Below are 47,172 nucleotides of genomic sequence, written 5' to 3'. Positions count from 1 at the left end.
ATCATTACATGACCTTCAAAATAGTCCTCTTCCTTATTATCTACTTCACCGAAATAAGTAATATTCTTCTTGCTCATATTCTTTTGTTTTTAATTAATTGCGACTAATGTTTGGCAGATAATCGCCATTTGTGGCGATTGAGGTGCATGTTATGTGCATTTATTTCCAAAAGTTGTCCTGCAAGTGCTTTTCCAAATATCGACTTACAACTCCCCAGCCTTCATTGTCAGGACTATTATACCCCCACATACTTTCAGTAGCATCTTCTAATTTTTCACATACTTCTGAATATTTTGCTGTTATTTGTTTCCTTTCTTCTGAGGTATAGCCTTTTAGTTCTTCCATTGTTATGGTAAAATACTTACCTTCTCTGCTCCCACGCACGAAATTTACAACTTCACAAAGTTGGTCTTCGTCAAGAGAGAAGACATCTATATTGAGAGGGAAAATTTGTTCGATATTCTTTGTTGCATCTCCAATTTTGTCCAGTCCAATTTCATACATTGCATGGGATATGTAAGGCAGCAATTCTGTATTTTCTTCTATAATCGCTTGCCACCCATCACCTTTATAGATACCTATAACATTAGCTACTATGTGAAATGCAAATACAGCGTCGGACACTTGATTTTTAATTTCACTTAATTCGCCTATCTCCCAAACCTTATCTGATAAGGTTACAATCGCATCTTCTGTATTGACATCCATTCCTTGCAGGACATCACTAATTTTTTCAGTTTTCATATTTACATCGTTTTTTAATTGCACATAATGTTATGCTATCAGCCGATTTGGCTGTTATTTTTCCTAAGTATAAACCGTGAAATGAAAGTTACAGAATCTCGTAGGTACTATAAACAAATACGATACAGCACCACTCATTGTCTTGATATCTACACAAGCACATCTGTTGTTATCCATAACACGGAAGATATATGTTCGCTAACAAAGATATAAAATTATTGGTAACCAATACAATACAAACCTTTAATTCTATGAAAAAACTTCTTTTTTTGGTCATTCATAATTAGCAAGAATCTATCATCTTGTTTTTCAGTTTTATAGTTGCTGTCTGAGCAGAGTACGGGAGATACAAAATAAACGAGAGGAGAATTTACATGTCATCCGTAAACTTTCCTCTCGTTTTCTTATACCTATGGAGAAACAAGTTGAATAGCAAACATTGCCTCCGGATATTTTATCCGGAATGCTCCATATTACAGTTTTCTGTTCAGCACCATCGCCAAAGGATAGATAAACTGGTTATAGACCTTGAGTTTCTTCAGATCCAGCACATACCCTGCATAGGGATTGGTACAATCCGAATAGAAAAACACGTCAGTAAAACCAGCATGTTCCTTTATGATTTCTCCTTCCAAGGGAATCTCGTCCACATCAAACTCTTCCAGAGGCAGTTCCTCCAGGCGGGCATGTTCCCCATTGCCCAACACATTGAGGTTACGGTTGAACAGCACATATCCCCGCTTACTGTAATCCACACGCATACCATACGGACGCTCCACAAGGAAAGCATCCGCAGCTTTCTTTATATAATCTTCCATGATCTTTCAAATTAGGATTTGCAAAAATACACCATTCCTTTGTCAAAGACGAACAAATCAATGGGTTTCTCACCGATATACCTGCAAGAAAATACAACGACACACAACCTGTATATTTTATTTTCCTCCCTGCAAAGGTAGTCCCGTGTCCAACGTACCCGGACAAGGTCAGGCCCCTATGGGGTTGGCTGAAAGAAAATCATCCTCGCCGGCGGCTGTGGTATTTTCTTTCGCCAAACCTTGCGGGTACGGCCACGGGACAGTCAGGCAGGCGAAAAATAAAAAATACCGGCTCCCGGAGCCGGACGTGTTTAACAGATAAAATACAATGAGTCATGAAAATCCTGAATGAAGAACATTTCCAGAATGTAAAGCGTTACGCCGAATCCATCGGTGACACATCACTCCAGAACTGTCTGGACAGACTGAAAAAATGGGAGGAGAACCCGGACCATCCAAGCGAAATCTCGCTCTATTATGACCATGCCCCGTACTCGTTCGGCTTCACGCAACACTATCCCGACGGAAGCATCGGCATCGTGGGCGGTCTGCTCTACCACGGAATACCGGACCGGTCTTTTGCCGTGACACTTGAGCCGTTCCACGGATGGCAGATACATACCTGAAAAAAGACAGATAATCATAGTATTAACTTTATAAAATTCAAGATTATGGAAGCAATGGCAGTATTGGAAAAACAACAGCAGTTCGACTTTCAAAACAATGGAATCGAAGTAATGAACTTTGAGACTCTCCAGCGTACTTACAAGGAGAATGATATCTACGGCAAGCCTGTCCAGGGCATCTATCACTACCAGGTACTGCAGCGTATGATGGACATCTGCGAGAAGTACAATCTCGACTATGAAGTGGAGGAAATCTTCGCGGCACAGAACAGGAACAAGACACAGCCGGGAGTAAGCATTCTCCCGCAGGTGGAACAGACACTTGGTGAAAAAGCAGTGGAAGCCCACATCCTCCGACGCATCTTTGCGACCATCCGTATCAAGGACTGGGAAACGGACGAGCTGACAACAACGCTGGTCGTCGCCTACCATCAGGATGGCATACAGGCAGCCATAGGCCCGTGCGTGAAAGTATGCCATAACCAGTGTATCCTCTCGCCGGAAAGGAGCATCTGCAATTACGGAAAGAACAAGGTGACAACGGAAGGGGTATTCGAGACGGTGGACGGATGGCTGGCAAACTTCGAGGTGAACATGAACGAGGACATCGCAAGGATTCAGCGACTGAAACGCAGAATCGTCTCACTGGAGGAAGTGTATATGTATATCGGGCTGCTGACAGCATTGCGTGTCTCCCATGACAGTTCGGACAGGAACCTGTCATCCTCCGTGGAAACCTACCCACTGAACCAGAGCCAGATTTCCATCTTCACGGAAGAGGTGTTGAAACTGGTAGCCGAAAAGGGACAGATCACCGCCTGGGACTTGTATAATGTAGCGACTGAGATATATAAGCCGGGCAGAACGGACTTCCCGGCACTAATCCCACAGAACGGAGCGATGGCGGAACTACTGCTTTCCCGTCTGCCGGCAGAGGTGGAAATACAGGATGCCGTTCTGGTAGGCTGAACAGCTACAGAATAAAATATTCATATTATTTTTGCATAGAAGCAAACCTATGACATATCAACAGTCTGGACAGGCGTTCATAACCGACGCCTGTCTTTACTATATAATCTTAACAACATGACTTGGAAAAAAGCAAATATCATCATAGACGGCCAAAAAATGGAAGTTCCGGCTCCCGACATCATATCGGCAAGCCGCAGCACGGACATTCCGGCATTCTATGCGGACTGGTTCTTCCATCGGCTCGAAACCGGATATTCCGTGTGGAACAACCCGTTCAACGGAAAAAAGAGCTATATCTCTTACCGGAATACAAGATTCATAGTGTTCTGGTCGAAAAATCCCAAGCCTCTTCTTCCTTATCTGCCAATCCTGAAAGAAAGAGGTATCGGCTGCTATATCCAGTTCACTTTGAATGATTATGAGGAAGACGGACTGGAAACCGGTGTCTCTCCGCTGACAGAACGTATTGAAACATTCAGGACTCTTTCCGATATATTGGGTAAAGAAGCCGTAATATGGCGATTCGATCCGCTGATACTCACAGACAACATATCCGTGGATACTCTGATTGAAAAGATCGAACGTGTGGGAACGGAGGTACACAACTGCACGGAAAAGCTGGTTTTCAGTTTTGCAGACATAGACTCGTACAGAAAGGTCAAGGCCAACATGACAGACAGCGGAATCCCGTATCATGAATGGAATAAAGAAAAAATGGAGGAACTTGCCGGAAAACTGACGGTACTGAACCGTAACAGAGGATGGAATCTGGAGCTGGCTACCTGCGGCGAAAATCTGGATCTCGGCAAATACAGGATATCCCGTAACCGCTGCATCGACGGTGACCTGATAGCACGTCTGGCATGGAAAGACAAGGAACTGATGTCCGCATTGGGAGTCACCATACAGGAAATTCCGTCTCCAGCCTTTTTCAACATGAATGACCTTCCTTACGGTGCCGTGCTTCTCCCTGGCAACAAATACTTCGTCAGCAATCACAAAAAGGATCCGGGACAACGTGCCTCATGCGGATGTATGGCAGCCAAGGATATCGGGGAATACAATACCTGTCCTCATCTCTGCGAATACTGCTATGCAAATTCAAGTAAAAAATCGGCAATCATGAACTGGGAAATGCACCGGCAGAACCCTATGGCGGAAACGATAACCGGAAAGTAGAACAACAGACGAGGAAGAAACTGACAGTCAAAAGACTGAAAGATTCTTCCTCGTTTTTTTATTCCTCGAAGAGCAGCATGTATTCCACCTTCCTTCTCCGTTCAATACTTGGAACTACCTTACCTTTGTAACACCGGAAAGAAACATACTCCTTATAGATATTCCGGTCTCCTGCCTCCAGCTTCTTCAACAATTTGCTTTTGGGCATCTTGCCGTAACCTTTCAAACGGTATGCCCCCACATTATAGCTCAAAACAGCGACAATCAGCGAATCACGTCCCAGGTAACTGAACATACGGCACAGCTTGCGTAAATCCGCTCTCAGGATTGAATCACCCTGTTCTTTTGTAATATCATTGGTCAGCCTTTCCCCGGGAAGGACCTTATGCCCGTACCCGACATAAGGCCAGTGCCTTTTTTCTCCATGCCAACCCTCGAACCGCTTGATACACTCGACGGCAAGGCTGAACCTGTCCTGTTTCTCCTTTACCGGATTCTCCGCCCGCAACGGTATACTCCCGAAGCAGGCTATGGCGAAAAACGCCGCAAACAATTTTGCTCTTATTCCCATAGGCAGGTCAGGTTCATTGTGATACGATGACGACAGGCAGTTCCTTGCCGCCGGAAGTAACCACGGTATCCTCGTCCTCCGTCTCATTGTTGAAATCGAAGGTCAGCTGGAAAAACTGTGCCGGCTCGCTGTTGTCCTCAAAATAGATGTCGATACTCTGCTGGTCCTCACACTCGGAGGTGTAATAAAGGCGGAACACTTCCCTGTCCAGGGGATAACGGTCGTTGGGCAGCAGCACCATCCCATCGTCCATGCGCAGCTTGCCTTCGCCGTCCGGCTGGAAATAGCGGATGGTATAGCGGGCATCGGAGAACCGTCCTTCCCGTTTCAGTTCACAACGGATTTCAACGGTCTCGCCTTTAACGATACGTGTGGGAACCGGCATCGTCTCCACCGTAAAGGGATAGGACTGCTGCACGTCAAGGTCATCGCTGCAAGAGGTCAGCATACCAAAGGTCAGGCCCATCAGGGCGCATACAAGGGCATACAGCCCTTTTCTGTTCATAACAGGTTTCATATTCATTTTCTGTTTTAACGGTTTATAAAATAATTACTGTTCAGGCGGAAAATTACTTTCCAGGTATTCGTTCAGGTCCTTGCATCCGGCATACAGGTCGGAACAGTCGTCAATCCTGTCACCGTAGCGTTTCCGAAGGACGGCCAACGTCCTTTTTCCGGCATCGTCATTGTCCAGATAGCACCGGATTTTCCCGTAATTGTCCAGATAAGGGAACGAGCGTTCAAGCATGGCCACCGAATTGAGGACCAGATAATCCTCACCACGGCTGATGCCGAGTACCTTCCATGAAAGAAAGTCGATAAAGCCCTCAAAAAGGTTGCAGGTAAGCGAGCCGTTACGGATGAGGGAAATGTCCTTGGGCGGCAGGCACCATTTCATGAACCTGGTCCGAAGCTCATAGCCTCCACCCATATTCCTGAAACCGACGGCGAAATACCGCTTGCCGTACAGCCGGAACCGTACTTCCTCGCACTCCGCACAGGCAATTTCCACTGGAATACCGCGTCCCTTCAGATAGCCGAGCAGTGCATTACACCGCAAGGGACCGCAAACCACCTCCTCGAAGCGGGAAGGCTCCTTGCGCTTTTCTGTCCTGACACCTTCCTTTTCTCTTTTCTGTCCGGCATATTCAGGTATTGTGCCTCCATAAACTCCGGCGATGAACCTCACCTGCGCCATGAAGCCGTCACTTCCTGAAAGTTCCCCCGCAAGGGTGAAGATGTCGCCTCCATGCCCGGTGCCGAAGTCATGCCATACCCCCTTACGGGTGTTCACATGGAACGAAGGTGTCCTTTCCTCACGGCACGGGGAGAGATACCAGCATTCGTCGCCGTGCCTTCTGACCGGCTCATGTCCCAGACGGGACAGGAATTCCTCAATGGGAATGCCTCTTATCATCTCTATATCCATAGGCGTCTAATTGATGATGAAACGGACTCCAAGCCCGAACTGTGTAGTGAACTTTCCCAGAGAACTGCCCCAAAGCACACGTTCGCGCACATGGGCAAGCAGCACGATACGGTCAGTCACATAGCTTTCCAGTTCCAGCGTCAGGGCTCCGCCATAAACGAAGGCATCCCGGTGGGAAAGCATGGAACCGTCATACAGAACCTTTTCTCCCCAGTTCAATGTCTCATATCCCACCAGGGCGGAACCGCCTACAGAAAGGAAGAATATCTTCGCCGGGTCGGACAGGATCTTCAGGTAATAGCCGCCCTCCGCAGTAAACTGGGCCCGTGGAACGAAGGTCCCACGATAACCGTAGTTCTTCAGCAGGTATTCCACGCCAGCCACCCAATGGTTGGCCCTTTTCGTATATCCCGACACGGCAAAGCCCGTGTACCAGTCAACCGGTGATTTCAGGTTTCCGGCAAAGCCTCCCCTGAGTTCCACACCCTTCATTCCGGGAAGGTAACGCTGGGCGTATGCCTGCCCCGATGACAGGGCAAGCGATACGCATACGGCAAAAAGAAACAGAAACTTCTTCATGGTCATTTCACTTTAAGTTCATTGATCACCCTCGCTCTCACGATGTCCTCACTCTCCACGGTGAAGGTCTGGTGACGGCCTCCGCTCTTCTCGTGCATCTCCACCACCAGCATCTTGTCGGCGGGAATGGTGAACTTGTCAAAGACAAAGACGGTACGCTCGTCCTTCTTTCCGGCGACAGCCGTGGCATAGTTGTAGGCACGCAGTGGAAATATCACCTGCTCCTGGATGGCCGTGCGCTTGAGTACCTTCTTGTCCACGATCTTGAACGTCACGAAATCCACCTCATAAGGCACATTCGACGTGTTCTTCACCTGGGTGTGGAAATAGAGCAGCCCGTTGTGGGTATAGAGCCCGCGCAGCAGGTACTGGATGCCGAACGCCTTGCTCCCGATATGCTTGATGTGGCGTCTGTTATCCTTGTGGATGGCCTTGGCAATAAGGTGTACCAGCTTGGGCGACTCGCTGCCGAGTTCCTTCAGGTAGATGTCAAGGGCATTGTTCGGGCGGTTCACCTCGCTGCCGTCATGAATAAAATCGGCCATCTCGATGTTGAGCAGCAGAGGCTCATCGGCATACTTCACATTGAAGGTGTAGAAACTTCCGCTTTCGGTAATCACCGACATGTTGGTCTCCTCACGGAAGTTCTTTCTGGTAGCCTTTACCCTGATTACATTCTCTGAACCGTCCGCCTTGCCCGCAATCAGATTCGGAGAACCGAGATCCACGTAACGGACAGCCGAGGGAAAGATGATATGGGTCGTCTTGTCATACGTCACTTCCAGACCGTAAGGCGGAATCATCCGGTCAAAGGTGAGCTTTCTGGACAGCCCGTGATAGAGGTCGCCGTCCTCCTGCTGCGGATAGATATCCGCCTTCATGGTCAAATCATTTACGGCCGTGGTATCAGCCGACTGTGCATGTGCACTTGCAACGCCGCCTGCGAGGGCAAGCATCAAAAGAATCTTTTTCATGTCTTTACAGTTTTAATGGGTTATTGATTGTTGTTCTGATAAAGCATCAGTCCGTAGCCTGATTTGAGGTGTACCTTCTCCTCGCGCATCTTTTTGGAGATGTACTGCGACACGCCCTGTATGGCCCCTCGTCCAAGCTCGGAGAGAAGCTGGTCGCCTGCCGACTGGTTGGTGATGGAGATGGTCGTGCCGAGATTCTGTCCCATGTTGGCGGCCACTTCCCTTACCGCATTCGCTTCCGTCGAACCGGGAATGAATATCCCGGCCTGTCCGTCACTGTCCAGCACGGTCAGTTCCACGGGAATGACATTGCCGTCATATTCGACCTGCAGGATTTCAATGCCAAGCCGCTCGCCCTGGATACGTCCCTCACCGGTCAGCAGGGTATTGCGGGGAAGCACATATCTTCCCACACGCATGGCCTCCAGCAGCCTGAGACGCACGCTTTGTCCGCTGATAATGGTCTGGTCGCCATGCACGCAGGCCCGTATGGTATTCCTCGCCATCTGTGTCCCGGCACTGCCCACAGCCGTATGGAAGCCGGCATCCGCACCGGAAAGCAGTCTCGCAAACTGTACCGAATCGGTAAGAGGCTGAGGAAGGGACGACACGACCGGAGAGGACACCAGCCCGACGGGAACGGCTTTCGCCTTCCTCTCCCTTGAGGGACTTTCCGTCTCCTGACTGTCCGCTGTTCCCGTGCTGCCGCCCGAAGGCATATATTTGGCGGCAAGTTCATAGGACTTCTCCAGCAGAGCCACCTGTTCCTCGTAGCTCGGTCCGGCCGTCTGCGCTGCGGCAGCCTGTCTGAGCTGTTCCACCTCTGCTTTCAGGGCTTCCTTTTCCGGGTCTTCCTCAGGACTCTCGTAAAAACTACCGAGAGTGGCGTTGATGTCGTTGTAAGCCGAGGCTGAAGAGGCGAAGGCTCCCGTCCTGCCGTTTCCTCCTGAATGGTACGCACGGCTTTCATTTTCACTTGCAATGTCCTGCGCCGGTTCTGTTTCCGGGACATTATCCTGTCTGTGTCCATCGGTCAGGGCGGAGAAGTCGGCCAGCGTACGCTTCTTCTCCTCCTGCCGGCGAATCATGTCCGCCTGCTCATAAGCAGCCATCTTGTCCGCCTCTATACCCGTACCTTTCGGATCGGGAAGTTCGGCATTGAAGCCCGTCTTCCTTTCCGCCTCCTGCCTGTCTTTCTCAGACGGGGCGAAAATTAGCCACATGCACCCGAGGAACAGCAGGAACATACCTGTGAAAACCAGATATTTCCTGATTTTCTGCTTCTGTTTCAATTTTTCTGCATCTGTACTCATAATCTTACTTGTTGAACTGGTTAAAAAACTCTTCCATCTCACGGACTTTCATATCGGAGAGGGTATCCGCAGGCACAAAGTCGGGAACCTCAAGCGGGGTTATCCTGATGATGTCCTGCCGGGCATCCTCCCGTCCGATGTCATAAATCGCACGGAAAATCATGTAGAAATTCACCAATGCGAAAAGGGAAACCATCACGATGACGGCGATTGCCCTCTGACGGGGTGTGAGTCTGTCACAAAGGCCGCGCAGCCTGCCCCCGATACAATCCTTGAACTTTACATACATTTTTCTCATACATACATTGTTTTATCTGTCATACATTCTGATATCCCTGTTCTCCAGCACGTGGAACCCTTCCAGGATGAACCCGTGCGGATTGTTGTCACTGCGGGTGGAATTCCGCAACCTGCCATGCGTGACAAGGCTGCGTTCCGTCACGCTCTTCTCACGGATGATGAAAAGGCGTGCGTATGTCATGACATCATACGGATAGGTGTTGAAGTCGCATTTCACGCTGTCTATCTCGATACGCTGGCTGACATTGCCCGAAATTATTCTATTGTAATAACCCTGTTCGGCCAGATCCCCGTAATGGGAATAGGCGGAACGGTCACTCAGGAACATGGCACGTTGCACGTTCCCCTCGATGGCACTCTTGTCGGGGGCAAGCGTGAAGAACAGTTCATGGAAACGTCTGACATGTTCCCTTGCCTCTACGGGACGGTTCTGCTCCAGGTCCTGCGAGAGGGCGAGCATGAGCGATTTCCCCTCATCCAGCACATAGATCTTCTGGCGCTGGGCTTCGGCAAAACTGTATGCCTTCCAGACGGAATAACCCACAAGCAGGGTGCAGACACCCAGATAGACGATTCCGAACTGGCGCAGATGCCGGAAGCTGGTCTCGATATTTTTCAATGATTTGAATTCCATTCTTATTCGTTTTATGATTGTTACTTGATTAGTCTTCCGGCCACATTTCCTACAGTAGCACCTGCGGCACCGCCCACAATGGAGCCTGTCTTGGAAGCAGCCTGATTCACGTTCTTGCCGTAATTTCCCGCACCTCCACCGGCCTGAACAATCCAGTTGGCCACGGTCGGAATCGTGAAATACCCGATAATGCCGATAATCAGGAACGTGATGTACACGGCATTGGAACTGTCCGGAATGAAGTTGGGGTCGGACAGCTGCTCGATGTCCCTCTGAAGCATCAGGGTCTGTATGCGTGCCAGCACGCTGCTGAAAAGATCAGAGACGGGCAGCCACAGATAGATGCTGATATAGCGAACAAACCATTGGCTCAGCGAGGCCTGAAAGCCGTCCCAGCACGAAATGGCAAAGGAAATCGGTCCGAGAATGGAAAGGACAATCAGAAAGAATGTCCTTAGCGTGTCCACCACAAGCGCAGCCGCATTGAACATCAGTTCCAGCAGCTCACGGAAAAAATTCTGCACCGCCTTCTTCATGTTGTACATGGCACGGTCCACGTACATGCCGCACGCCTCGATGGCGTCCAGGGCTCCCAACTCGTCCAGCTTGTTGTCAAAAGCCTCCTTGTCCACCAGGTAGGCCGTCTCGGGATTCCTCCGCATCGCCTCAATCTCCAGCTTGTCCTTCTGCTCCCGGTACTCGTTCATGTCGAAGGTCTGCGTCTCCAGAATCCTGTGCGTTCCGGTCACGACGGGTGACAAAATGCTGTTGAGCGTACCCAGCACGATGGTCGGAAAAAACATGATGCAGATACCCAGAGCAAACGGACGCAGCAAAGGGAACACGTCAATAGGTTCGGCCCTGGCCAGTGACTGCCAGACACGATACGCCACATAAAAGAGGGCTCCCAATCCGGCAAGGCCCTTGGCCACGCCGGTCATCTGCGAACAGAGCGGCATCATGTCCGTATACAGACTTTGCAGGATCTGGTGCAGATTGTCAAAATTCACAGCCAACAATACCATAAGCAATCTTCCTTGAAATTACCAGTAGCGTTCGTTGGGTGAACCGTACAGAGCCATCACGCGGTCAAGGTCATTCTGTTTCTTGGCTCGCAGGTACGACACGCCGATGTTCTTGTTGGTATAGTACTGCACCAGACTGCGGTATTGCAGCATGTCGGTATAGCAGCGGTCGATGATGTCCATACGCTCCTTGTCGTTCATCGAAAGGCCGTTCTCATTGACCACCGTCTTCAGGTCTGTCAGCAGATTGGCACTCTCCTCCAGCAGCTTCGTGTAACCGAGGGCGATGGCACTCAGTTCCTCAGGGGTGAAATAAGGGTCACTGAGCATACGCTCATAACTGGTCACATAGATTTCCGTGATGTCGCCGACCATCAGGATGGTCTGCTGCACCTTGCGGGCATCGCGTACCAGATTCTTGACCTTCCTAAGGCCGTCATAATACTCCTTGCCCTGCTGGTAAATCTTTACCGTCTCCTGAAAATTTTTGACCATATTGCTGGCCGTCGAGGACGTGTGGACAATATTCTTGGCGGCGTTGATGATGCCCTGGGCCAGATTCCCGGGGTCGGTCACTACCCATTGGGCGTGTGCCTTGCCTGCCGAAAGAAGGCAGATACAGCATAAGGCTGTCATAATTCTTTTTTTCATGTCGTTAATCTTTAATGGTTGATAAATCTTTTTTTCCGTAAGTTCAAAGCCCCATCTTTCGCCCTTTGGACGGCGGGTTACGGAGGATAGGCTTGTGTACCGGTCTCGGACGGTCTGCCTCTGCCACTTTTTCTTTCCCGTGTCTGAGGGAGGCGAAGAATTCGTCAGCATACGGTCTGCGGCTGGTAACCCGGACTAATCTGTCATCCAGTTCTTTGTAGGCTTTCTGTGCCTGACGGGATTGTTCTTCCGGGGCTGCGGTCTTGTCAATACCGTATTTGATCAGAAAATCCGGTTGCACATTGATAAGGTCGTTTGAAGCATCCGGTGACACGGCGATACGCCCCAATTTGTCAAGCTCCCGGTCAAGTCTCTCAAGATAGAAGTCCGGCAGACGGACTCCGGGGATATTCTCGACCGCCTTTTCAGCCGCCGCACACATCTCGGCTTCTATACGGGGAATGTTCATCCTGACATCAGGCTCAATGCAGCAGTCATCCCTGTCCATCAGATAGCTTTCGAGCCATTCATAGGTACTGCATTTGTCCTCAATGCCATAGCGCAGCTTGACGTAGGTCGATGGAAGCATGCTGTATGAGGCGAGTTCGCACAGTTCAGATACATCCCGGCTCTTTCTCTGGAAGTCCAATATTCCTATTGCGGATATTACTTCACTATGTGGCGGGCGTTCAATTCTATTCATCGGATATTTCGTACATCCCCAATCACGCATAACGGTGTACATTGCGAACAAGCCATGCACTGATGTGGCTTCCGATGGTGGGATATCCGTCAGTTGAAAGCCGTGTTTCGCCATAAATGGAGTATCCGTCAATACATCCATCATATTTACGGATTCCTTTTTCATCGTTGATATGGGAGAATCGAAGGGTTCGGATTTCGCTATCAGCAGGGCAATCTGTTCAATAGCTTTTTCCGAATGACTGTACTCCCGGATAAGCTTTGCAAGTTCCCCGTGATTGTACACACCGGCAAGAAGTTTGGCTTTTTGAGCAATCTCCTGCAATTCCCGGTAGTCCGGTTCCCGGAGGCGACCGACAATCCGATGTCTTATCCATTCGGTAAATTTCATGTCTTTCTTGATTTTTGAATGTTACTTACTGTTACGTTTACTCTCGGCCAGCTGCTTGATTGCCAGCTCGATATTGCCACCCAACTTCCGGGTAAGCCGCATCAGTTCCAGCTTTTCCGTCTCCTCGGTCGTGTAGGTGTAGGCTAAGCACCCAGCGCCTTGTCATATTTCTATGGTAGGTTTCCGAGTACTCGCCTCCGAACCGGACTTACAAGTCTCCCTGTATCCGGCTCTCCACTAATTAATTCAGTCTGACTCTTCGGTCGGGGTCTATTTTTGCATGACATTTTGAGCAGACAGCCAAAGTTTTTCGTCTTCGAGCTATCATTTTCTTTTCCCAGTCGGATTTACCTTTCAGGTCTTTAAGTTTGCGAACGTGATGCATTTCGAGTTTATCGGTAGCACCGCATAATTCGCAGACTTGGAGTTTCAGCCTTTCCATAAGGCTATTACGTCCACCTGTTATGGAAACTGTCCGTGGAATAGTGTCACAGTAAATATTCCCTGCAACCTTTTTGCGTTTGAAACCATCATGATAAAATGATTGGTAAAGTGTCTTACCCTTGCTATTTTCATATGCCACTTGGAAAACCTTGTTCTTTTTATATTTCAGAAGTATTTTCTTTACAGATGATTTGTATTTGTTCGCAAATACCTTATACATGCTGTATGACATAATGTGATAGAAAGAATTGATGACATAGCTATTATTGGCTATTGAGTAGTAATTATAGAACCCTCGGATTTCGGCATTGAACTGACTGACTATTTCCAAGTCATCCAAGTTCAGCATGTACGTTCTGACGATAGATTTCCAAACCTCTTTGCCATTGACAACCGCTATTCTTGCGACCTTGTAATCAAAGAGTTTCTTCCGCATCGTTTCAAAATTCAGGTACAAGACAGGCTTGTGTCCGAATGCCCTAACCGTTCTTCCGAACTTATCCTTACGTAAATCGTTACACCTGCGTATAAATACGTCATATCCGAGAAATTTCGCTGGTTTCTGCGCATTGGTTATCAGTGTCTTTTCATCTGAAAGTTCCAGTTTAAGAGCTTCATTAAGATAATTCTTAATATCCTCTTTTACTGTTTTGCAGTCTTCAAGACTACCGGTAATTCCAATCAGAAAATCATCTGCGTATCTCACGTATTTTAACCGTTTGATGCTGCTGTCCATTTCATTACGTGCCGGATAGTTGTTCCGTTCTTCTCGTAGCCGCTTAATTTCAGCGGTCATCTGTTCCTTTACCTTTGCATTTTTCTCATTCTTCAGTTTCTTTGCCAGTCGGTATCTCCGCTGTTCGTAGAGCTTGTATCGAGCGTCGCCTTTTCTCGTTACTCCTTTATTGAACTGATTGGTGTATTCCTTAATGTACTTGTCGAACTTGTCAAGGTAGATATTAGCCAGTATTGGGCTGATAATCCCGCCTTGCGGAGTTCCACTGTACGTTCTATGAAATACCCAGTCTTCCACATATCCGGCATTCAGGAACTTTCGGATAAGCCGCAAAAATCTTTCGTCAGCGATACGTTCCCGAAGAATATTAATCAATACGTCATGATTGATATTGTCGAAGAATCCTTTAATATCGCCTTCAATAAACCATTTCACGGCAGTGAATGTCTTTTGTATATCTATAAGAGCAGTATGACAACTTCGTTTGGGACGAAACCCATGCGAAGTATGTTCAAAACTACCTTCATAGATTGCTTCAAGTATCATTCTAACTACTTCCTGTACCAGCTTATCATCAAAAGAGGGTATGCCAAGCGGACGTTTTTTCCCGTTTTTCTTAGGTATGTACGTCCTTTTGGACGGATTAGGCTGATAAGTCTCATTTTTGAGACTATCAATCAATTGTTCAACTCGGTCAATGCTCATTCCGTCAATGGTTTCACCATCGGCTCCTGCCGTCATGTTGCCTGTCTTACTATAAATATTCTGATAGGCTACATAAAACATTTCCTCGTTAAACAGCACTCTATACAGCCGCTCAAACTTATAGTTCAAGTTACCGCTGTGTTTACTCAGACTGTTCAACACATTTTTTGGATTTCTCATGTCTCTCACATCTTCCTTTAAATTGTTAAACTTAATTAGCTGCTTCCCTTCGCCATGTACAGGGCGTTACCCTGCTCAGACTACTATGGAAGCTCCGTTGCCATGCCGGATATTCAGGAGCAGACCCCATAGCCGTACAACTGGCTTTCCGGTTTAGGCAATCCCCGTTTAGAAATTTGACGACTATTTGGCTTGACAGATTGTCGGATACGACTTTCGTCCTTTACTACTTATGGTAGTTGCCTTGCGGTAAGTTTATGCTACTCCTGCTACAAATCATCAGTGTAGTACCGCAACATGACGGTATAATTCCGAAGAATTATTCAACTGTCTTCCGTCATTGCCCAAGGATACGACTGCTCGGACTATCGTTCAACCAATACAGGCTTTATCCTCATATCTGTCATTTTAACTTGCCATTCGGTCGCAGCCTGACAGTTGGCTGACTTATGGCTTTACCAACGTGCTGTGTTCCCTTATGGGGTTTCCCCCTCCGGTAAGCGGTTGTTAATGGGCATTTTAAACACTTGCCCAGTCGCTTGCCAAAGCGACATTCGTCAAATTCCCTTTACGGGCGCACGTAGTATTCTTCGGGCGAGACTTCGGTGGCATAGACCGCCGACTGCGTTCCGCCGAGACCTATCCACACTTCCTTGTACTTGCGGGACGGGCTGTTGGCCATGTTGATGGAGAGAATCTGGGCACGTTCCTTGTCGGTCAGGCCCAGCAGGGACTGGATTTCATCGAACTTGTTGACATACTTCCGCTGGTCCAACAAGATCTTGCAGTCACTGTTGTTGATGATGGTTCCCTTGACAATGGGTGACGATATGATGTCTTCCACTTCTTGGGTAACGACAACAGCCTCTCCGAAAAACTTTCGGACGGTCTTGAAAAGGTAGCGGATATAGTTGCTCATATTGGCGGATGCCAATGCCTTCCAACATTCCTCAATGAGTATCATCTTTCGGATACCTTTCAGCTTTCGCATCTTGCTGATGAAAGTTTCCATGATGATGATGGTGACAATCGGAAGCAGCACCTTGTTGTCACGGATATTGTCCAGCTCGAAAACAATAAACCGTTTGCCAAGCAAATCAAGCTGTCTGTCGGAATTCAACAGGAAGTCATATTCGCCACCCTTGTAATAAGGTTCCAGCACATTCAGGAATCCCCACACGTCAAAATCCTTCTCCCGTGTACGCTTGGTCCTCAGGATTTCCTGATACTCGTCGCGGATGAACTCATAGAAGGTGTTGAAGGACGGAACCACGGTACTGTCCGTGCGTATCTTCTCCAGAAAGAGATTGACCGCGTTGGAGAGCGCCACCTCCTCGGCACGTGTCGGCGGCTCGTCATCACGTTTCCACAGAGTAAGGATAAGCGTCTTGATGGACTCCTTCTTTTCGATATCAAAAGTACCGTCCTCCACGTAGAAAGGATTGAAGGCTATCGGATCGCTCTCCTCATAGGTGAAATAGATGCCGTCCTCGCCATGCGTTCGGGCATGGATAAGGCTGCACAGTCCCTGATAGGAATTTCCCGTGTCCACCAGCAGCACATGCGCTCCCTGTTCGTAATACTGGCGCACCATGTGGTTGGTGAAAAATGACTTTCCGCTGCCCGAAGGTCCGAGGATGAACTTGTTGCGGTTGGTAATCGTACCGTTCTTCATCGGCAGGTCGGAAATGTCCAGATGGACAGGCTTTCCGGTCAGACGGTCCACCATGCGGATGCCGAACGGCGAGAGCGAATCCTTGTAGGACGTTTCCCCGATGAACAGGCACAGGGCCTGCTCGATGAAGGTGTAGAAGCTTTCCTCTGACGGGAAATCGCCGGCATTGCCGGGGATGGCCGCCCAGAAGAGTGTCGGCACATCAACCGTGTTATGGCGGGGCTTGGCCTCCATCAGGGCAATCTGGCTACCCACATCATTCTTGATACGCTTCAGCTTCTCGCGGTCATCGCTCCATGCAAAGACATTGCAGTGCGCACGGATGGAAGTGAGTCCCTTGCTGTGCGCCTCGTTCAGGTACTCCTCAATCCATTCACGGTTGATCTGGTTGGAACGGCTGTAACGGGACAGCGAGTGCATGTTGCGGGCGGTCTGCTCGAACTTCCTCAGATTCTCCGCCGAATCGTCTATGAAGAGATACTGGTTCACGATATGGTTGCACGTGAGCAGTATCCCTATCGGTGCGGCAAAGGACAGGCGGCAGTCACTGCGGTCCGTGGACAGCCGTTCATAACGGCTGTCCGTACCCACGGATGACGGCAAATCCTCTGTTTCAGAAAGAGTATGCAGGCAGAGCACATTGTCGCCGACCTTCATTTCCCCTGCTCCGAGAGTGATGTCCTGCAGGCTGGTCGTATTTTCCTGCGAAAGCGAAAAATACTTTTCAATAATGCCCGCGGAGGTTTCCGTACCGGTAATCTCTTCGTCCGTCAGCCTGACCATGCGGAGCAGACCGCTGTCGTTCACGATACGCTCGAACTGCCCACAGCATTCCAGGAAGCGTGCAACGGTATCCTTGTCCTGCATCTCCTTGGGGATGATAAACCCGCGCGTGAGGGCATTGAAACTGCTTGTCGTGCGGCTGTGTTCCTTCGTGGTCTTGGTCAGGAACAGATAGCAGATATGGTTCAGGTACGGCCGTTCGTTGAAATGCCTTTCAAAACTTCGGCTGAGGAAACTCAGGTCATCCCGGCAGATGTCAGGTCTGTAACTCTCCTCGATGAAGATATCCTGCTTGTGGACAATGCTGTAGTTCGGCAGAACCCGGACAGCCTTCGCCCATGTGGAATGGAGGGCCTCGTACTCGGCGCGTGTCAACGTGAACACTTCCGGCAGCTCCAACCTGTAGGCCACGGTAATGTCGGCATCCTTGCTGATGATGCACCCGTGCTCGACGGCCATCAGCGGAAACCGGCTTTCCAGTGTGGCGGCTTTCATTACATTTCTCATACATTTCGTTTTTTCGGGGTTGGACAAATCAACCGGAGGAAACCCTTCCGGCTGATGATGTAGCGGGGATGGCGGCGCAGCGCCTGCAATTTCATCAGTCCCCATTCACCGTATTTCGCGTTCAGACGGAAAGTCACCCAGACAAGCACCGAAGCGCAGATGACACCGAAGCCGATACATACCCACTGGTCGATGCCTGCCATGTACATGATGACAAACAGGACGAACAGGGTGAGCAGTCCGCCGGCGAAGATGAACAGGTACTGGCTTTTCAGCCCCTTGAACTCAGGGCTGCGGCCGATTCCCTTGTTGATAGGATACTCCGCCATAATCAGAGGAAAAATGAACGTAAGATTGTGGCGGCTACGATTAAAAAGATGCAGGCGCCGAACCAGCTGGCTGCCGTCTTGGAGGTGTCGGGATCTCCCGAGGAAAACTTGGAATAGACCTTCACGCCTCCGATAAGGCCGACCACGGCTCCGATGGCATAAATCAGTTTGGTTCCCGGATCGAAATAGGAAGTGACCATGTTGGTGGCTTCAGTGATACCGCCGATACCATTACCCTGGGCGAAAGCCCCTGTCGTTGCAAGCAGCATCATGGCTGCAAAAAAGAATCTTTTTTTCATGTGTCGAAACTTTTAATTGGTGAGACAAAAAATGATTTCGACCACGAATATATAACGCTTAATTCATTGATTTACAACGCTGACGATGCGTGACATCGGGTGTCATTACGTTACATCGTAAAGGGATTGCGACAAAGAAAAAACAGCGGAAAAACGGCATTTGATTCTTCCGGCAAAGGTAGCCCGTGCCTTCACTGCTTCTCTACCAGTGACAGCATGAATGACAGAGAATCATAGTCCACATATACGACGGATTTCATAAAAGACAAACGGTTTGTAAGAGGAAATAAAAGGGGACGTATTTCCCGATAACGCAACAAATGCTGATACAAGAAAAGTGGGCTAATGAAAATTCTGTGAACCAAACAGGAATAAATCATAAAACACTTGGTCATTAAAAAGAAATTCGATAATTTAGGGACGTATTTTGATTTCTTGAAGTACTAATATGAACTTTTGTTGGATATTTTCTATAGAAAATTATGTATCTATAAACCAAAGTGATATGAAGACAAAGAATTTATTTGGAATACTTATGCTGTTCCTTTTGACATTCAACTTTATCAGTTGTGATAAAGAAGACGAAGATGGCAGAAAAATAACGGACTACAAAGAGTATGTTTTAACTGTCGCATCGGAAATGAAGCCTGGTGTAATATGGTCAGAAGGAAATAATTTTCTTAAAGAAGTTTATGTAGTAAAAAAAGAAAATGCCGAAGACTGGGAAGCCATGGGGTATATTGACGGATTTGAATTTGAAAAGGGATATGAATATAAAATAAAAGTAAGCGAAACAAGTTATTTGGATCACAGCATGGGGCAACCTGCATGGACAGAATATGATTTGCTTGACGTTCTGTCAAAAGAAGAAAAAAATTCGGAAAATCTGCCGTTACATTTTATACCAGAATGGTTTTATGAAGAGCATGTTTTACCTAAATATAAATATGCTGTTGAAGCTGATAAGAAAGAAGTAATAGAAACAGATTTGAAAGAGAGCTCCATCATTCCATTGGATTATCATTATTTGCTGTACAGAGGTGGGGATGCATTACTCAGATGGTTTGCAATAAAAGATGATAAAAATACACTGGGGCCGTGTATTATAAAAAGCGAAAACAAAGATCCGGAAAAAATGCCGGAATCCTATAAATTACTACCTCCAGAAGGGAATGTTGAAGGATTTATAGGATGGTCATTCTTAGACGAAGAAGGTAACGAAACAAACTATCCTTCATTTGACGTATTTGTGGGTCGTTCAGCCAAATCAAAATCTTTCAATCCAGCCCCCAATATAGTGTATCTATATAAAGACCTTACTGAATACTATAAGAATAAATATCCCGAAATTGGTGTAAAAACGGTTGTGGCTTCTTATACTGTTGGTATTAACTAAAATATAACCACCGGCTATAATCCTTGTCTGTGGTATTATTGTACTATAAAGAAGAAAATTTGTAACGAGTAATCATACCTAAAATTATAACTGGTATGTAATATAAATAGAAAACAATAGGAAAAATAAAAGTAAATAAGAACTATAATCTATTGAATCAAAGCAATATGAAAACAAAGAACTTATTCGGAATATTAGTATTATTCCTTAGTGTGCTTAGCTTTACAAGTTGCAACAAAGACGAAAAGGGATTTTCTAAAGAAGAAGTACAGCAAGCTCTATTTGACATGAAAGGAACTTATCACGGATCTGTACAAGTAGCCTATTATCAAGGTTCAAATATAACAGAACTGCAAAATGCAGTAGCTGTTTCGCGAGATTCACTCAAATTCAATATGTCATTACAGCCCCTATCGGATCTGATTTCAGACGAAACAATTGCAGAACGTTTGCGGGAGATAGGTGAAGTGCCTATTATGGCCGGATATGAATTTTTACAATGGGATTCTGGTTGCATTCACTTCGTATTGTATCCAAAAGATGTCACTATATTAGGTGGATATGGAGCGCCTCCTTCCATTCGTCTTGTATTTTCCATGAACTATGGTGGTGATGCAGTGACTTATATGAACTCCATGAATTTCAATATGTCACCTTTGGAGTTATGGGTGGACGGAAAGAAATATGATGACTTCCCTCGCCTTGTTTATCATTTCGAAGGAGAATATGAATAATAATTAATAGAAAAACATGTAAATACAGAATTATAAATTTCAAATACAATTAATCCAATATTATACATAAATTGGGATATAAATCCTGTTATATTTAGCCTTGGTCCAGTTAAGATTCAATATTATGGTTTGATTTTTGTTACTGGTCTTGTCATTTGCTATTACATTATTGGGCATATATACAAGAAGGAGAAGATTTATACTCCTGAAGCAATGGAGAACCTTTTTATATATGCGGTTATTGGCATTTTTGGAGGTGCAAGACTTGGGCATTGTCTATTTTATGATTTTGAATATTTTTCTTCTCATATAATTGAAATATTCATTCCTTTTAGAGAAAATGCTAATGGTGTTTACGAGTTTATAGGATACAAAGGATTGGCAAGCCATGGTGGGGCGATTGGTTTGTTTATTGCCATGTTGTTATACTCACGGAAAGTTCACATTCTATTCCCGAAGATAATAGACATCATAGCTATTTTGGCTCCATTAGGGGGAGCTTTTATAAGAATCTAAAATTTAATGAACTCTGAAATTATTGGACGTCCGACAGATTTGCCTTGGGCTTTTATATTCAGATACTTTGATGATTTACCAAGACATTCTTCACAGCTTTATGAGTCAATAAGCTATTTTATTATTTTCCTGATTGCTTATTCTTTATACAAATATAAAAGGCAGTTATTCAAAGTTGGAAGTTATTTCTATTTTGGCTTTAGTATTTTTGCCATTTTTATAATGCGATTCCTTTTAGAATACACAAAGGAAAATCAAAAAGGTTTCGAAGATTCGATGTTTTTCAATATGGGACAAGTTTTGAATATCCCTTTTATCGTATTAGGTCTATACCTGATTTTGCATAGTTATATACAGTCATCAAAAGAGACAACTATAACAAATAAGACAACCGATAAACAGTGCAGATAATCTGAGCTAATACAGAACTATACTCAAATAAGCCTTTAATAGTGTAACTAATGAATGATAACCCAGAAAGTTTTATCTAACTTTCTGGGTTATCATCGTTTAATGCCACACCTTTTTTACTAAACGGCTAAGTATATTTCCTTATATCAAAAGAAATATCGGCTTTTTCCCCGGCATCCTGCTTCGTAAAACCTTCGACCTTATCCATATATTCGTCAATAAGATTGTCTATTTTCTGTTGGAAACCGGATTCATTTTCAAGGAAAGCCAACAATTGGGTGCCGGACAGCTTATGCCGTATAGTGTGGACAGCACGGATAATCTTGGTCTCATCAGTAGAGTTATCCACCAGCACATCAGCCATATTGTTCATGTCTTCATATGTCAATGCAGTATTGAAATCCGGGTCCGGTTCAGAATCCGCAGAAACCATCAATTCACGTTTTTCTTCATCGGACAGACCGTTTTTCCCGCCAGAAAGAGTGTCATCCACATCATCGGCATTGATTTCCATGTCTTCCTCTACAGGTATCTTCTCCAAAGGTTCAGAACGAACCGGTACTTTCTTCCGAATATCAGGATCTTCAAGATATACAATCTTTGTCTTGCCGATTACATCATCATCTGAAACCGGTGATGCGGTTTCACTTACGGCAGAATTCTCATGAATGTGCTTTCCTACCGGCACCATATCTTCAGACGTGGTCTGTGTTTCCGGTTTTCGCCGCGCGTCCTTTTTCTTCTTCAGATATTTCCTGTGAAGTTTCCATGACCTGACACGGACGATACGTAGCCAACGGACAACCCCGTCCCATAAACCGTACATTCTGCTTCCGAAAACAAATACCCATAAATGATTAAGTATGATGGTCACACATATCGTCTTGACCATAAAATATAAAATCGTTACCATAGTGCTTACAATTATTTGGTGTTATTCCCATTATACAATTTCTGTTACGGACACTTTCAATGTCATTTTCATGAATATGTTCCCTAACTATTCTTTGTATAAAGGTTGATTATTGATCTGATTGTTATAAAGACTGTTTATTTCCTCCCGGTACTGCTCCAAATGAGCGGTCAGAATATCATCGATATATTTTGACATACTGACTCCCGGGGCCACAACGGACAGGAATCTCCGTATGAACTGGTAATTTTCCAGACTGATATAGGCCTGCTGTCTCAACTGGATATTACCACCCTTAAGGAACTGCCTGCGGTACGAACCGGATTCATCCTTGCGTTTTTTTTGTCTTACGGCACTTTTCATATCATGACCGCCGGTATCATCCCCCTTTTCCTGTATATCTTCTTCTACAGATTCCTCGTCAATGATTACGTCTTTCGGAGCATTCTTGCCATAGACCGGAACATCCCCTGCCATAATTCCCCGGAGAAGTTCCTCATTTACCGTTACCTGTTTCTTCGCCATGACATTCCAGTTTTAATTTAACAAAAAGTTCCTCTGCAAGTTCTGCGAGTCCGCTGCCTTTCATCAGTTTGGTTGGAGGCGGGAAAAGGGTACAGCGGAAAAAGGATTTGTTGAGAAGTGACAATTCCTTTTCATAACGGTTGGTTTCCGGAACAATGGTATCCAGAACATTCAATTCCAACTTGTGCATAATGGCACAATAGGCGTCGAATACTTCCGTTGAAGCACGGGCATCCTTTTTGGTCCAGAAAAAGAAGAACTCTTTCAACGGAATATCCTTCATTTCCCTGATATAATCCAGGACGGTTGTGGAAAATGACAGACTGCTCTGCATCACTATCCGGTCCGGAACAATCGGAGTCAGCACGTAATCCATATTGACAATGGTATTGAGAACCCCTCTGGAATTTACCGTTCCGGGCAGATCCACGATAATCAGGTCATAATCACCGCCCGCCGCCAGTTCGTCTGCCGTCTGACGGGCATTCTCCGCCTTCGATCCTACAATCGTGTAGGCTTTCTTCTTGATACGCTCGAACTGGGATACCATCAGCTGCTTGAAATATTCGCTGTGCTCGACAGTACGCATATCCCTCTCTTTCATACGGACCAGACTGAACTGTGGGTAATCACAGTCAACAACCGCAACATTCAGTCCTTTCAGGTAATGGTAATACCCGGCAAGCAAAATCGTCATGGCCGATTTGCCGACTCCGCCCTTCTGGTTGCAAAGGGCAACATAAACTGTTTCTTTTTTCATACGCTTTTTGCTTTTATATTAAACATAACAGATTCCATACTTACTGGCTGACTGGATATATGCAATCTGTCATTACAGCATCACGCCAGTACATCATCACTGCTTTACATCACTACTGCATAACATCAGTACGCCAGTCATTATCTACTTCCGATGTGCAGTACTCCAGCCAATCAGTCGTTCTGTCAGTCAATACTGCATTCACACAGTCAGTACTGCAGTAATTCAGTTGTTAAGTATTGCACAAATTCCATCATTCACACTGCAAATAAAAAAGGATTTTCCCGAATAATCGCCATCATCCGGAGACGGTGACGACCCTTGTCATCGTATGACGTCCTATTACATATAACATACTGTTTTATAGGTAGATATACCGCTGTAACTTTGCCACCGACAACGGAATGGATGCCGGATGGAGTTATCCCGAAGCCGAAGAATGAGGCTGAAGATCAAAACTCAATTTGACTTCAGGCAAATTCATGTTCAAGCGAACATAGCAAGTTGTGTTTTGAGGCACCCGAAATAAATTCGGGCACTCAAAACAAACTTGCCGCTCGCCTGAAGGCTCGGGAGGGATTTCCTCCAAAGTCGGAAATCCATGACGGAAGAAACAGAACAGAAAATCTCAATGCGTATGGAAGAAAACAGTAAAAGAAAGACAAGAAAAGGTGCGGGACGGAAGCCGAAAGCAGACCCGGCGGTACACCGCTATGTAGTACGGCTGAACTCGGAAGAGAACGGGCACTTTGAAATCCGGTTCCAGAAATCGGGATTGAAACAGCATTCCAAGTTCATCAAGGCAATGATTTTCGGACACGAAATGAAGGTCGTCAGAATCGACAAGGCTGCGATGGACTACTACATCAGACTTACAAATTTCTATCACCAGTTCCAGGCCATCGGCAACAACTACAACCAGACTGTGAAAGCCGTCAAGTCCAATTTCGGCGAGAAACGGGCGTTCGCCCTGCTCCGCAATCTGGAGAAGGCCACCATCGACCTGGTGGTGCTGAGCAAGCGGGTTATCATGCTTACCCGGGAGTTCGAGGAGGAATACCTTATAAAAAGAAAGAAGGAGGAACAGCAGAATGGTAGCTAAGATCAACAGGGGGGTATCGCTCTACGGGGCGGTCATCTACAACCAGCGTAAAGTGGACGAGGCAACCGCACGTATCATCGCGGGCAACCGCATGATTACCGACCTCACCGGAAATCCCCACAATATCATGCAGCAGACACTGTGGGCTTTCGAGAGCTACCTCGCCGCCAACAGGAACACGGAGAAGCCGGTACTGCATATCTCCCTGAACCCATCGGTGGACGACCGCCTCACGGACGGGCAGTTCGCGGAACTGGCACGCGAGTACATGCAGAAGATGGGCTACGGCGACCAGCCCTACATCGTCTATCTGCATGAGGACATCGACCGCAGGCATGTCCATATTGTCTCCACCTGCGTGAAGGAGAACGGCGAAAAAATCAGTGACGCATATGAATGGAACCGTTCGATGAAAGCCTGCCGGGAACTGGAAAACAGATTCGGGCTCAAGCCTGTGGCTGACAAGCGGAACGAACTGCTGGAACCGTATCTCAAGAAGGCGGACTACCGGGACGGGGACGTGAAACGTCAGGTCGGCAATATCCTCAAAAGCGTGTTCACCGCCTACCGCTTCCAGACATTCGGGGAGTTCAGTGCCATGCTCTCATGCTTCAACATCGAGGCCAGACAGGTTCGGGGAGAATTTGAAGGCTCACCTTACAACGGCATCGTATATACCCTGACGGACGATGCGGGCAGGCCGGTATGTACGCCCATCAAGTCTTCGCTCATCGGCAAGCGCTTCGGCTACGAAGGGATAGAAAAAAGGATTGCCGTCAATGTCCGAGATTTCAGAAGCCGGAAGTGGCAGCCGAAAATCCATGATGCCGTCACGCTGGCCATGCACGGCTGCCGTGGAAACCGGGAAGATTTCATCCGGCTGCTCGGGGAAAAGGGCATTGATGTGGTGTTCAGGGAAAACGAGGAAGGCCGCATCTACGGCGTGACCTTCATAGACCACAGGAATCGTGAGGTATATAACGGTTCCCGTCTGGGCAGGGAGTTTTCCGCCAACGCCTTCGAACAGCTTTTTAACAGGCCGCAGGAATTTCCGGAGCCGGAATTCCCCGGACAATATACCTCCACACGGGAGAGCCTTTCCGACAACATGGAAAGCGCCATCGAGCAGGCTTTCGGAATATTCAGTCCCGACATCAACGGACCGGACCCGCAGGAGGAGGCACTCGCCCGCAGACTGCAACGTAAGAAAAAGAAGAAACGCCGTTCACGCGGCATATCCTGATTGTCAATTACCAACCATCAAAATTTTTACAGTTATGCAACAAGAAGATGATTTGAGAGGACTGGCCAAGGTCATGGAGTTCATGCGTGCCATTTCCATCGTGTTTATTGTGATCCATGTCTACTGGTTCTGCTACAGCGCATTCGTGGATATGGGCATCAACATCGGAGTCGTGGACAGGATTCTGCTGAACTTCCAGAGGACGGCAGGACTGTTCAGCAACCTGCTTGTGACGAAAGTGTTCGCCTTCATATTCCTGGGACTTTCGTGTCTGGGTACGAAAGGTGTCAAGAACCAGAAGATGACGTGGCGGAAAATATACGCCGCCTTCCTCGGCGGCATCGTCCTGTTCTTCATGAACTGGTGGATGCTTGACCTGCCGTTCAGTACGACAGTGAACGCTACCGTATATACGCTGACGCTCACCGCAGGCTACATTCTCCTGCTCATGTCGGGAGTATGGATCAGCCGTATGCTGAAGCATAACCTCATGGAAGACGTATTCAACACCGCCAACGAAAGTTTCATGCAGGAAACAAGGCTTATGGAAAACGAGTATTCCGTCAACCTGCCCACGAAATTTGTCTATCAGGGCAAGGAATGGGACGGCTGGATCAACATCGTGAACCCGTTCAGAGCCTCTATCGTACTGGGAACACCCGGCTCGGGAAAGAGCTATGCCGTGGTAAACAACTACATCAAACAGCAGATCGAGAAATCATTTGCCATGTATATCTATGACTACAAGTTTCCGGACCTCTCGGAGATAGCCTACAACCATCTGCTCAAGCACAGACAACATTACAAGGTCAAGCCGGAATTCTACGTCATCAATTTCGACGACCCCAGACGCAGCCACCGCTGCAATCCCATCAATCCAAGATTCATGGCGGACATATCGGATGCCTATGAGTCAGCTTACACGATAATGCTCAACCTGAACAAGACCTGGATACAGAAACAGGGTGATTTTTTCGTGGAGTCACCGATTATCCTGCTCGCCGCAATCATCTGGTATTTGCGGATTTACAAGGACGGAAAGTATTGCACGTTCCCTCATGCAATCGAATTTCTTAACAAGCCGTATGCCGATATCTTCACGATTCTTACCTCTTATCCGTCCCTCGAAAACTATCTTTCCCCCTTTATGGACGCATGGCAAGGTGGAGCTCAAGACCAGCTCCAGGGCCAGATAGCAAGTGCGAAAATCCCTCTTTCGCGAATGATCTCGCCACAGCTTTACTGGGTGATGACGGGAGACGATTTCACCCTTGACCTGAACAATCCCGAACACCCCAAAATCCTCTGCGTGGGCAATAATCCGGACAGGCAGAATATCTATTCGGCGGCTCTCGGCCTGTACAATTCGCGCATCGTCAAATTGGTGAACAAGAAAGGACAACTGAAAAGTTCCATCATCATTGACGAGCTTCCGACCATCTATTTCCGTGGTATCGACAACCTGATTGCGACCGCCCGAAGCAACAAGGTGGCCGTCTGTCTCGGCTTCCAGGACTTCTCGCAGCTTGCACGTGACTACGGCGACAAGGAGGCGAAGGTTATCCAGAACACGGTGGGCAATATCTTCAGCGGACAGGTGGTCGGAGAAACGGCAAAATCACTGTCGGAACGGTTCGGCAAGATTCTCCAGCAGCGGCAGTCCATATCCATCAACCGTCAGGACACTTCGACTTCCATCAATACGCAGCTTGATTCCCTGATACCGGCCTCCAAGATAGCCAACCTTTCGCAGGGTACGTTCGTGGGCAGCGTGGCAGACAATTTCGGGGAAGAGATAGACCAGAAGATTTTCCATGCCCGCATCATCGTGGACAGCGCAAAGGTATCGGAAGAGATGAAAGCCTACAAGAAAATTCCTGTCATCAACGAGTTCAGGGACGCAGACGGAAACGATATCATGCAGCAGCAGATTGACCGAAACTACTCGCAGATAAAGGCGGACGTGTTGCAGATAATAGAAGAAGAGATGGAAAGAATAAAAAATGATCCGGAGCTGAAACACCTTATTCCACAGCAGGACGGAGAAGAAAACAATGACGGGGAATAGAGGAACAACAGAGACCGCTGTTTTATTTCCGCCTGCAAAGGTCGTCCCGTGCCCGCTGGATTGTGCAAGGCCGGGGCCCTCCGTGGTTTGCTGAAAAAATCATCCTCGCACGAGTGCTCCGGTATTTTTTCGCAAAGCCTTGCACTATCCGGCACGGGACAGAAAGGCAGGCAAGAAATAAAATACCGGCTTGACAAGCCGCAGATGTCTAACTCAAAAAAATGAAAGATATGAGCAGAAGCAACTTCACCCCGATGGAAAGATTCCATGAGATTCTAAACGGACACGGACTACAGGCCATGAACGTAGGTATAAATCATATCCGCATCTTTAGGGACGGCCGGAAAATATTCGACTACTATCCGCTGAGGATGAAACTCTTCGACTACCACAACTGGTACCAGCTTACCTATCCATCCTTCGGCAATGGCGACGGGAAATGGGAACAGGAACTTCAGGAGATAATCGGCAGACTTTCCGCCGCATAAACGGTATGCTATGGCAGCGCACATGAAAAAGACGGAATGGGACAATATTCCCGAATGGGCCATATATGCCCTGGAATACGGAACGGAAGAGGACGACAGCCTGAACGAAGAGGAACGGGCCATGATTGAAAAATTTATCGGCACACATTTCCCGAAAGGATACACGATGAGCGTGGATTGGGACGCCTGCAACGAGTTTGACCGCTATCCCGCATTTGGAGAGCCTTGCAAGACCTGCAAGGTTCTTTTTGTTTCACCATAAATACACAGAAAGATGAAAAGAATGACACTGAGCGAATACCTCGCTGTCCCCGAAAATTACCGGGGAGTATGGACTACCGAACGGTGGGACATTCCCGATTGGGAAAACTTGAGAAAAAGCCACATGGGAAAACGTACCCTGATGGTATATGACAGAGGCACGTGCCTGCTTATCGAGGGTCTGAGTCTTGAAATCGTGGACGACAGTTCCTGGAAGAAGCCGGAGGAAATCAAGAAGGAAATCCGTGAAAAATATCAGGAGTACCGTACTGAAAAGGGACGTGAACCGCATTTCCTCGAATGCGTCATACGCTGGAACGACACCTTGGAGGCACTGGAGACAAGAATAGCCCTGGACATGGATTCCGATACGGAAATGGACGATGAAATCTTCTTCTACTGCGATACTCTGGACAGCCTGCTGTCACTGGCTGACAAAAGCGGGGAAGATTTTGTCATAGCCGGATGTTTCGGATTCGGTGAATATAAAAAACTATTTACTATCATATAAATAAAACAATCATCACAAGATATAAATAGCTGCGCAACAAGATGATTGTCGGTGAAAAACATTATATTTGCATAGTAATGAACATAAACAGACTTTCTAAATCCGTAATTATAAAGACTTATTATGACATGAAATTCAAAATATGCTTGTTCCTTTTATCTATAAGTTTTCTATTTTCCTGCAACCAAGAACATTTATCAACATATAATTTCGACGAAAAAATACTTTTCATCGAAAATGATCCACACTTATATTTATCAAAAATCGATACAACAGGATTTCCTCAAATCAGGAACGGAAAAGAGGCGACTGATTTTATATTGTCGGCACTGACACTCAATTACGTGAATAACGACTGTTACCCGTCAAAAGAACAATTACAAAAAAGTATTCGCATCTTTAAGACAGAAAAGCTGGTACAACAACAATTAGAAGCCCAATATCTCCTGGCCGGAGTGTACAGAAAGGAAAAGGATCTAACGAATGAAGTACATGTTATAGAAGAAGCCATCTATCTTGCCAATCAAGAAGACGATAAAGAATGGCTGTTTTATCTCTACAGCTATTTAGGAGACATGTACATCAATCAATTCAATATGTTCCAATTTGTCAAATATCTCACATTGGCAAACCAATGTATAAAGGATGTGCCACTTGCGGATATGAGTATTTCTACCAAAATCCAACTCGCCAAAAATCTGTTATATACGGGAAACTACAACGAATCATATGAAATTTTGGAGGAATTAGAATATAACGTCGGCAAGAATAATACCTATTACAACGACATAAAGCGCTTACTGGGAGTTGTATTGTATAAAATGAATCAGTTGGATTCCAGTATAGAAAAACTGAATGACGCTTTAGCCACAGAGAAATCTATGAGCCACTTGTTTACCTGTCATTCTATTCTGACCTATTGCTATTATACAAAAAATGATCTGGTAAAAGCAGAGCAGCACAAAATACTGGCAAAGGAATGTGATACAGATGATGAGATAAGATTGTCAGAAATTGAATTTTATACATTATGTGCCGAATTTGCCAAAACAAATCATAACCTGGAAGAACAAATCCACTATTTGGATAAAGTAAAGGAGGGCTATACTTCTGTTCTTAATTACAATAGCGGACAGTCGTTGGATGAAGCGATACAGAGTTATACTCGTATCCATGAAAAAAGAATGTTCAACAAGCAGATTGCTACATACCGATATATTCTAACAGGCTTCCTTCTAATCGTATGTATATGGCTAATAGTGTATATAAGAATACGAAAGAAACAAGTCTATAAGATTCTTGCCCTGCAACGACAAATTGACTCATTGGAAAATTTGCGGAACATAAAAGACGAAGTGAAAGGTTTTATAATGCGAGACTTTGAAATAGCCAAAAAGATAGCCGTATTAAGAAATACCCAACAAGTGCAGAGCGCAAAATTTCTAAAGGATTTGGAGAAGCATAATATCATCGAAGGCAATGATCTACTGACGATGAATTGGGAACAGTTTTATAAAGATATAGACCTTTCTTTTGACGGGTTCTATTCCAAACTGGCAAAGGCATATCCCACACTCAATGAAAAAGAACTTCAACTCTGCTGTATGCTTATGTCCGGTTTTAAGACAGATGAAATTGCCGCCATCTGGATGAATAGCGTGTTCTCCGTACACAAGTATAAAACCAATGTCAGAAAGAAGATAAATGCTCAGGAAGGAGCTAATATCATAGCTTTTCTTTCAGAGAAATTGCCATTACAATAGTTTTACTTTGAATTACAAATTATTTTTCTCAAATACCACTGATTATCAATATTTTAATTTTCAATATTACAAGAATATAATCGTGTATTACCAATGGTTTCTGAGAGGGAATTCACTATCTTTGCATCATATAATTCAGTCGCAAAGCAACTGCTCTTTCTTATGATTATATATGGATTGTAAAATAACTCTATTATTGAGGTTGTAGCATATCATCTTATATTAGAGAATTAAATTATTAATAATACTTAAAATAATGTTCAATGAAAACAAATCGAATTGTATGTAGAAACTTATCTGCATTGATAATCGTTTTTTTGAGTCTTTTTATATGCCAGGCATGTTCCAAGGACACTCCTGATTTAAGCACTATCCGTGTACAAGTAGAAACTAATTCTGATGAACCTGTTAGAATTTATGGAACAAAGGATGGTGGAGAGACGGGCATAGTTATAAAAAACAATTATGATAAGACATTTGAGTTAGAAGGTGATGGATTCTCTATAGAAGCCAGATGTCAAGATCAGAACACCCTAATTAAAATTAATATATGGGTGAATGGTAAACTTAAAAAGAATATATCAGGTAATAAATATGTTACAAGTGGATATATATCATTGTTATAATGATTAAATAGAAGAAATTAAACAATATATTGACTCCTTCGGGGCTGTTTTGGAATATCTTAAATTCCAGAACAGCCCCGAATAGTTTTATCAAAAATAACTCATAAAAATCTATACCCCAATTTTATAACGAACACAAAATCAAATTCTGCAATCATTATTCAGAAACATACGGTCATAAGCCACGCTTCACTTGACAAGTCCCTTCCGAGAAGTTAACTCGGAGGGCGAATACCTCCACGTTCAAGCCTCCGGTTTTCGGGACACAAAATTCCCTGCGGTAATTTTCCGCCCGAAAAAACGCTCCGGTATTGCCGTCCGAGTTGAGGAAAGTACCGGGACTTAGCAAGCGAAGCGACCTACGACGCATAGATACAGGTCAAAATAAAAAAGAATCCGACGGGAGAACCATGCTCCCGTATGCCATCCCAATGGATTACGCCATCCGGTTATTCCCGTAAACAGAATTCCGCTTCCTGTCACAAAAGGACACATCAAGGGGGACAAAAGCAGCTCGCTCCCAACTCTGCATAATTACAGTTTTTCCTTTTCTTCTGTGCGGCTGTGCGTACCGCCATGCCCTTGTCTGTCCGGCCTGTTCCAGCCTTTTCCCTTTCCTTTGCCGCCTTTCGTTTTTTCTCCTTTTCCTGCCGTTTTACCCCGTTTTTTCACTCCGTTTTCTCCGGCCTGCGGTGTAATGTGATGACACATGGTGTAATATATATCCTAACATATTGTAAATCAATTATATATCAATTTTTCTCCTATATATTTGCGTTGACAACATGAGTTATCAACACTAAAAATCAAAAATTATGGCAAAGAAAAATGCACGGGAAGAACCCCCGAAACCGCAGGTCACCGAAAACGAGCAGATGAGTGACATCGTGTTCATCCTCGACAAGATGGAACTGATTCTGGAAGCGGTGTCGCAAATCGGACAGGACGGAAAATTCAACACGGTAGCCGCCGACAGGCAGAACCGGAACTCCTTCCTGAAGATTGACCGCTATGCAGATGCCTTCGAGAACTTCATCAAGAACTTCTGGAGCCAGCTGAAAGACCCGACACGCTTCGGAATCCTCTCCGTCAAGGAAGACAGGCTGGACGATCCTGCCGTACAGCAGGCCATCGAGGACATCGCCGCAGGAAAAAAGACAAAAGCCGTAGAGGAATTTCTCAAGCAGTACGAGATTGTTCCGCGCAACAAGGAAAACCAAAGTATCAACCAAAAAAATCAAGAAGAAATGGCAAAGAAAAATGAAACCCAGCAGCAGGCTGCCGCAGCTGACAGCCAGCCGCAGACCCAGTCCCCCCAGTACCGTTACAACGAGTCCATGATCAACTGGGAACAGCTCAAGAATTTCGGAATCTCCCGTGAATACCTCCAGGAACGCGGACTGCTCGAACAGATGCTCCGTGGCTACAAGACCAACCAGGTAGTACCCATCAGCATGAACTTCGGCTCGGCCGTACTGAGGACTGACGCACGTCTGTCATTCCAGCAGTCCATGGCGGGCGAAGTGGTGCTCGGCATCCATGGTATCCGACAGAAACCCGACCTCGACCGACCGTATTTCGGACATATCTTTTCCGACGAGGACAAGAGAAACCTGCTCGAAACGGGCAACATGGGACGTGTCGTGGAACTGAAAGGACGCAACGGGGAATATATCCCTTCCTTCATCAGTATTGACAAGCTGACCAACGAGGTGGTCGCCATGAAAGCGGAGAATGCCTTCATCCCGAGGGAAATCAAGGGCGTGGAACTGACAGAGCAGGAGCAGAATGACCTGCGTGAAGGCAAGAAGGTCTATGTCGAGGGCATGATCGCCAAGTCCGGTAACGAGTTCAACGCCTTCATCCAGGTGAATGCCGAACGCAGGGGTGTCGAGTTCATTTTCGAGAACGACAAGCTCTTCAACCGCCAGACACTCGGGGGCGTGGAACTGACACAGAAACAGATTGAGGACCTGAACGCCGGAAAAGCCATCTTCGTGGAGGGAATGCAGCGCAAGGACGGCGAGGTATTCTCCTCTTACGTGAAGCTGGACGAGGCGACGGGCCGCCCGTCCTACACCCGCTACAACCCGGACTCTCCGGAAGGCGCACGCGAAATCTATATCCCCAACGAAATCAACGGAGTGAAGATTACGGCGGAGGAACAGCAGCAACTCCGTGACGGCAAGGTGATTTTCCTCAATGACATGGTGAACCGCAAGGGAGAGGAATTCTCCTCCTTCATCAAGGCCGATTTGGAAACGGGACGCCTGAGCTACTCCCGTACGCCGGACGGTTTCGAGCAGCGCGAGGATTTCAAGATTCCAACCAAGGTATGGGACGTGGAACTGACCAGACAGCAGCGTGCGGACCTGCAGAGCGGAAAGGCCGTGCTGGTGGAAGGCATAAAGGGATATGACGGGAAGACCATCTCGCAGTACGTCAAGGCGAACTTCAACCAGGGGCGTCTGGACTTCTACAACGAAAATCCCGACCGTAAGCGTGACGCGTCACAGCGAAACGTGGTGGCCAACAGCCAGCGACAGGAACAGGGCAACCGCAAGTCAAAAGGTGCGAGCATTGCCTGATGGCAGGTTACTGAAAAATGAATGTTGAATCAAAAAAAGAAAGAAATATGAAAAAGGAAAACGGAAACGACATGCCTTTCAAGGCTGATGAAGTGAACTGGGACGAACTCTCCGGTATCGGTATCATGAAGGACGAGCTGGAACTCTCCGGCGAGATGGACACCCTCCTCAGGGGAGAGAAAACGAAAGTGATGTCCCTGAGCCTCGTGCTCCTCGGCGTGGACGTGGTGATGGACGCCACACTCCAGCTGGTCCGTAAGGGCGAGGCCCCGCTGCTGGAAATCCAGGGAGTGACACCGCTGGACAAATAATCTGAGAGCAATTATCAAGTAAACCGATGTCTTACCGCCGTTTCCTGTCTTCCGCATGGAAAACGGGAAACGGCTTAATTTTTATCCAATATGATAGCAATCATCGCAGAAAAGCCGAGTGTAGGCATGGACATAGCCCGTGTAGTCGGGGCTGATACAAGAAATGACGGCTACTGTTCCGGTAATGGATATATGGTAACCTGGGCACTGGGACACCTCGTGTCACTGGCCATGCCGGACACTTACGGTTATACGAAAACGGCAGCGGAGGACCTGCCGATGCTGCCGGACCCGTTCCGCCTGGTCTCCCGACAGATGCGCACGGACAGGGGAATGGTTACGGACATCGCCGCCTCGAAACAGCTGAAAGTCATAGAAAGCGTATTCAACCGCTGTGACAGCATCATCGTGGCTACCGATGCCGGTCGTGAAGGGGAACTTATCTTCCGCTGGATATACGACTTTCTGGGCTGCACGAAACCATTCAGACGCCTGTGGATTTCCTCGCTTACTGACGAGGCCATACGGAAAGGGCTGGAGGAACTGAAGGACGGCTCGGAATACGACAGCCTGTATGCCGCCGCCGACAGCCGCGCGAAGGCGGACTGGCTGGTGGGCATGAACGCCAGCCGTGCCCTGGCCATCGTCTCCGGCTCGTCCAACAACTCGATCGGACGGGTGCAGACTCCGACGCTCGCCATGATATGCAGCCGCTACAGGGAGAACCGCAGTTTCGTATCCACACCATACTGGCAACTGCATGTCACCCTCAATGGCGGCACGTCACACCGCCGCTTCTTCCATCCCGCGACCTTTGACGACAGGCAGAAGGCAGAAACCGCCTACCGCAGTCTCTCTCCCGATTCTTCGGCGACGGTCACGAAGGTGGAGCGCAGGAAAACCCTGCAACAGCCGCCGCTGCTCTACGACCTGACGGCACTTCAGAAGGACTGCAACGTGCACCTCGACCTGCCCGCGGCAAAGACGCTGGACATCGCCCAGTCGCTCTACGAGAAGAAGCTCATTTCCTACCCGAGAACGGGAAGCCGGTATATCCCGCACGACGTGATGGCCTGTGTGCCCGGTCTGCTGGAAAGGATAATGGCCATGCCCGCATTCGCCACAAGTGCCGGAATCCTTGACTTTGCGCGTCTCAACACCCGTAGCGTGGACGACAGCAAAGTGACGGACCACCATGCCCTCATCACGACCGGCATCGCACCCGAAGGGCTTTCCGAAGCGGAGGAGGCCGTCTATACGCTGATAGCTGGACGTATGCTGGAGGCGTTCTCGCCCTGCTGCGAGAAGGAACTGATTCTTATGGAGTGCCGTCTGGACAACATGGATTTCCGCTCGAAAAGCTCCCTTGTCGTCAGTCCGGGATGGCGCGGCATCTTCTGCAGGAAAGAGGACAGGCAGGACGACGAGCCGGAAATCGACGAGGGTACGGCCGTATTTGCCGAAGGGGACACGGTCCCTGTTTCAGGATTCGGACTGGCCCAGAAGAAGACCGTGCCCAGACCGCTCTATACCGAAGCCACGCTGCTGGCAGCAATGGAGACCTGCGGCAGGGAGATAGCCGACGAACAGGCACGCGAGGCCGTGAAGGAGCTGGGTATCGGCACGCCCGCCACAAGAGCCGCCATCATCACCACACTGTTCAAACGTGACTATATCGCCCGCTCCGGCAAGAGCATCCTCCCCACAGAGAAGGGACTCCATATCTACGATGCGGTGAAGGACATGCTCGTGGCGGATGTTTCCCTGACAGGAAGCTGGGAGAAGACCCTGCTCCAGATAGAGCGGCACACACTCGGACCGGACACGTTCATGGCATCCATCACGGACTACACCCGCAAGGCTACCCGTGAAATCCTGAACCTCAGCCTTCCGGCGGTAGCCGCCCGCACGTTCACCTGTCCCAAATGCAAGACCGGACACATCATCGTCAGGGAGAAGAGTGCCCGCTGCGACAATAAAGGGTGCGGACTGACCGTGTACCGCAGATTCCTGAACAAGGAACTGACGGACCAGCATCTGGAACAGCTCTTCTCCTCCGGCTCCACACGGCTCATCAAGGGATTCAAGGGAAAGAAGGGCGTGGCTTTCGACGCTTCGGTCACCTTTGACGCCGGATTTACCCTGACACTCTCGTTCCCCAAAAACGGGAACGGCAGGAAAAGGAAATGATGAAGCCATCCCGATTCGCGGGGCAAAGGTCGCAGCCCGCCCGTTTCCACCGGCAAGGTCTGGCCTTACGGTTTCTGGGAAAAATCATCCTCGCCCGAGGCTCCGGTATTTTTCCCGAAAACCTTGCCTGTGGAGGCGGACTGCAAGAAAGCCCCTGAAACCGGGAATGGCATTCCCGCCAAACACATGAAGATTATGAAAACAAAAGAACGTATCAGAAAGATAGCGGACAGCAGATGGGCAAGGACACTCGCGCTGGCCGTAACAGCAGCCATCATATTCAGCTGGCTCTATTCCCACGGTATATCGCCTGTATGGACCGCCGTGGCCATCATCTGTTTCAGGGGACTCTTCAGGTTCCTCTACCGTATAGCCTGTTTTCTCGTGGCACTGGCCATCATTCTGTGCATACTGAGTTTTCTGGTCTTCTGAAATCTGACGATATGGAACATGCACGGAATTTATCATTGCAGCATAAGGGAGCTGTCCGGGAGCGGGCGGCTCTTTTTGTATCCGTCACAACCGGAAATGACACGGGAAGAAAAGGGAAAGGACTAAAAACACAGACATTGGCAAACCGAGAACTACAGGGCAAAGTTGGCAAACGCTTCTTGTCGGACGGCAAGGTCAGGCCGCAAGCGGTTTCGGAAAAAATCATCCTCGCTGCGCTCCGGTATTTTTCCCGAAAACCCTGCCTTTCCGGAAGCATTTGCCGTTGGGCCCTTGTAGTTCAACGGGCTGCCAAAGCCCGGGTATTCACAGTTAAAAATTAAAGAATATGCAACAAGCGATCATCACAAGACAGTCACCAGCTCCGATAGGGATGCCCGTGACAAGAAGACCGAAAGTACACGTCCCGCAACCGGCAATCAAGCTGCCACCAAGGGGAACCACAGGTCCCGTTCACATCTCAAAGCTGCTGAACCCCGTTCTGGAAATTTGCAGACATCCGGACAGGAACAGGCTGCTGGCAGAATTCTTCAGCGAATATTGAAACACATCGTCTAATCATTTAATATCTGAAATTATGTTTTTTACAGCAATCCACCAGATGATGACGGAAAGCGTGGACCTCACGATCGTCATCCGCAAGACAAACGGACAACTGACCGTTTCCACATTGCCCAAATCGAACGGACTCAAGGACGAGGCCCAGAACCACATCGTGCCGCTGACTGTCACGGGCACACCGCAGGAACTTGATACGGGATTCCTGCAGGCAGTCACAAGACCTATACAGAAAACGTGCGGACTGATCTCCAACATGGCACAGTTCGAGGCACAGGCGGACAAGGCCGCCGCCAGCAGCAAGGCTGCCAAGGAAGCGAAATCCAAGGAGACGAAGGAAGAACGCGAGAAACGGGAAAAGTATGAGAAACTGATGAAGAAGGCGGAAGAACTGACAGCGGCCAGAAACCACCGGGAAGCCGTCAGTGTGCTTACACAGGCGAAAGCACACGCGAATGCCGCCCAGTTGAAGGAAATCGAGGAGAAGATAAAGGCGGCCGACACGGAAATGAACCGGGGAAGCCTCTTCGACCTGATGGAACAGGAAGCACAGCCGGAACCTTCGGTACAGCAGCAACAGCCACACTCCCAGCAGCCGGCATACACGCAGGCACCGGAACAGAGAAATCCGCAACCGCAACGTCCGCAACAGCCGGCACCGCAGCAGACATACACGCGGAGACCGTCACAGCCGATGCCGGGACAGGCTCAGCCCGCACCGCAGAGACCACAACAGGCATACACGCAGCATCCGCAACAACCGGGAATATGGCCGTCGCAACAACAGCCGCCACAGCCGCAGGCAAGACCGCAGATACAGCCGCACGCGCAATACGTACAGCGGACAGGAGGACAGCAGCCTTCCCAACCTCAATATCCGCCGCAGCCTGAAATACAGGACTGGCAGGAAGAACGGTTCATGCAGGAGGACGAACAGCAACCGTACCTCTCCGATCAGGAACACCCCGCATACAGTGAGAAGGACTACGAGGAATACATCGATTTCCCGCAGTCCATGCTGGAACCCAAGTATTCACCTTATCAGACAGTTTAAGACATGGCACTCGAAATCAAAGGAATGACACGCTCATTCAAATTCAAGAAAGGAACGGAGTATATAACCCTTCAGGACCCGGATCCGAACATCTCGCCGGACATGGTCATGAGCTACTATTCGAACATGTACCCGGAACTGACGACGGCTACCGTTCACGGACCGGTCATCAGGGAGGACATGACAGAATATGAGTTCAAGACAACTATCGGAACAAAAGGATAAAGAATATGGCAAAGGACAACAGAAAAAAGAAGAAATCATGTGTACCATTGGACGGATATCAGGCGGAACAGCTCGCGAGACTTATCATTGCGGAAACAGAAAGGAAGGTGCATTACGGCACGGAAAGAAAGAAACGGATTGCGGCACCCAGCGGTGCCGTAATTCTTTTCTGAACGCTACGTTCTTGCCGATATCCCCATCGGAACTGTTCACGGACGGTACTGACGGGAAGCCGCACAATCTTATCACGCAGGAAAACTATGAGTACCTGCGTGATTCCTTTTTCAGATATGCACTCCTCATGAAGAAGGAGGCGGTACATACACCGGGACGAACGCCCGGTGGAAGCATTGCCAGACTGCACGAAGATATGTGTAACCTTGTAGGCAATGACATGAATGTCAACATTGAGCAGGACGAAGAAAGACTCCTGTTCCGTCTCTGGAAATGTCATGAATGGGGAGAACTCACGTTGTATTACTTCCCGACGAAGTTCATGGAAAGGCTCGGACCGGAACTGAGACGCATATCCGTCACCTTCATCCACAACCTGATGCAGGCGAACGGAATAAACACCGTACTGGACGAGGATGACATGGACTATGCCCTGACACTGATGTCTGAGGATGACTCAGGTGAAACGGCATCCGACCGGAAAAAGAGGCGGAGGCTCCTGCACTCCTATGAGGAAGGCAGGATACATGCCCTGTTACGCCGGGTGGAACGCAAATCCTATTACAAGAATCTGCCGAAGGCAATCGACCGATATAAGCCGAAGAACGGGTACGAACAGTCACTGCTCTCTGTCATGAAGGAGGGACTGGAGTTCCTTACACCTGAACACGGCATCATGGAATACGGCTACGATCCCTTCTACGAGGAAGAACCGGACTTTTTGCCCATGTACCTCAGCAAGCAGATCCGGGTCATCTATGACTGCACCGACATGATAACGGAATATCTCACCGACTATTACAACTCCTACAGCCAGGAGACATACGACATTATTCCGGTCACCACCTGTGACCTGTCTCCGGAAACGGAGGAACTGTTCCGCATGGACGACTATCCGGAACGTTTCTTCAAATGGGCGGAAAAATTCATCAACATCACAGTATAAACCAATCTGAAAGCATATGATAGACAGCAACGAACTGACCAGAAAGATCAAGACACCGCTCAACCCCAAGGCGGCACTGATTGCCTATGCCTCGGAGAATGACAGGAACTTTTTCCTTGAAATCCGTGAAATTGACGACCGGGGAAACATGACGGAAGGTAGACCGGTAACCCTGGAATTCATGAACACGCTCGTGAAGGGATACTCGGAAAGACACAGCACCACTCCATACGGGAAGATTCCCGACAACCTGTTGTATTGCGACCCGCGCAAGGGAAGCGAGAGATACGTGTGGTACAACCCTCCGCACAAGAGGATGATGTTCTTCAGCCCCGCGCTCAAAATAGAAAACGCGGAATATTACCTGCCGGGAGTGATCTATGAGGCCGGAGAACACGGAATGAGAATCTATGCCTACAAGGAAAATGTTCCCGGACCGGATACCGTGCTGTATGCCGCGCCATTCTTCAACGTGACAGGTTCCAGCGTATGTCTGGGAAACGCCAGGATAGATCTGCCGAAGGACCTGACCTATGAGAAGCTGCTGCAGTACTGGGAAAGGAAATTCTGGCTGACGGAATTCTCCCACCTGGGAGGGAACGGGAACCCGACAAAATCAAACCTCGTGCTGGTGACAAAGGCGGCACGGGACAGGGACTTCAACCTCGACGAACTGAAGCAACTGAACAACATGAAACTTAAAGACATACTGAAATGAAAAGAGTACACTACATCGACAACTATCTCATAAACCCGCAGCATCCGGTAACGGTAAACCTTATCGGAGCGGGAGGAACAGGCTCGCAGGTGCTTACCTGCCTGGCCAGGCTTGACACGGCACTGAGGGGACTGGGACATCCCGGACTGTTCATAACTGTGTATGATTCCGACATCGTGACGGAGGCCAATATCGGGCGGCAGCTCTTCAGCCCCTCGGACATCGGCCTGAACAAGGCACAGTGTCTTGTCACACGCATGAACAACTTCTTCGGCAACGACTGGAAGGCGGTACCGGACATCTATCCGGCAGCTCTGAAGGACGCCAGACGGGACAATCTGGCCAACATAACGATTACCTGCACGGACAACATAAAGTCCCGTCTCGATCTGTGGAACATACTGAAAGCCGTGCCGGTTTCAGAATACAGAAGCCACGAGACCCCCCTGTACTGGATGGACTTCGGCAACACGCAGGATACGGGACAGGTCATCCTCGGAACCGTACCGAAGAAAATCAAACAACCGGCATCCAAGCTGTACGAAACGGTAGAATCGCTGAAGGTGATCACACGATATGTCAAATACGCGAAAGTAAAGGAGAAAGACTCGGGACCGAGCTGCTCACTGGCGGAGGCCCTGGAAAAGCAGGACCTGTTCATCAACTCCACATTGGCACAGCTCGGCTGCAACATCCTGTGGAAAATGTTCCGCAACGGTATGATCGAGTATCACGGACTGTACCTGAACCTCTCCACCATGAAAGTGAATCCTATCGGGGTGTGACAATATCATGCCCCGATTACATCTATTCAATCCTGTTTCCGCTATGGTCAATGTAGTACCAGTCATCACTTTCCCAATACCAGTGCTCGCCGCCGGAGCCTGCCACCTCTTTCCGTTCCCCCGAATCGGTGACTTTCGCCTTGCCACCCTCGAATGGATAGCCGAAGGCAAAACGAGGACGGATGACGGTCTTGCCTGTCTCGTCTGCGTAACCGATACGCCCTTTCCGGTCCACTATGCGGTACAGTCCTTCACTTACATAGTCGTCTCCGTTGTCATATTGAAACGCTGCATAATGTCTTGCACTGCCGCAACTGCACAGCAGCAATACGGCGCTCAGATAAATGATAATCTTGTTCATGATGCGGGTTGTTTTCATTTGATAATCTGTTTTTGTTAATGTCAAGGCAGCAGGAACTGCATGTTGAAACGGCAGAACAGCCTGTATGCCGCATATCCGGCAAGCAGGGTGATACCTGTAAAAATCCAAAATATGGTTCTGCGCCTCTTCTTCTCTGAATTTTCCATCCGGTCAAACTCCGCCTTCAACCTTTCATAGCGGCTTTCCTTGTAGATCCGTCCGTTTACCAGAATCAATATGACAAACGGAACAAGGATATAGCCCAATATCCCCTTTGACTTGTGGAGAATATACAGATGCCATGCAGTCTGACTGTCAAGACAGTTGAGTATGACAGCCGTGAACAGCACGACATAGACATACTGCATAACAGTAACAGTCGCAAAGGTACGGTGCGGCAGGCCATGTTTGGTCGAATACCATGACCAATAGAAGATATTGTCCCAGAATGAAATTCGGGGAGGTTTGATGAAGGGCTTTTGCTTGTATGCTTCCTTCCTTTCCTGATTATATTTATGCCTTCTTTTCTCCATATTCCATTCAGTAATACCAAATATATGTATTTCAGAAACATTCCATTCATATAGGACAAAAGTAACGAAATCGATTGATTGTCATGCAATAATGTGGAAGAAATCAAGATAAATCTGTACTTAGAACCTCGTATCTTCAGTCCATTCCAGACTGTCCACTGGACAAAGTTCAACTTTCTTCATTTCATACCATACCGTCAGTAGTATCCTTATGCTGTCAGACGTATATCCCTTGCCCCATGTGCATTCGGCAAACTTCCGTGTGCCGTCCCTGATTTCATCAATGGTGGCATGGTTCAACAACCTTGCACGGAACCCTCCGTCCATATCCCCCTTTGTTGCCCGTACCTGCATCGCATAGACCGGTTGCCCGTATCGGGTCGTGCGTTCGTCTTGGTCGATCTGACGCTGCAAGGCTTCATTGGGTGCTTCCTGACGGGCTCCTATCTTGAAATGCAGTGAAAGATAATCCCTGTAACTTTGTGGTACTTCGACCAGCTCTTTCTCCGCAGGAACTGTATTCTCCGAGGCCATGGGAAACGCCATGTTCACAACTACCACTATTGCTACGATAACCGCCCAATAGACCGCTAACGCCCGTTTCCAGTAACGGGGACGCTTACGAAGTTCCTGACGGACTTCCTTGCATATCTTCTTATCGTCAAAAAATCCCAGAGGGATGGCCGACAGCAGCACCGCCAGGCCCACCAGACCATAGACGATAATCTTTTGCGGCACGTTTACCAGATGCACGTACCCGTCTTGTCCCCTTGCTGCCAGGAATGTGCCGGCCAACAGGACATATTCCGGGATGATGCTCAGGCAATATACTCCGGCAGCTAACGCCTTGTGCTTCCTCTTATTGTTCCATTCCGTGAAATGCGCATAAGGAATTTTATGCAGCATCACCAACATGCGGAAAAATCGGCTGAATATGTTCTTTCCTTCTGTCATTTGAGTATTTCATTTATCCATTTCAGTGCGGTTACTAATAAAACCATTGCGGGAATACCCAGTAAATAGAGAGAGAAAAAGAACAGGTTACGTCGGAAAGGACTGAACTTACAGCCCGCATAATGCTGCATGACCGCTTTCCGCCGGTAAGGCGGGTATATTTTGCCGAACAAGCGGTCTGTCATGATGACAGAAACGGAAAACACGATTACAAGAATGACTCCAAACACCTCGTATGCCAAGTCATGAAGGAAAAGACCGGCTATGGCCAGAAGCGGTATGAATATAAAAAGCACAATACAGGCCCACAGCATATCACTTCCTCTGGGCTGTTTGAAATTGACCTTGTGATAATTCTCCCATGTTATTTCTCCCAACCAGAACAGATAGTCGAAGAAATAATAACGTCGCTTTCGTTCTTGCTCTGTATATCCCTGTTTCCTCATAAGGTTTTCCGTTTATCTTATTTCCTTTCGCAAAATAGCAGGTCATAACCCGTATTTCCCGATATAACAGCAAAATAAGAAAAAAAAGACCACAAAAATCATATATAGAATGGACAAAATACTCCATTTCAGCTTTTGAGGTTCATTTTCAACTTCCTCCTTTATACGCTCAAAGGCCCCGTTTTTACACATGGTACGGTTGCGAAGCCGTTCAATGGTTAACATCCCTAACATATAAAATGCGAAATACAATGGTTCGTATTCTTTTGATAATACTTTATCCACAGATTTATCGATAAGTATTAATATCCCAAAATACAAAAGCACATCAAAGGAGGCCACAAACAACATTGCAGCATAACCTTCTCCGAGTGTTTTACCCAACCCCCATCGACGAAATTTATGAAACTTAATATAAATATACTTCCATACGTTCATAATTGTTTAACTGCAAATAAGACCGGTATCATTTTTTGAGACCACAAATACATTGACGATGCTACAAATGCAAGCGTAAATAAAACAAACAGCAACGAGAGTGTTCCCCACAAAAACTTTCTGGGTTCTTCCTCAACCTCTTTTTTTATACGCTCAAAAGCTCCCTTTTTACGCAAGGTATGGTTACGAATCATCCAAAGAATAAAACCTCCACCAAGTAAAATAAGTACATACAAAAGCCCGTAGCAAGGAATTAAATTATAACCTGTTAATCCATCTATCAAAAATACAATCCCCGAATATACGCAAAAGTCAAGCTCTACAACAAACAACATTGCCGTATAATCTCCTGCAAGTGTCTCCCGCCGGAATTGATAAAACTTTATATAGGTATATTTCCAAACATTCATTTTACTTGCTTGGCCGTTATGTTTAGTGGCTAACCGACCTTTCAGGGAAGGTTGAACCGCTTGTTAGCTGATATTTGATTATTCTTAATTCTAATATTTTTTGAGCTGCTTGATTTTTAATACTGTTTCGCAATATTTCCAATCTCCGTTTTCCTATACGTTTGTCTGAAGCCCGAAATATATCGGTCAATCCCCAATAATCATCTTCAAATCTGCGAGTTAATATATCTGAAACTGGGGTATCTATGTATTCCCGTATTAAGTTTGAAATAAAAGATATATCACAATAATATGGGTATTCGGCAGTTTGAGGTATATGTGCATGATGATGGGATACATGACCATCCTTATCAACAAAATCTTTTGGATAATCAAATATGATTTCTTTTCCTATGGTTATCCAATATCGAGGGCATGGACTTGTTGCCCTGTCGCTCCTCATAGGATATACAGCACAATGTATCTGGAAATCAATCTCTGGATCAATGATCAGATATAATTCCTTTTGCAATTTACTCCATCTTTTCATATATTCTTCCTCTGTAGCTAATGTTTGGTGGCTAACCGACCTTTAAGGGGAGGTTTAGCCGCTTGTTATTCTTTCAATTTGGATATGGAGTGTAATATTACAGCTCTTCTATTGGTTATACCGGTTTCTTCACATATACAAGCAATTCCATCAGACAATATTATGGCAAAGCCAAAATTTGACTGTATTCCTGCATTTATAGCCTCTGATATATCCGCCCATTTTTGATCCAGCTCAAAAAAACCGATGCAATATCCTTCTTTCTCTTTAGATAATTCACGAAGTCTATCTGTCAAATGGATTAAATCCGTAGAATTATAGACCTCGACAATCTTATTCTCATTTATAATATCCATCATATTATGACAAATTCGACTAATAGCTTTTACTCTTTTTTTGTTTGATGACAGTTCAAAAAAGAAACGGTCTTGATAACCAGAATTAATGAATTGCTTACAAAAAAAATCTTCTATGGTATTTCCTTTATTCATATCCAATTCTTTTGAAGAATAATGTCCGGCGAATAATCGACCTTTCGGGAGATTCATCCGCTTGTTAATCGCATTTCAACTCTCCCATGTAACATAATTGATTTTGCCCGTTTTGTCAGTGTTGATAACCACCACCATATCGGCAATCTCACGTCCTATGGTATAATCCCATACAGCATAGTTTTCGTTGCCGGGATAGAAACCGATGCGTTTCAATTTTAATGCAGTCAATAACCTTTCTTCTTTGGACTTAGAGGCATCTGTACCTACTAAAACTTTATCAATTATAGAAGCGTCCAATTCTTCAAGATGAAAATCGACATATTCCTTAACATCACCTCCATCTTCGTAATCGGCACGAATGGCTGCTTCCACATCGGCTTTATGTTGTTCCAAGTCCTTGATATAGTTTTCATATTCTGCAACCCAGTCATATTCAGGCATACCATCATAGAAATTCAGATCTAATTTTATCTGACGATTGTCAATAACTATTTGTCCCTCATTATATTCTTGGGAAGAGTTGATTTCTACTTCTCCGAAGTAAGTAATGTTCTTTTTCATATTTCGTCTTTTTTATTCTTTCAAGCGATTAATGTTTGGCAGCGTTCCGCTTATTCAGTCGGTTTGCTGTCTATTATCTGCTTATTTATAGTTTTCAAAAATGAATTAATTACCTCAAATTCATCTCTATTACATCTAATCTTGGAAATAGTTTCTGAGGTTGTTTTATAGACCATTATTAAAGTTTCTTTCCTGTAGCTAAACACTACATTACTTAAGTCTGTCATTCCCTTACCGCCTTTACCAAATCTATAAGGGAAATAATATTTTACCTTTTGATTACCTCTGTCAATATCAATATAACCATTCTTGTTTGAGCCACAAACGATGCTTAAATGCAGATAGTTATTTGTCTCAATATGCGAAGATACAAAAGGGGCAGAAAAGAGAAACATACCTATCAATATTGTCAGTACGATTTTCATTCTAATACATTCTTTTTTAGGCTATAAGCAGATAATGGGATGCAGCTTGCCGCCGTTAGGTGGCATAGGTGCTTGTTAGTCGCATATTTAACTTTCACAAGTAATATCTAATATTTTTCCTTTATTGTCAGTATGTACT

The 47,172-nt window shown here is 46.9% G+C and carries 56 protein-coding genes and 1 pseudogene; 26 read left to right on the top strand and 31 right to left on the bottom strand.

Features of this window, described 5'->3' with window-relative positions; all coding sequences use genetic code 11:
• Positions 1–159: 159 nt before the first annotated feature.
• Both B5F71_RS06090 and B5F71_RS06085 read right to left on the bottom strand, forming a co-directional pair.
• Entirely contained in the window at positions 160–744 is a 585-nt protein-coding gene (locus B5F71_RS06090; RefSeq protein ID WP_072545525.1) for a hypothetical protein, read from the bottom strand.
• Positions 745–1,217: 473 nt separating this feature from the next.
• Positions 1,218–1,562, bottom strand: coding sequence for a hypothetical protein (locus tag B5F71_RS06085; protein ID WP_071149214.1), 345 nt, complete (start codon positions 1,560–1,562; stop codon positions 1,218–1,220).
• 335 nt (positions 1,563–1,897) lie between these two features.
• On the opposite strand from B5F71_RS06085, the gene B5F71_RS06075 reads away from it, so the two are divergent.
• The 3 genes from B5F71_RS06075 (at position 1,898) to B5F71_RS06065 (ending at position 4,339) form a co-directional block, all read left to right on the top strand.
• Positions 1,898–2,188, top strand: a complete 291-nt coding sequence (locus tag B5F71_RS06075) for a DUF4120 family protein (RefSeq protein ID WP_087208494.1) — start codon at positions 1,898–1,900, stop codon at positions 2,186–2,188.
• Positions 2,189–2,233: 45 nt separating this feature from the next.
• Entirely contained in the window at positions 2,234–3,157 is a 924-nt protein-coding gene (locus tag B5F71_RS06070; RefSeq protein ID WP_087208492.1) for a DUF932 domain-containing protein, read from the top strand.
• A 117-nt stretch (positions 3,158–3,274) separates the two neighbouring features.
• Positions 3,275–4,339, top strand: coding sequence for a DUF1848 domain-containing protein (locus tag B5F71_RS06065; protein ID WP_087208491.1), 1,065 nt, complete (start codon positions 3,275–3,277; stop codon positions 4,337–4,339).
• Between the two features lie 58 nt (positions 4,340–4,397).
• Here B5F71_RS06065 and B5F71_RS06060 read toward each other — a convergent pair whose 3' ends face one another.
• Genes B5F71_RS06060 through B5F71_RS06010 form a run of 11 tightly spaced genes read right to left on the bottom strand, consistent with a single transcriptional unit; the run spans position 4,398 to position 12,908 of the window.
• Entirely contained in the window at positions 4,398–4,910 is a 513-nt protein-coding gene (locus B5F71_RS06060; protein WP_087208489.1) for a glycoside hydrolase, read from the bottom strand.
• A 13-nt stretch (positions 4,911–4,923) separates the two neighbouring features.
• Positions 4,924–5,415 (bottom strand): DUF3872 domain-containing protein, encoded by a 492-nt coding sequence (locus B5F71_RS06055; protein ID WP_241148566.1) that lies wholly within the window; start codon positions 5,413–5,415, stop codon positions 4,924–4,926.
• A 45-nt stretch (positions 5,416–5,460) separates the two neighbouring features.
• Positions 5,461–6,339 carry a toprim domain-containing protein gene (locus B5F71_RS06050; protein ID WP_087208487.1) on the bottom strand — a complete coding sequence of 293 codons (879 nt, stop codon included), beginning with the start codon at positions 6,337–6,339 and terminating at the stop codon, positions 5,461–5,463.
• 6 nt (positions 6,340–6,345) lie between these two features.
• Complete coding sequence (locus B5F71_RS06045) at positions 6,346–6,918, bottom strand: conjugal transfer protein TraO (RefSeq protein ID WP_087208486.1); 573 nt, start codon at positions 6,916–6,918, stop codon at positions 6,346–6,348.
• Positions 6,919–6,920: 2 nt separating this feature from the next.
• Complete coding sequence (gene traN, locus B5F71_RS06040; RefSeq protein ID WP_087208484.1) at positions 6,921–7,892, bottom strand: conjugative transposon protein TraN; 972 nt, start codon at positions 7,890–7,892, stop codon at positions 6,921–6,923.
• A 20-nt stretch (positions 7,893–7,912) separates the two neighbouring features.
• Positions 7,913–9,205 (bottom strand): conjugative transposon protein TraM, encoded by a 1,293-nt coding sequence (gene traM / locus B5F71_RS06035; RefSeq protein ID WP_087208482.1) that lies wholly within the window; start codon positions 9,203–9,205, stop codon positions 7,913–7,915.
• A 4-nt stretch (positions 9,206–9,209) separates the two neighbouring features.
• Complete coding sequence (locus B5F71_RS06030) at positions 9,210–9,503, bottom strand: TraL conjugative transposon family protein (protein WP_057254215.1); 294 nt, start codon at positions 9,501–9,503, stop codon at positions 9,210–9,212.
• Positions 9,504–9,515: 12 nt separating this feature from the next.
• On the bottom strand, positions 9,516–10,139 hold the full coding sequence (gene traK / locus B5F71_RS06025; protein ID WP_087208480.1) for a conjugative transposon protein TraK: 624 nt from the start codon (positions 10,137–10,139) through the stop codon (positions 9,516–9,518).
• Between the two features lie 20 nt (positions 10,140–10,159).
• Positions 10,160–11,164 carry a conjugative transposon protein TraJ gene (gene traJ, locus B5F71_RS06020; protein WP_087208477.1) on the bottom strand — a complete coding sequence of 335 codons (1,005 nt, stop codon included), beginning with the start codon at positions 11,162–11,164 and terminating at the stop codon, positions 10,160–10,162.
• An 18-nt stretch (positions 11,165–11,182) separates the two neighbouring features.
• Positions 11,183–11,815 carry a DUF4141 domain-containing protein gene (locus tag B5F71_RS06015; protein ID WP_087208475.1) on the bottom strand — a complete coding sequence of 211 codons (633 nt, stop codon included), beginning with the start codon at positions 11,813–11,815 and terminating at the stop codon, positions 11,183–11,185.
• 43 nt (positions 11,816–11,858) lie between these two features.
• A complete protein-coding gene (locus tag B5F71_RS06010) occupies positions 11,859–12,908 on the bottom strand; it encodes a hypothetical protein (protein ID WP_087208473.1) in 1,050 nt (349 codons plus the stop codon).
• 18 nt (positions 12,909–12,926) lie between these two features.
• On the opposite strand from B5F71_RS06010, the gene B5F71_RS21165 reads away from it, so the two are divergent.
• Positions 12,927–13,055 carry a hypothetical protein gene (locus B5F71_RS21165; RefSeq protein WP_262483244.1) on the top strand — a complete coding sequence of 43 codons (129 nt, stop codon included), beginning with the start codon at positions 12,927–12,929 and terminating at the stop codon, positions 13,053–13,055.
• 94 nt (positions 13,056–13,149) lie between these two features.
• On the opposite strand, the gene B5F71_RS06000 is transcribed toward B5F71_RS21165, so the two are convergent.
• The 4 genes from B5F71_RS06000 to B5F71_RS05985 form a co-directional block, all read right to left on the bottom strand.
• Positions 13,150–14,973, bottom strand: coding sequence for a reverse transcriptase/maturase family protein (locus B5F71_RS06000; protein WP_087208471.1), 1,824 nt, complete (start codon positions 14,971–14,973; stop codon positions 13,150–13,152).
• 568 nt (positions 14,974–15,541) lie between these two features.
• A complete protein-coding gene (locus tag B5F71_RS05995; RefSeq protein WP_087208469.1) occupies positions 15,542–17,938 on the bottom strand; it encodes a TraG family conjugative transposon ATPase in 2,397 nt (798 codons plus the stop codon).
• Entirely contained in the window at positions 17,935–18,267 is a 333-nt protein-coding gene (locus B5F71_RS05990) for a DUF4133 domain-containing protein (protein WP_087208467.1), read from the bottom strand. Before B5F71_RS05990 ends, B5F71_RS05995 begins: the two co-directional genes overlap by 4 nt.
• A 2-nt stretch (positions 18,268–18,269) precedes the next feature.
• A complete protein-coding gene (locus B5F71_RS05985; protein ID WP_005801791.1) occupies positions 18,270–18,566 on the bottom strand; it encodes a DUF4134 domain-containing protein in 297 nt (98 codons plus the stop codon).
• 505 nt (positions 18,567–19,071) lie between these two features.
• On the opposite strand from B5F71_RS05985, the gene B5F71_RS05980 reads away from it, so the two are divergent.
• The 3 genes and pseudogenes from B5F71_RS05980 to lgt all read left to right on the top strand — a co-directional run bounded on the left by B5F71_RS05980 (position 19,072) and on the right by lgt (position 21,623).
• The gene (locus B5F71_RS05980) at positions 19,072–19,962 is read left to right on the top strand and encodes a DUF4377 domain-containing protein (RefSeq protein ID WP_087208465.1); all 891 of its coding nucleotides are present in this window, start codon (positions 19,072–19,074) and stop codon (positions 19,960–19,962) included.
• A gap of 167 nt (positions 19,963–20,129) precedes the next feature.
• Positions 20,130–20,696, top strand: a complete 567-nt coding sequence (locus B5F71_RS05975; protein ID WP_087208500.1) for a DUF4840 domain-containing protein — start codon at positions 20,130–20,132, stop codon at positions 20,694–20,696.
• 36 nt (positions 20,697–20,732) lie between these two features.
• Positions 20,733–21,623 (top strand): annotated as a pseudogene (gene lgt, locus B5F71_RS05970) (prolipoprotein diacylglyceryl transferase).
• 127 nt (positions 21,624–21,750) lie between these two features.
• Here lgt and B5F71_RS05965 read toward each other — a convergent pair.
• The 3 genes from B5F71_RS05965 to B5F71_RS05955 all read right to left on the bottom strand — a co-directional run bounded on the left by B5F71_RS05965 (position 21,751) and on the right by B5F71_RS05955 (position 23,821).
• On the bottom strand, positions 21,751–22,536 hold the full coding sequence (locus B5F71_RS05965) for a DUF4122 family protein (RefSeq protein WP_087208463.1): 786 nt from the start codon (positions 22,534–22,536) through the stop codon (positions 21,751–21,753).
• A gap of 87 nt (positions 22,537–22,623) precedes the next feature.
• Complete coding sequence (locus B5F71_RS05960) at positions 22,624–23,061, bottom strand: DUF3408 domain-containing protein (protein WP_057281971.1); 438 nt, start codon at positions 23,059–23,061, stop codon at positions 22,624–22,626.
• Positions 23,033–23,821, bottom strand: a complete 789-nt coding sequence (locus B5F71_RS05955) for a ParA family protein (protein WP_057281972.1) — start codon at positions 23,819–23,821, stop codon at positions 23,033–23,035. Before B5F71_RS05955 ends, B5F71_RS05960 begins: the two co-directional genes overlap by 29 nt.
• Positions 23,822–24,452: 631 nt before the next feature.
• Between B5F71_RS05955 and mobA the strand changes: the two genes are divergently transcribed.
• The 8 genes from mobA (at position 24,453) to B5F71_RS05915 (ending at position 31,883) form a co-directional block, all read left to right on the top strand.
• Positions 24,453–24,923 (top strand): conjugal transfer protein MobA, encoded by a 471-nt coding sequence (gene mobA / locus B5F71_RS05950; RefSeq protein ID WP_087208498.1) that lies wholly within the window; start codon positions 24,453–24,455, stop codon positions 24,921–24,923.
• Positions 24,913–26,166 (top strand): conjugal transfer protein MobB, encoded by a 1,254-nt coding sequence (gene mobB / locus B5F71_RS05945; protein WP_087208461.1) that lies wholly within the window; start codon positions 24,913–24,915, stop codon positions 26,164–26,166. The genes mobA and mobB overlap by 11 nt, the downstream gene beginning before the upstream one ends.
• A gap of 34 nt (positions 26,167–26,200) precedes the next feature.
• Positions 26,201–28,234: a conjugal transfer protein MobC gene (mobC, locus tag B5F71_RS05940; RefSeq protein ID WP_087208459.1), complete on the top strand. Its 2,034-nt coding sequence runs from the start codon at positions 26,201–26,203 to the stop codon at positions 28,232–28,234.
• 230 nt (positions 28,235–28,464) lie between these two features.
• Positions 28,465–28,722 carry a hypothetical protein gene (locus tag B5F71_RS05935; RefSeq protein WP_055172787.1) on the top strand — a complete coding sequence of 86 codons (258 nt, stop codon included), beginning with the start codon at positions 28,465–28,467 and terminating at the stop codon, positions 28,720–28,722.
• A gap of 10 nt (positions 28,723–28,732) precedes the next feature.
• Positions 28,733–28,984, top strand: a complete 252-nt coding sequence (locus B5F71_RS05930) for a hypothetical protein (protein WP_087208457.1) — start codon at positions 28,733–28,735, stop codon at positions 28,982–28,984.
• A 12-nt stretch (positions 28,985–28,996) separates the two neighbouring features.
• Positions 28,997–29,494, top strand: a complete 498-nt coding sequence (locus B5F71_RS05925; protein WP_087208456.1) for a hypothetical protein — start codon at positions 28,997–28,999, stop codon at positions 29,492–29,494.
• A gap of 128 nt (positions 29,495–29,622) precedes the next feature.
• Positions 29,623–31,257, top strand: coding sequence for a LuxR family transcriptional regulator (locus B5F71_RS05920; RefSeq protein ID WP_087208496.1), 1,635 nt, complete (start codon positions 29,623–29,625; stop codon positions 31,255–31,257).
• Positions 31,258–31,520: 263 nt separating this feature from the next.
• Positions 31,521–31,883: a hypothetical protein gene (locus B5F71_RS05915; protein WP_055300443.1), complete on the top strand. Its 363-nt coding sequence runs from the start codon at positions 31,521–31,523 to the stop codon at positions 31,881–31,883.
• Between the two features lie 534 nt (positions 31,884–32,417).
• Here the strand turns inward: B5F71_RS05915 and B5F71_RS20155 are convergent.
• Positions 32,418–32,594, bottom strand: a complete 177-nt coding sequence (locus tag B5F71_RS20155) for a hypothetical protein (protein ID WP_158098045.1) — start codon at positions 32,592–32,594, stop codon at positions 32,418–32,420.
• A 104-nt stretch (positions 32,595–32,698) separates the two neighbouring features.
• Between B5F71_RS20155 and B5F71_RS05905 the strand changes: the two genes are divergently transcribed.
• From B5F71_RS05905 to B5F71_RS05855, 11 genes are all read left to right on the top strand, one after another.
• Positions 32,699–34,471 (top strand): DUF3945 domain-containing protein, encoded by a 1,773-nt coding sequence (locus B5F71_RS05905; RefSeq protein WP_087208454.1) that lies wholly within the window; start codon positions 32,699–32,701, stop codon positions 34,469–34,471.
• Between the two features lie 47 nt (positions 34,472–34,518).
• Positions 34,519–34,782: a DUF4099 domain-containing protein gene (locus B5F71_RS05900; RefSeq protein ID WP_087208452.1), complete on the top strand. Its 264-nt coding sequence runs from the start codon at positions 34,519–34,521 to the stop codon at positions 34,780–34,782.
• Positions 34,783–34,872: 90 nt separating this feature from the next.
• Complete coding sequence (locus B5F71_RS05895) at positions 34,873–36,972, top strand: type IA DNA topoisomerase (RefSeq protein WP_087208451.1); 2,100 nt, start codon at positions 34,873–34,875, stop codon at positions 36,970–36,972.
• 195 nt (positions 36,973–37,167) lie between these two features.
• The gene (locus B5F71_RS05890; RefSeq protein ID WP_032944600.1) at positions 37,168–37,404 is read left to right on the top strand and encodes a hypothetical protein; all 237 of its coding nucleotides are present in this window, start codon (positions 37,168–37,170) and stop codon (positions 37,402–37,404) included.
• Between the two features lie 11 nt (positions 37,405–37,415).
• Positions 37,416–37,745, top strand: coding sequence for a hypothetical protein (locus tag B5F71_RS20970; RefSeq protein WP_234232281.1), 330 nt, complete (start codon positions 37,416–37,418; stop codon positions 37,743–37,745).
• A gap of 5 nt (positions 37,746–37,750) precedes the next feature.
• On the top strand, positions 37,751–37,966 hold the full coding sequence (locus tag B5F71_RS20965) for a hypothetical protein (RefSeq protein WP_057252928.1): 216 nt from the start codon (positions 37,751–37,753) through the stop codon (positions 37,964–37,966).
• A 33-nt stretch (positions 37,967–37,999) separates the two neighbouring features.
• Positions 38,000–39,034, top strand: a complete 1,035-nt coding sequence (locus B5F71_RS05875) for a PRTRC system protein E (RefSeq protein ID WP_087208449.1) — start codon at positions 38,000–38,002, stop codon at positions 39,032–39,034.
• 3 nt (positions 39,035–39,037) lie between these two features.
• Positions 39,038–39,259 carry a PRTRC system protein C gene (locus B5F71_RS05870; RefSeq protein WP_055300447.1) on the top strand — a complete coding sequence of 74 codons (222 nt, stop codon included), beginning with the start codon at positions 39,038–39,040 and terminating at the stop codon, positions 39,257–39,259.
• 37 nt (positions 39,260–39,296) lie between these two features.
• Positions 39,297–40,379, top strand: a complete 1,083-nt coding sequence (locus tag B5F71_RS05865; protein ID WP_087208447.1) for a hypothetical protein — start codon at positions 39,297–39,299, stop codon at positions 40,377–40,379.
• A gap of 16 nt (positions 40,380–40,395) precedes the next feature.
• Positions 40,396–41,097 carry a prokaryotic E2 ligase family D protein gene (locus tag B5F71_RS05860; RefSeq protein WP_032944523.1) on the top strand — a complete coding sequence of 234 codons (702 nt, stop codon included), beginning with the start codon at positions 40,396–40,398 and terminating at the stop codon, positions 41,095–41,097.
• Positions 41,094–41,882 (top strand): PRTRC system ThiF family protein, encoded by a 789-nt coding sequence (locus B5F71_RS05855; RefSeq protein WP_087208445.1) that lies wholly within the window; start codon positions 41,094–41,096, stop codon positions 41,880–41,882. The genes B5F71_RS05860 and B5F71_RS05855 overlap by 4 nt, the downstream gene beginning before the upstream one ends.
• 22 nt (positions 41,883–41,904) lie before the next feature.
• On the opposite strand, the gene B5F71_RS05850 is transcribed toward B5F71_RS05855, so the two are convergent.
• The 10 genes from B5F71_RS05850 to B5F71_RS05805 form a co-directional block, all read right to left on the bottom strand.
• On the bottom strand, positions 41,905–42,261 hold the full coding sequence (locus B5F71_RS05850) for a WG repeat-containing protein (protein ID WP_235847334.1): 357 nt from the start codon (positions 42,259–42,261) through the stop codon (positions 41,905–41,907).
• A 23-nt stretch (positions 42,262–42,284) separates the two neighbouring features.
• Complete coding sequence (locus B5F71_RS05845; RefSeq protein ID WP_087208443.1) at positions 42,285–42,776, bottom strand: hypothetical protein; 492 nt, start codon at positions 42,774–42,776, stop codon at positions 42,285–42,287.
• A 120-nt stretch (positions 42,777–42,896) separates the two neighbouring features.
• Entirely contained in the window at positions 42,897–43,730 is an 834-nt protein-coding gene (locus tag B5F71_RS05840) for a hypothetical protein (RefSeq protein WP_087208441.1), read from the bottom strand.
• Positions 43,727–44,176: a hypothetical protein gene (locus B5F71_RS05835; protein WP_087208439.1), complete on the bottom strand. Its 450-nt coding sequence runs from the start codon at positions 44,174–44,176 to the stop codon at positions 43,727–43,729. Before B5F71_RS05835 ends, B5F71_RS05840 begins: the two co-directional genes overlap by 4 nt.
• A 42-nt stretch (positions 44,177–44,218) precedes the next feature.
• Complete coding sequence (locus B5F71_RS05830; RefSeq protein WP_087208437.1) at positions 44,219–44,614, bottom strand: hypothetical protein; 396 nt, start codon at positions 44,612–44,614, stop codon at positions 44,219–44,221.
• Positions 44,611–45,024, bottom strand: coding sequence for a hypothetical protein (locus B5F71_RS05825; RefSeq protein ID WP_087208435.1), 414 nt, complete (start codon positions 45,022–45,024; stop codon positions 44,611–44,613). The genes B5F71_RS05830 and B5F71_RS05825 overlap by 4 nt, the downstream gene beginning before the upstream one ends.
• Positions 45,025–45,046: 22 nt before the next feature.
• Entirely contained in the window at positions 45,047–45,553 is a 507-nt protein-coding gene (locus B5F71_RS05820) for a hypothetical protein (protein WP_087208433.1), read from the bottom strand.
• A 65-nt stretch (positions 45,554–45,618) separates the two neighbouring features.
• Complete coding sequence (locus tag B5F71_RS05815; RefSeq protein ID WP_004319192.1) at positions 45,619–46,044, bottom strand: hypothetical protein; 426 nt, start codon at positions 46,042–46,044, stop codon at positions 45,619–45,621.
• A 75-nt stretch (positions 46,045–46,119) separates the two neighbouring features.
• Positions 46,120–46,608, bottom strand: a complete 489-nt coding sequence (locus B5F71_RS05810) for a DUF2004 domain-containing protein (RefSeq protein WP_087208432.1) — start codon at positions 46,606–46,608, stop codon at positions 46,120–46,122.
• A 50-nt stretch (positions 46,609–46,658) separates the two neighbouring features.
• The gene (locus tag B5F71_RS05805) at positions 46,659–47,033 is read right to left on the bottom strand and encodes a hypothetical protein (protein WP_087208430.1); all 375 of its coding nucleotides are present in this window, start codon (positions 47,031–47,033) and stop codon (positions 46,659–46,661) included.
• Between the last annotated feature and the right edge of the window lie 139 nt (positions 47,034–47,172).

Source organism: Bacteroides sp. An269 (assembly GCF_002159755.1).
Lineage (GTDB): Bacteria > Bacteroidota > Bacteroidia > Bacteroidales > Bacteroidaceae > Phocaeicola > Phocaeicola intestinalis.
This window is presented reverse-complemented; position numbering and strand designations above follow the sequence as displayed.

What these genes read in the sequence shown, in the direction of transcription:
- B5F71_RS05830 (WP_087208437.1), bottom strand. Translation starts at nt 44,614, where the DNA reads ATGAACGTATGGAAGTATATTTATATTAAGTTTCATAAATTTCGTCGA.
- B5F71_RS05915 (WP_055300443.1), top strand. Translation starts at nt 31,521, where the DNA reads ATGAAAACAAATCGAATTGTATGTAGAAACTTATCTGCATTGATAATC.
- B5F71_RS05905 (WP_087208454.1), top strand. Translation starts at nt 32,699, where the DNA reads ATGGCAAAGAAAAATGCACGGGAAGAACCCCCGAAACCGCAGGTCACC.
- B5F71_RS05930 (WP_087208457.1), top strand. Translation starts at nt 28,733, where the DNA reads ATGGCAGCGCACATGAAAAAGACGGAATGGGACAATATTCCCGAATGG.
- B5F71_RS05935 (WP_055172787.1), top strand. Translation starts at nt 28,465, where the DNA reads ATGAGCAGAAGCAACTTCACCCCGATGGAAAGATTCCATGAGATTCTA.
- B5F71_RS06085 (WP_071149214.1), bottom strand. Translation starts at nt 1,562, where the DNA reads ATGGAAGATTATATAAAGAAAGCTGCGGATGCTTTCCTTGTGGAGCGT.
- B5F71_RS06010 (WP_087208473.1), bottom strand. Translation starts at nt 12,908, where the DNA reads ATGAAATTTACCGAATGGATAAGACATCGGATTGTCGGTCGCCTCCGG.
- B5F71_RS06015 (WP_087208475.1), bottom strand. Translation starts at nt 11,815, where the DNA reads ATGAAAAAAAGAATTATGACAGCCTTATGCTGTATCTGCCTTCTTTCG.
- B5F71_RS05870 (WP_055300447.1), top strand. Translation starts at nt 39,038, where the DNA reads ATGGCACTCGAAATCAAAGGAATGACACGCTCATTCAAATTCAAGAAA.
- B5F71_RS05825 (WP_087208435.1), bottom strand. Translation starts at nt 45,024, where the DNA reads ATGAATGTTTGGAAATATACCTATATAAAGTTTTATCAATTCCGGCGG.
- B5F71_RS05860 (WP_032944523.1), top strand. Translation starts at nt 40,396, where the DNA reads ATGATAGACAGCAACGAACTGACCAGAAAGATCAAGACACCGCTCAAC.
- mobB (WP_087208461.1), top strand. Translation starts at nt 24,913, where the DNA reads ATGGTAGCTAAGATCAACAGGGGGGTATCGCTCTACGGGGCGGTCATC.
- B5F71_RS05955 (WP_057281972.1), bottom strand. Translation starts at nt 23,821, where the DNA reads ATGAAAAAAGAAACAGTTTATGTTGCCCTTTGCAACCAGAAGGGCGGA.
- B5F71_RS05820 (WP_087208433.1), bottom strand. Translation starts at nt 45,553, where the DNA reads ATGAAAAGATGGAGTAAATTGCAAAAGGAATTATATCTGATCATTGAT.
- B5F71_RS05855 (WP_087208445.1), top strand. Translation starts at nt 41,094, where the DNA reads ATGAAAAGAGTACACTACATCGACAACTATCTCATAAACCCGCAGCAT.
- B5F71_RS06070 (WP_087208492.1), top strand. Translation starts at nt 2,234, where the DNA reads ATGGAAGCAATGGCAGTATTGGAAAAACAACAGCAGTTCGACTTTCAA.
- B5F71_RS06050 (WP_087208487.1), bottom strand. Translation starts at nt 6,339, where the DNA reads ATGGATATAGAGATGATAAGAGGCATTCCCATTGAGGAATTCCTGTCC.
- B5F71_RS05960 (WP_057281971.1), bottom strand. Translation starts at nt 23,061, where the DNA reads ATGGCGAAGAAACAGGTAACGGTAAATGAGGAACTTCTCCGGGGAATT.
- mobA (WP_087208498.1), top strand. Translation starts at nt 24,453, where the DNA reads ATGCGTATGGAAGAAAACAGTAAAAGAAAGACAAGAAAAGGTGCGGGA.
- B5F71_RS05925 (WP_087208456.1), top strand. Translation starts at nt 28,997, where the DNA reads ATGAAAAGAATGACACTGAGCGAATACCTCGCTGTCCCCGAAAATTAC.
- traK (WP_087208480.1), bottom strand. Translation starts at nt 10,139, where the DNA reads ATGGAATTCAAATCATTGAAAAATATCGAGACCAGCTTCCGGCATCTG.
- B5F71_RS06030 (WP_057254215.1), bottom strand. Translation starts at nt 9,503, where the DNA reads ATGAGAAAAATGTATGTAAAGTTCAAGGATTGTATCGGGGGCAGGCTG.
- B5F71_RS05845 (WP_087208443.1), bottom strand. Translation starts at nt 42,776, where the DNA reads ATGGAGAAAAGAAGGCATAAATATAATCAGGAAAGGAAGGAAGCATAC.
- B5F71_RS05990 (WP_087208467.1), bottom strand. Translation starts at nt 18,267, where the DNA reads ATGGCGGAGTATCCTATCAACAAGGGAATCGGCCGCAGCCCTGAGTTC.
- B5F71_RS06000 (WP_087208471.1), bottom strand. Translation starts at nt 14,973, where the DNA reads ATGAGAAATCCAAAAAATGTGTTGAACAGTCTGAGTAAACACAGCGGT.
- B5F71_RS05815 (WP_004319192.1), bottom strand. Translation starts at nt 46,044, where the DNA reads ATGAATAAAGGAAATACCATAGAAGATTTTTTTTGTAAGCAATTCATT.
- B5F71_RS05985 (WP_005801791.1), bottom strand. Translation starts at nt 18,566, where the DNA reads ATGAAAAAAAGATTCTTTTTTGCAGCCATGATGCTGCTTGCAACGACA.
- B5F71_RS05890 (WP_032944600.1), top strand. Translation starts at nt 37,168, where the DNA reads ATGAAAACAAAAGAACGTATCAGAAAGATAGCGGACAGCAGATGGGCA.
- B5F71_RS21165 (WP_262483244.1), top strand. Translation starts at nt 12,927, where the DNA reads ATGTTACTTACTGTTACGTTTACTCTCGGCCAGCTGCTTGATTGCCAG.
- B5F71_RS05965 (WP_087208463.1), bottom strand. Translation starts at nt 22,536, where the DNA reads ATGGTAACGATTTTATATTTTATGGTCAAGACGATATGTGTGACCATC.
- B5F71_RS05805 (WP_087208430.1), bottom strand. Translation starts at nt 47,033, where the DNA reads ATGAAAATCGTACTGACAATATTGATAGGTATGTTTCTCTTTTCTGCC.
- B5F71_RS05900 (WP_087208452.1), top strand. Translation starts at nt 34,519, where the DNA reads ATGAAAAAGGAAAACGGAAACGACATGCCTTTCAAGGCTGATGAAGTG.
- traM (WP_087208482.1), bottom strand. Translation starts at nt 9,205, where the DNA reads ATGAGTACAGATGCAGAAAAATTGAAACAGAAGCAGAAAATCAGGAAA.
- B5F71_RS05995 (WP_087208469.1), bottom strand. Translation starts at nt 17,938, where the DNA reads ATGAGAAATGTAATGAAAGCCGCCACACTGGAAAGCCGGTTTCCGCTG.
- B5F71_RS20970 (WP_234232281.1), top strand. Translation starts at nt 37,416, where the DNA reads ATGGAACATGCACGGAATTTATCATTGCAGCATAAGGGAGCTGTCCGG.
- B5F71_RS05850 (WP_235847334.1), bottom strand. Translation starts at nt 42,261, where the DNA reads ATGAAAACAACCCGCATCATGAACAAGATTATCATTTATCTGAGCGCC.
- B5F71_RS05975 (WP_087208500.1), top strand. Translation starts at nt 20,130, where the DNA reads ATGAAAACAAAGAACTTATTCGGAATATTAGTATTATTCCTTAGTGTG.
- B5F71_RS05835 (WP_087208439.1), bottom strand. Translation starts at nt 44,176, where the DNA reads ATGAGGAAACAGGGATATACAGAGCAAGAACGAAAGCGACGTTATTAT.
- B5F71_RS05895 (WP_087208451.1), top strand. Translation starts at nt 34,873, where the DNA reads ATGATAGCAATCATCGCAGAAAAGCCGAGTGTAGGCATGGACATAGCC.
- mobC (WP_087208459.1), top strand. Translation starts at nt 26,201, where the DNA reads ATGCAACAAGAAGATGATTTGAGAGGACTGGCCAAGGTCATGGAGTTC.
- B5F71_RS05920 (WP_087208496.1), top strand. Translation starts at nt 29,623, where the DNA reads ATGAAATTCAAAATATGCTTGTTCCTTTTATCTATAAGTTTTCTATTT.
- B5F71_RS05980 (WP_087208465.1), top strand. Translation starts at nt 19,072, where the DNA reads ATGAAGACAAAGAATTTATTTGGAATACTTATGCTGTTCCTTTTGACA.
- B5F71_RS20155 (WP_158098045.1), bottom strand. Translation starts at nt 32,594, where the DNA reads ATGTGTCATCACATTACACCGCAGGCCGGAGAAAACGGAGTGAAAAAA.
- B5F71_RS06055 (WP_241148566.1), bottom strand. Translation starts at nt 5,415, where the DNA reads ATGAACAGAAAAGGGCTGTATGCCCTTGTATGCGCCCTGATGGGCCTG.
- B5F71_RS20965 (WP_057252928.1), top strand. Translation starts at nt 37,751, where the DNA reads ATGCAACAAGCGATCATCACAAGACAGTCACCAGCTCCGATAGGGATG.
- B5F71_RS06060 (WP_087208489.1), bottom strand. Translation starts at nt 4,910, where the DNA reads ATGGGAATAAGAGCAAAATTGTTTGCGGCGTTTTTCGCCATAGCCTGC.
- B5F71_RS06075 (WP_087208494.1), top strand. Translation starts at nt 1,898, where the DNA reads ATGAAAATCCTGAATGAAGAACATTTCCAGAATGTAAAGCGTTACGCC.
- traN (WP_087208484.1), bottom strand. Translation starts at nt 7,892, where the DNA reads ATGAAAAAGATTCTTTTGATGCTTGCCCTCGCAGGCGGCGTTGCAAGT.
- B5F71_RS05875 (WP_087208449.1), top strand. Translation starts at nt 38,000, where the DNA reads ATGTTTTTTACAGCAATCCACCAGATGATGACGGAAAGCGTGGACCTC.
- B5F71_RS05810 (WP_087208432.1), bottom strand. Translation starts at nt 46,608, where the DNA reads ATGAAAAAGAACATTACTTACTTCGGAGAAGTAGAAATCAACTCTTCC.
- B5F71_RS06065 (WP_087208491.1), top strand. Translation starts at nt 3,275, where the DNA reads ATGACTTGGAAAAAAGCAAATATCATCATAGACGGCCAAAAAATGGAA.
- traJ (WP_087208477.1), bottom strand. Translation starts at nt 11,164, where the DNA reads ATGGTATTGTTGGCTGTGAATTTTGACAATCTGCACCAGATCCTGCAA.
- B5F71_RS06090 (WP_072545525.1), bottom strand. Translation starts at nt 744, where the DNA reads ATGAAAACTGAAAAAATTAGTGATGTCCTGCAAGGAATGGATGTCAAT.
- B5F71_RS05840 (WP_087208441.1), bottom strand. Translation starts at nt 43,730, where the DNA reads ATGACAGAAGGAAAGAACATATTCAGCCGATTTTTCCGCATGTTGGTG.
- B5F71_RS06045 (WP_087208486.1), bottom strand. Translation starts at nt 6,918, where the DNA reads ATGAAGAAGTTTCTGTTTCTTTTTGCCGTATGCGTATCGCTTGCCCTG.
- B5F71_RS05865 (WP_087208447.1), top strand. Translation starts at nt 39,297, where the DNA reads ATGTGTACCATTGGACGGATATCAGGCGGAACAGCTCGCGAGACTTAT.